The organism is Microbacterium sp. 69-7 (assembly GCF_001897985.1).
GTDB lineage: Bacteria > Actinomycetota > Actinomycetes > Actinomycetales > Microbacteriaceae > Microbacterium > Microbacterium laevaniformans.
This window is the reverse complement of record NZ_MKRU01000085.1, coordinates 1-50,993: the sequence shown is the minus strand read 5'-3', so window position 1 is coordinate 50,993 and position 50,993 is coordinate 1. Positions and strand designations below refer to the sequence as shown.

86 protein-coding genes and 1 tRNA gene (1 of these 87 running past the window's edge) are annotated in these 50,993 nt (G+C 63.4%); 42 read left to right on the top strand and 45 right to left on the bottom strand.

What is annotated here, in order from left to right; genetic code table 11:
- On the bottom strand, positions 1-84 hold the beginning of the coding sequence (locus tag BGN98_RS08835; protein WP_288120922.1) for a tyrosine-type recombinase/integrase. It extends 921 nt beyond the left edge of the window; the window shows 84 of its 1,005 coding nt (coding positions 1-84); the start codon lies at positions 82-84; its stop codon lies off the left edge, out of view.
- Between the two features lie 92 nt (positions 85-176).
- On the opposite strand from BGN98_RS08835, the gene BGN98_RS08830 reads away from it, so the two are divergent.
- The 10 genes from BGN98_RS08830 to BGN98_RS08785 all read left to right on the top strand — a co-directional run bounded on the left by BGN98_RS08830 (position 177) and on the right by BGN98_RS08785 (position 5,990).
- Positions 177-344 carry a helix-turn-helix domain-containing protein gene (locus BGN98_RS08830; protein WP_288120920.1) on the top strand — a complete coding sequence of 56 codons (168 nt, stop codon included), beginning with the start codon at positions 177-179 and terminating at the stop codon, positions 342-344.
- A gap of 232 nt (positions 345-576) precedes the next feature.
- Positions 577-975 carry a hypothetical protein gene (locus BGN98_RS08825; protein WP_288120919.1) on the top strand — a complete coding sequence of 133 codons (399 nt, stop codon included), beginning with the start codon at positions 577-579 and terminating at the stop codon, positions 973-975.
- Between the two features lie 249 nt (positions 976-1,224).
- Positions 1,225-1,665, top strand: a complete 441-nt coding sequence (locus BGN98_RS08820) for a DUF6093 family protein (RefSeq protein WP_288120917.1) — start codon at positions 1,225-1,227, stop codon at positions 1,663-1,665.
- Entirely contained in the window at positions 1,662-2,096 is a 435-nt protein-coding gene (locus tag BGN98_RS08815) for a hypothetical protein (RefSeq protein ID WP_288120915.1), read from the top strand. Before BGN98_RS08820 ends, BGN98_RS08815 begins: the two co-directional genes overlap by 4 nt.
- A complete protein-coding gene (locus BGN98_RS08810) occupies positions 2,096-2,545 on the top strand; it encodes a hypothetical protein (RefSeq protein ID WP_288120913.1) in 450 nt (149 codons plus the stop codon). Before BGN98_RS08815 ends, BGN98_RS08810 begins: the two co-directional genes overlap by 1 nt.
- Before the next feature lie 49 nt (positions 2,546-2,594).
- A complete protein-coding gene (locus BGN98_RS08805) occupies positions 2,595-2,792 on the top strand; it encodes a hypothetical protein (RefSeq protein WP_288120912.1) in 198 nt (65 codons plus the stop codon).
- Positions 2,793-2,794: 2 nt separating this feature from the next.
- Positions 2,795-3,376 (top strand): phage tail tube protein, encoded by a 582-nt coding sequence (locus tag BGN98_RS08800; RefSeq protein ID WP_288120910.1) that lies wholly within the window; start codon positions 2,795-2,797, stop codon positions 3,374-3,376.
- A gap of 11 nt (positions 3,377-3,387) precedes the next feature.
- A complete protein-coding gene (locus tag BGN98_RS08795) occupies positions 3,388-4,137 on the top strand; it encodes a phage tail tube protein (RefSeq protein ID WP_288120909.1) in 750 nt (249 codons plus the stop codon).
- Positions 4,138-4,148: 11 nt separating this feature from the next.
- Positions 4,149-4,496: a hypothetical protein gene (locus BGN98_RS08790; RefSeq protein ID WP_288120907.1), complete on the top strand. Its 348-nt coding sequence runs from the start codon at positions 4,149-4,151 to the stop codon at positions 4,494-4,496.
- 12 nt (positions 4,497-4,508) lie between these two features.
- Positions 4,509-5,990, top strand: a complete 1,482-nt coding sequence (locus BGN98_RS08785) for a LamG-like jellyroll fold domain-containing protein (RefSeq protein WP_288120906.1) — start codon at positions 4,509-4,511, stop codon at positions 5,988-5,990.
- On the opposite strand, the gene BGN98_RS08780 is transcribed toward BGN98_RS08785, so the two are convergent.
- Complete coding sequence (locus BGN98_RS08780; protein WP_288120904.1) at positions 5,987-7,261, bottom strand: O-antigen ligase family protein; 1,275 nt, start codon at positions 7,259-7,261, stop codon at positions 5,987-5,989. The genes BGN98_RS08785 and BGN98_RS08780 overlap by 4 nt on opposite strands.
- A 301-nt stretch (positions 7,262-7,562) precedes the next feature.
- A complete protein-coding gene (locus tag BGN98_RS08775) occupies positions 7,563-8,303 on the bottom strand; it encodes an SGNH/GDSL hydrolase family protein (RefSeq protein ID WP_288120902.1) in 741 nt (246 codons plus the stop codon).
- Between the two features lie 246 nt (positions 8,304-8,549).
- On the opposite strand from BGN98_RS08775, the gene BGN98_RS08770 reads away from it, so the two are divergent.
- From BGN98_RS08770 to BGN98_RS08715, 12 genes are all read left to right on the top strand, one after another.
- Positions 8,550-9,458: a tyrosine-type recombinase/integrase gene (locus BGN98_RS08770; protein ID WP_288120901.1), complete on the top strand. Its 909-nt coding sequence runs from the start codon at positions 8,550-8,552 to the stop codon at positions 9,456-9,458.
- A gap of 106 nt (positions 9,459-9,564) precedes the next feature.
- The gene (locus tag BGN98_RS08765; protein ID WP_288120899.1) at positions 9,565-10,281 is read left to right on the top strand and encodes a hypothetical protein; all 717 of its coding nucleotides are present in this window, start codon (positions 9,565-9,567) and stop codon (positions 10,279-10,281) included.
- An 83-nt stretch (positions 10,282-10,364) separates the two neighbouring features.
- On the top strand, positions 10,365-10,715 hold the full coding sequence (locus BGN98_RS08760) for a hypothetical protein (protein WP_288120897.1): 351 nt from the start codon (positions 10,365-10,367) through the stop codon (positions 10,713-10,715).
- Between the two features lie 45 nt (positions 10,716-10,760).
- Entirely contained in the window at positions 10,761-14,537 is a 3,777-nt protein-coding gene (locus tag BGN98_RS08755; protein WP_288120895.1) for a phage tail tape measure protein, read from the top strand.
- Positions 14,537-15,484 carry a hypothetical protein gene (locus BGN98_RS08750; protein ID WP_288120893.1) on the top strand — a complete coding sequence of 316 codons (948 nt, stop codon included), beginning with the start codon at positions 14,537-14,539 and terminating at the stop codon, positions 15,482-15,484. The genes BGN98_RS08755 and BGN98_RS08750 overlap by 1 nt, the downstream gene beginning before the upstream one ends.
- Positions 15,481-17,064 (top strand): hypothetical protein, encoded by a 1,584-nt coding sequence (locus BGN98_RS08745; protein ID WP_288120891.1) that lies wholly within the window; start codon positions 15,481-15,483, stop codon positions 17,062-17,064. The genes BGN98_RS08750 and BGN98_RS08745 overlap by 4 nt, the downstream gene beginning before the upstream one ends.
- A gap of 726 nt (positions 17,065-17,790) precedes the next feature.
- Positions 17,791-18,372, top strand: a complete 582-nt coding sequence (locus BGN98_RS08740; protein ID WP_288120889.1) for a hypothetical protein — start codon at positions 17,791-17,793, stop codon at positions 18,370-18,372.
- On the top strand, positions 18,372-19,112 hold the full coding sequence (locus BGN98_RS08735) for a hypothetical protein (RefSeq protein WP_288120888.1): 741 nt from the start codon (positions 18,372-18,374) through the stop codon (positions 19,110-19,112). Before BGN98_RS08740 ends, BGN98_RS08735 begins: the two co-directional genes overlap by 1 nt.
- Entirely contained in the window at positions 19,109-19,567 is a 459-nt protein-coding gene (locus BGN98_RS08730) for a hypothetical protein (protein WP_288120886.1), read from the top strand. The genes BGN98_RS08735 and BGN98_RS08730 overlap by 4 nt, the downstream gene beginning before the upstream one ends.
- The gene (locus BGN98_RS08725) at positions 19,567-19,899 is read left to right on the top strand and encodes a hypothetical protein (RefSeq protein WP_288120884.1); all 333 of its coding nucleotides are present in this window, start codon (positions 19,567-19,569) and stop codon (positions 19,897-19,899) included. The genes BGN98_RS08730 and BGN98_RS08725 overlap by 1 nt, the downstream gene beginning before the upstream one ends.
- 44 nt (positions 19,900-19,943) lie before the next feature.
- The gene (locus BGN98_RS08720; protein ID WP_288120882.1) at positions 19,944-21,221 is read left to right on the top strand and encodes a hypothetical protein; all 1,278 of its coding nucleotides are present in this window, start codon (positions 19,944-19,946) and stop codon (positions 21,219-21,221) included.
- Between the two features lie 148 nt (positions 21,222-21,369).
- Positions 21,370-21,576, top strand: a complete 207-nt coding sequence (locus tag BGN98_RS08715) for a hypothetical protein (RefSeq protein WP_288120880.1) — start codon at positions 21,370-21,372, stop codon at positions 21,574-21,576.
- Between the two features lie 263 nt (positions 21,577-21,839).
- On the opposite strand, the gene BGN98_RS08710 is transcribed toward BGN98_RS08715, so the two are convergent.
- The 36 genes from BGN98_RS08710 to BGN98_RS08535 all read right to left on the bottom strand — a co-directional run bounded on the left by BGN98_RS08710 (position 21,840) and on the right by BGN98_RS08535 (position 40,129).
- Positions 21,840-22,277, bottom strand: coding sequence for a hypothetical protein (locus tag BGN98_RS08710; RefSeq protein ID WP_288120879.1), 438 nt, complete (start codon positions 22,275-22,277; stop codon positions 21,840-21,842).
- The gene (locus tag BGN98_RS08705; RefSeq protein ID WP_288120877.1) at positions 22,274-22,915 is read right to left on the bottom strand and encodes a hypothetical protein; all 642 of its coding nucleotides are present in this window, start codon (positions 22,913-22,915) and stop codon (positions 22,274-22,276) included. Before BGN98_RS08705 ends, BGN98_RS08710 begins: the two co-directional genes overlap by 4 nt.
- Positions 22,912-23,214 (bottom strand): hypothetical protein, encoded by a 303-nt coding sequence (locus BGN98_RS08700; protein WP_288120876.1) that lies wholly within the window; start codon positions 23,212-23,214, stop codon positions 22,912-22,914. Before BGN98_RS08700 ends, BGN98_RS08705 begins: the two co-directional genes overlap by 4 nt.
- 44 nt (positions 23,215-23,258) lie before the next feature.
- Positions 23,259-23,642, bottom strand: coding sequence for a hypothetical protein (locus BGN98_RS08695; protein ID WP_288120875.1), 384 nt, complete (start codon positions 23,640-23,642; stop codon positions 23,259-23,261).
- Positions 23,639-26,146, bottom strand: a complete 2,508-nt coding sequence (locus tag BGN98_RS08690) for a bifunctional DNA primase/polymerase (protein WP_288120873.1) — start codon at positions 26,144-26,146, stop codon at positions 23,639-23,641. The genes BGN98_RS08695 and BGN98_RS08690 overlap by 4 nt, the downstream gene beginning before the upstream one ends.
- A gap of 39 nt (positions 26,147-26,185) precedes the next feature.
- A tRNA-Asn gene (locus BGN98_RS08685) sits at positions 26,186-26,258 on the bottom strand.
- A 34-nt stretch (positions 26,259-26,292) separates the two neighbouring features.
- Positions 26,293-26,913 carry a hypothetical protein gene (locus BGN98_RS08680; RefSeq protein WP_288120871.1) on the bottom strand — a complete coding sequence of 207 codons (621 nt, stop codon included), beginning with the start codon at positions 26,911-26,913 and terminating at the stop codon, positions 26,293-26,295.
- A gap of 41 nt (positions 26,914-26,954) precedes the next feature.
- Positions 26,955-27,677 carry a hypothetical protein gene (locus tag BGN98_RS08675; RefSeq protein WP_288120870.1) on the bottom strand — a complete coding sequence of 241 codons (723 nt, stop codon included), beginning with the start codon at positions 27,675-27,677 and terminating at the stop codon, positions 26,955-26,957.
- Entirely contained in the window at positions 27,674-27,910 is a 237-nt protein-coding gene (locus BGN98_RS08670; RefSeq protein WP_288120869.1) for a hypothetical protein, read from the bottom strand. The genes BGN98_RS08675 and BGN98_RS08670 overlap by 4 nt, the downstream gene beginning before the upstream one ends.
- Before the next feature lie 172 nt (positions 27,911-28,082).
- On the bottom strand, positions 28,083-28,367 hold the full coding sequence (locus tag BGN98_RS08665; protein ID WP_288120868.1) for a hypothetical protein: 285 nt from the start codon (positions 28,365-28,367) through the stop codon (positions 28,083-28,085).
- Positions 28,367-28,705: a hypothetical protein gene (locus BGN98_RS08660; RefSeq protein ID WP_288120867.1), complete on the bottom strand. Its 339-nt coding sequence runs from the start codon at positions 28,703-28,705 to the stop codon at positions 28,367-28,369. The genes BGN98_RS08665 and BGN98_RS08660 overlap by 1 nt, the downstream gene beginning before the upstream one ends.
- Positions 28,706-28,966: 261 nt before the next feature.
- Positions 28,967-29,254 carry a WhiB family transcriptional regulator gene (locus tag BGN98_RS08655; RefSeq protein ID WP_288120865.1) on the bottom strand — a complete coding sequence of 96 codons (288 nt, stop codon included), beginning with the start codon at positions 29,252-29,254 and terminating at the stop codon, positions 28,967-28,969.
- The gene (locus BGN98_RS08650; RefSeq protein ID WP_288120863.1) at positions 29,255-29,761 is read right to left on the bottom strand and encodes a LuxR C-terminal-related transcriptional regulator; all 507 of its coding nucleotides are present in this window, start codon (positions 29,759-29,761) and stop codon (positions 29,255-29,257) included. It abuts the gene before it with no gap.
- A complete protein-coding gene (locus BGN98_RS08645; protein WP_288120861.1) occupies positions 29,737-29,964 on the bottom strand; it encodes a hypothetical protein in 228 nt (75 codons plus the stop codon). The genes BGN98_RS08650 and BGN98_RS08645 overlap by 25 nt, the downstream gene beginning before the upstream one ends.
- Entirely contained in the window at positions 29,961-30,563 is a 603-nt protein-coding gene (locus BGN98_RS08640) for a DNA N-6-adenine-methyltransferase (RefSeq protein WP_288120859.1), read from the bottom strand. The genes BGN98_RS08645 and BGN98_RS08640 overlap by 4 nt, the downstream gene beginning before the upstream one ends.
- Positions 30,563-30,739, bottom strand: a complete 177-nt coding sequence (locus BGN98_RS08635; protein ID WP_288120858.1) for a hypothetical protein — start codon at positions 30,737-30,739, stop codon at positions 30,563-30,565. The genes BGN98_RS08640 and BGN98_RS08635 overlap by 1 nt, the downstream gene beginning before the upstream one ends.
- Positions 30,732-31,112, bottom strand: a complete 381-nt coding sequence (locus BGN98_RS08630) for a DUF4326 domain-containing protein (protein WP_288120857.1) — start codon at positions 31,110-31,112, stop codon at positions 30,732-30,734. The genes BGN98_RS08635 and BGN98_RS08630 overlap by 8 nt, the downstream gene beginning before the upstream one ends.
- Positions 31,105-31,350, bottom strand: coding sequence for a hypothetical protein (locus BGN98_RS08625; RefSeq protein ID WP_288120855.1), 246 nt, complete (start codon positions 31,348-31,350; stop codon positions 31,105-31,107). The genes BGN98_RS08630 and BGN98_RS08625 overlap by 8 nt, the downstream gene beginning before the upstream one ends.
- Positions 31,347-31,958, bottom strand: a complete 612-nt coding sequence (locus BGN98_RS08620; RefSeq protein ID WP_288120854.1) for an ead/Ea22-like family protein — start codon at positions 31,956-31,958, stop codon at positions 31,347-31,349. Before BGN98_RS08620 ends, BGN98_RS08625 begins: the two co-directional genes overlap by 4 nt.
- Positions 31,959-31,980: 22 nt before the next feature.
- Positions 31,981-32,754 (bottom strand): hypothetical protein, encoded by a 774-nt coding sequence (locus tag BGN98_RS08615; protein ID WP_288120852.1) that lies wholly within the window; start codon positions 32,752-32,754, stop codon positions 31,981-31,983.
- Between the two features lie 52 nt (positions 32,755-32,806).
- The gene (locus BGN98_RS08610) at positions 32,807-34,342 is read right to left on the bottom strand and encodes a helicase-related protein (protein ID WP_288120850.1); all 1,536 of its coding nucleotides are present in this window, start codon (positions 34,340-34,342) and stop codon (positions 32,807-32,809) included.
- Positions 34,339-34,914, bottom strand: coding sequence for a hypothetical protein (locus BGN98_RS08605; RefSeq protein WP_288120848.1), 576 nt, complete (start codon positions 34,912-34,914; stop codon positions 34,339-34,341). Before BGN98_RS08605 ends, BGN98_RS08610 begins: the two co-directional genes overlap by 4 nt.
- On the bottom strand, positions 34,911-35,054 hold the full coding sequence (locus BGN98_RS08600) for a hypothetical protein (RefSeq protein WP_288120846.1): 144 nt from the start codon (positions 35,052-35,054) through the stop codon (positions 34,911-34,913). Before BGN98_RS08600 ends, BGN98_RS08605 begins: the two co-directional genes overlap by 4 nt.
- Positions 35,051-35,485: a hypothetical protein gene (locus BGN98_RS08595; protein ID WP_288120844.1), complete on the bottom strand. Its 435-nt coding sequence runs from the start codon at positions 35,483-35,485 to the stop codon at positions 35,051-35,053. Before BGN98_RS08595 ends, BGN98_RS08600 begins: the two co-directional genes overlap by 4 nt.
- Positions 35,486-35,516: 31 nt before the next feature.
- Positions 35,517-35,846 (bottom strand): hypothetical protein, encoded by a 330-nt coding sequence (locus BGN98_RS08590; RefSeq protein WP_288120842.1) that lies wholly within the window; start codon positions 35,844-35,846, stop codon positions 35,517-35,519.
- 40 nt (positions 35,847-35,886) lie between these two features.
- Entirely contained in the window at positions 35,887-36,168 is a 282-nt protein-coding gene (locus tag BGN98_RS08585) for a hypothetical protein (protein WP_288120840.1), read from the bottom strand.
- On the bottom strand, positions 36,165-36,464 hold the full coding sequence (locus BGN98_RS08580; protein WP_288120839.1) for a hypothetical protein: 300 nt from the start codon (positions 36,462-36,464) through the stop codon (positions 36,165-36,167). The genes BGN98_RS08585 and BGN98_RS08580 overlap by 4 nt, the downstream gene beginning before the upstream one ends.
- Positions 36,461-36,658 carry a hypothetical protein gene (locus BGN98_RS08575; RefSeq protein ID WP_288120837.1) on the bottom strand — a complete coding sequence of 66 codons (198 nt, stop codon included), beginning with the start codon at positions 36,656-36,658 and terminating at the stop codon, positions 36,461-36,463. Before BGN98_RS08575 ends, BGN98_RS08580 begins: the two co-directional genes overlap by 4 nt.
- Positions 36,655-36,849, bottom strand: coding sequence for a hypothetical protein (locus tag BGN98_RS08570; RefSeq protein ID WP_288120835.1), 195 nt, complete (start codon positions 36,847-36,849; stop codon positions 36,655-36,657). The genes BGN98_RS08575 and BGN98_RS08570 overlap by 4 nt, the downstream gene beginning before the upstream one ends.
- Positions 36,846-37,142: a hypothetical protein gene (locus BGN98_RS08565; protein ID WP_288120834.1), complete on the bottom strand. Its 297-nt coding sequence runs from the start codon at positions 37,140-37,142 to the stop codon at positions 36,846-36,848. The genes BGN98_RS08570 and BGN98_RS08565 overlap by 4 nt, the downstream gene beginning before the upstream one ends.
- Before the next feature lie 8 nt (positions 37,143-37,150).
- Positions 37,151-37,441: a hypothetical protein gene (locus tag BGN98_RS08560; protein ID WP_288120832.1), complete on the bottom strand. Its 291-nt coding sequence runs from the start codon at positions 37,439-37,441 to the stop codon at positions 37,151-37,153.
- Positions 37,438-37,803, bottom strand: a complete 366-nt coding sequence (locus tag BGN98_RS08555) for a hypothetical protein (RefSeq protein ID WP_288120830.1) — start codon at positions 37,801-37,803, stop codon at positions 37,438-37,440. The genes BGN98_RS08560 and BGN98_RS08555 overlap by 4 nt, the downstream gene beginning before the upstream one ends.
- A 247-nt stretch (positions 37,804-38,050) precedes the next feature.
- On the bottom strand, positions 38,051-38,638 hold the full coding sequence (locus tag BGN98_RS08550; RefSeq protein ID WP_288120829.1) for a hypothetical protein: 588 nt from the start codon (positions 38,636-38,638) through the stop codon (positions 38,051-38,053).
- On the bottom strand, positions 38,635-38,916 hold the full coding sequence (locus BGN98_RS08545; RefSeq protein WP_288120828.1) for a hypothetical protein: 282 nt from the start codon (positions 38,914-38,916) through the stop codon (positions 38,635-38,637). Before BGN98_RS08545 ends, BGN98_RS08550 begins: the two co-directional genes overlap by 4 nt.
- Entirely contained in the window at positions 38,913-39,329 is a 417-nt protein-coding gene (locus BGN98_RS08540) for a hypothetical protein (RefSeq protein WP_288120826.1), read from the bottom strand. The genes BGN98_RS08545 and BGN98_RS08540 overlap by 4 nt, the downstream gene beginning before the upstream one ends.
- Before the next feature lie 164 nt (positions 39,330-39,493).
- Positions 39,494-40,129 (bottom strand): beta clamp domain-containing protein, encoded by a 636-nt coding sequence (locus tag BGN98_RS08535; RefSeq protein ID WP_288120825.1) that lies wholly within the window; start codon positions 40,127-40,129, stop codon positions 39,494-39,496.
- Positions 40,130-40,800: 671 nt separating this feature from the next.
- Here BGN98_RS08535 and BGN98_RS08530 point away from each other — a divergent pair.
- Positions 40,801-41,022, top strand: a complete 222-nt coding sequence (locus BGN98_RS08530; RefSeq protein ID WP_288120823.1) for a hypothetical protein — start codon at positions 40,801-40,803, stop codon at positions 41,020-41,022.
- A 226-nt stretch (positions 41,023-41,248) separates the two neighbouring features.
- On the opposite strand, the gene BGN98_RS08525 is transcribed toward BGN98_RS08530, so the two are convergent.
- From BGN98_RS08525 to BGN98_RS08505, 5 genes are all read right to left on the bottom strand, one after another.
- Entirely contained in the window at positions 41,249-41,527 is a 279-nt protein-coding gene (locus BGN98_RS08525) for a hypothetical protein (protein ID WP_288120821.1), read from the bottom strand.
- Positions 41,528-41,539: 12 nt separating this feature from the next.
- Positions 41,540-41,665, bottom strand: a complete 126-nt coding sequence (locus tag BGN98_RS08520) for a hypothetical protein (RefSeq protein WP_288120819.1) — start codon at positions 41,663-41,665, stop codon at positions 41,540-41,542.
- Between the two features lie 324 nt (positions 41,666-41,989).
- Positions 41,990-42,322: a hypothetical protein gene (locus tag BGN98_RS08515; protein ID WP_288120817.1), complete on the bottom strand. Its 333-nt coding sequence runs from the start codon at positions 42,320-42,322 to the stop codon at positions 41,990-41,992.
- A gap of 310 nt (positions 42,323-42,632) precedes the next feature.
- Positions 42,633-42,893 (bottom strand): hypothetical protein, encoded by a 261-nt coding sequence (locus BGN98_RS08510; RefSeq protein ID WP_288120815.1) that lies wholly within the window; start codon positions 42,891-42,893, stop codon positions 42,633-42,635.
- Between the two features lie 398 nt (positions 42,894-43,291).
- The gene (locus BGN98_RS08505; RefSeq protein WP_288120813.1) at positions 43,292-43,660 is read right to left on the bottom strand and encodes a hypothetical protein; all 369 of its coding nucleotides are present in this window, start codon (positions 43,658-43,660) and stop codon (positions 43,292-43,294) included.
- A gap of 360 nt (positions 43,661-44,020) precedes the next feature.
- On the opposite strand from BGN98_RS08505, the gene BGN98_RS08500 reads away from it, so the two are divergent.
- The 17 genes from BGN98_RS08500 (at position 44,021) to BGN98_RS08420 (ending at position 48,605) form a co-directional block, all read left to right on the top strand.
- Entirely contained in the window at positions 44,021-44,590 is a 570-nt protein-coding gene (locus BGN98_RS08500; RefSeq protein ID WP_288120811.1) for a hypothetical protein, read from the top strand.
- Positions 44,587-44,772, top strand: coding sequence for a hypothetical protein (locus tag BGN98_RS08495; RefSeq protein ID WP_288120810.1), 186 nt, complete (start codon positions 44,587-44,589; stop codon positions 44,770-44,772). Before BGN98_RS08500 ends, BGN98_RS08495 begins: the two co-directional genes overlap by 4 nt.
- Positions 44,769-44,996 carry a hypothetical protein gene (locus BGN98_RS08490; protein ID WP_288120809.1) on the top strand — a complete coding sequence of 76 codons (228 nt, stop codon included), beginning with the start codon at positions 44,769-44,771 and terminating at the stop codon, positions 44,994-44,996. The genes BGN98_RS08495 and BGN98_RS08490 overlap by 4 nt, the downstream gene beginning before the upstream one ends.
- Complete coding sequence (locus BGN98_RS08485) at positions 44,993-45,349, top strand: hypothetical protein (protein ID WP_288120807.1); 357 nt, start codon at positions 44,993-44,995, stop codon at positions 45,347-45,349. Before BGN98_RS08490 ends, BGN98_RS08485 begins: the two co-directional genes overlap by 4 nt.
- Positions 45,346-45,597, top strand: coding sequence for a hypothetical protein (locus tag BGN98_RS08480; protein WP_288120805.1), 252 nt, complete (start codon positions 45,346-45,348; stop codon positions 45,595-45,597). Before BGN98_RS08485 ends, BGN98_RS08480 begins: the two co-directional genes overlap by 4 nt.
- Positions 45,598-45,682: 85 nt before the next feature.
- Complete coding sequence (locus BGN98_RS08475) at positions 45,683-45,997, top strand: hypothetical protein (protein WP_288120803.1); 315 nt, start codon at positions 45,683-45,685, stop codon at positions 45,995-45,997.
- A complete protein-coding gene (locus BGN98_RS08470; protein ID WP_288120801.1) occupies positions 45,994-46,236 on the top strand; it encodes a hypothetical protein in 243 nt (80 codons plus the stop codon). Before BGN98_RS08475 ends, BGN98_RS08470 begins: the two co-directional genes overlap by 4 nt.
- Complete coding sequence (locus BGN98_RS08465; RefSeq protein WP_288120799.1) at positions 46,233-46,733, top strand: nucleoside triphosphate pyrophosphohydrolase family protein; 501 nt, start codon at positions 46,233-46,235, stop codon at positions 46,731-46,733. The genes BGN98_RS08470 and BGN98_RS08465 overlap by 4 nt, the downstream gene beginning before the upstream one ends.
- Positions 46,733-46,963: a hypothetical protein gene (locus BGN98_RS08460; protein WP_288120798.1), complete on the top strand. Its 231-nt coding sequence runs from the start codon at positions 46,733-46,735 to the stop codon at positions 46,961-46,963. Before BGN98_RS08465 ends, BGN98_RS08460 begins: the two co-directional genes overlap by 1 nt.
- A 14-nt stretch (positions 46,964-46,977) precedes the next feature.
- Complete coding sequence (locus BGN98_RS08455) at positions 46,978-47,160, top strand: hypothetical protein (protein WP_288120797.1); 183 nt, start codon at positions 46,978-46,980, stop codon at positions 47,158-47,160.
- Positions 47,157-47,363 (top strand): hypothetical protein, encoded by a 207-nt coding sequence (locus tag BGN98_RS08450; RefSeq protein ID WP_288120795.1) that lies wholly within the window; start codon positions 47,157-47,159, stop codon positions 47,361-47,363. The genes BGN98_RS08455 and BGN98_RS08450 overlap by 4 nt, the downstream gene beginning before the upstream one ends.
- Before the next feature lie 2 nt (positions 47,364-47,365).
- On the top strand, positions 47,366-47,563 hold the full coding sequence (locus tag BGN98_RS08445; RefSeq protein ID WP_288120793.1) for a hypothetical protein: 198 nt from the start codon (positions 47,366-47,368) through the stop codon (positions 47,561-47,563).
- Positions 47,560-47,850 (top strand): glutaredoxin domain-containing protein, encoded by a 291-nt coding sequence (locus BGN98_RS08440; RefSeq protein WP_288120792.1) that lies wholly within the window; start codon positions 47,560-47,562, stop codon positions 47,848-47,850. The genes BGN98_RS08445 and BGN98_RS08440 overlap by 4 nt, the downstream gene beginning before the upstream one ends.
- Entirely contained in the window at positions 47,847-48,065 is a 219-nt protein-coding gene (locus BGN98_RS08435; protein ID WP_288120791.1) for a hypothetical protein, read from the top strand. The genes BGN98_RS08440 and BGN98_RS08435 overlap by 4 nt, the downstream gene beginning before the upstream one ends.
- On the top strand, positions 48,062-48,217 hold the full coding sequence (locus BGN98_RS08430) for a hypothetical protein (protein ID WP_288120790.1): 156 nt from the start codon (positions 48,062-48,064) through the stop codon (positions 48,215-48,217). Before BGN98_RS08435 ends, BGN98_RS08430 begins: the two co-directional genes overlap by 4 nt.
- Positions 48,214-48,363 (top strand): hypothetical protein, encoded by a 150-nt coding sequence (locus BGN98_RS08425; RefSeq protein WP_288120789.1) that lies wholly within the window; start codon positions 48,214-48,216, stop codon positions 48,361-48,363. Before BGN98_RS08430 ends, BGN98_RS08425 begins: the two co-directional genes overlap by 4 nt.
- Positions 48,360-48,605: a DUF3310 domain-containing protein gene (locus tag BGN98_RS08420; RefSeq protein ID WP_288120788.1), complete on the top strand. Its 246-nt coding sequence runs from the start codon at positions 48,360-48,362 to the stop codon at positions 48,603-48,605. The genes BGN98_RS08425 and BGN98_RS08420 overlap by 4 nt, the downstream gene beginning before the upstream one ends.
- On the opposite strand, the gene BGN98_RS08415 is transcribed toward BGN98_RS08420, so the two are convergent.
- On the bottom strand, positions 48,591-48,773 hold the full coding sequence (locus tag BGN98_RS08415) for a hypothetical protein (RefSeq protein WP_288120787.1): 183 nt from the start codon (positions 48,771-48,773) through the stop codon (positions 48,591-48,593). The two genes, BGN98_RS08420 and BGN98_RS08415, sit on opposite strands and share 15 nt — an antisense overlap.
- A gap of 241 nt (positions 48,774-49,014) precedes the next feature.
- Here BGN98_RS08415 and BGN98_RS08410 point away from each other — a divergent pair, with 241 nt between their 5' ends.
- Complete coding sequence (locus BGN98_RS08410; protein WP_288120786.1) at positions 49,015-50,418, top strand: DNA sulfur modification protein DndB; 1,404 nt, start codon at positions 49,015-49,017, stop codon at positions 50,416-50,418.
- 129 nt (positions 50,419-50,547) lie between these two features.
- Positions 50,548-50,993: hypothetical protein (locus tag BGN98_RS08405; protein WP_288120783.1), on the top strand; the 446-nt coding region annotated here is incomplete at its 3' end.

Here is a 50,993-nt window from a genome sequence, read left to right as displayed (position 1 = left end):
GGTTCCTGCTGAGCGAGTCTTGCCGTCGGGCCCGCGGTAGAGCCCGCGGTACTTGCCGCTGGGCGACTTCTGATACCAAGCCATTGCGAAAGAGTAGCAAACTGGGCATCTGTCGGCGTATAGTGAATTAGTCCACTAATCCAGGAGGAGGAACTGTGATCTTGAAGATGTCGGAGATGGAGAGAAGGTCCGGCCTTTCGCGGTACACGCTCATGCGTGCGCTGAAAGCTGGCAAGCTCCACGGCATGCACACCGGCGTCAACGGCACATGGCGTGTCCGTGAGGAGTGCTTCGAGAACTGGCTCGAGGGCGAGCGGTGCGCCCATCAGGCGGTGGCGGCATGAGCAAGACGACCGCTCAACTGACCGATCCATGTCCCCACTGCGGCGGAGACGCGTTCGAGCACTGCCTGGCGACCCCAAGTTGCACGGGACCCCAGCCGAGTGGACCGCCGCGCGGGTGGCATCCGTTCGGGACTCACGCAGGCGTTCCAGGGCTGATGGAGTTCTCCGAGGCGCTGGACGATGCCGACATGCCGATGTGGGAACGATTGGCACTCCGAGCGGGGGCCTCGGAGTGAGCGCTCTGAGCCCGCGTCAGATGTTCCTGCTCGATGAGGCGTGCAAGCCGATCGCGGAAGCGTTCGAGCCGCCGTACCTCGTCGGAACAGCCGTCACCCGCCAGGAGTACCGCGATGTCGACGTGCGGCTAATCCTCGCCGACGAGCGCTACGGGCGTCTGCGCAAGGCGGTCGGCAAGCGTGGCCTCGCGCTCCTGGGGCTCGCGATCGGTGAGTACCTCGCGGCCCGGACCGGGCTGCCGATCGACTTCCAGATCCAGCAGCAGACAGCCGCGAACCATCACCACCCGGGCGGTATGCGGAACCCGCTGGGTCTGCGTCACCTCGGCAACTACGGCGGCGATGCGCCACTTCTCAAGGTGACCAGTTCGGAAGGACGGGAGCAAGGTGCCTAGGATCCGCACCACTCGCCAGGCGCGCGCGCTCCGCCCGATCGCTGCTGAGCGTGCGCGGCAGTCGCACTTCCACGCGGGAGATCGTGCCCTCCACCGCGGCATAACGTGGGGCGAGGTTGACATCCTTCTGATCGTGCCACGCAAGCCTTACAACAGTGCGATCTTCCGCGGGCGCAGCGCAGCGTTCATCGGCAGCCTGGCTGACGTCCACCCCGTAGCCCCCATCGATTAGCCCACTAAACTGGCATCATGCCCATGAAGCCTATCCAAAAGGACTGGGCGGCCTCGATCTTCCAGGTCGCCCAGGAGTTCATGGACGGCGAGCTGTGCGTCATCAAGCCGGGGACGCCCGGAACCTACGACCCGGTGACAGATGAAGTCACGGGCGGAACGCCGGATCAGGTGATCATTGACTGGCGAGCCGCTCGCGCACAGCACATCCGCATGCCGCTCGAGACTAACGACAGCAACGGCTGGACGGCGCGCCGGCGCTTCCGCTTCCAGATGGAGTTGCGCGAGAATGACCCCGCTATCACGCAGGGTCTCGTCGTGCGCTACCGCGGCGGCAAGGATCCCGCGCTTTCCGCGCTCAGCTATCAGGTCATCTCCGCCGTCAACTCCTCGCACGCCCCGCTTCGCACCATCGAGACGATGACCGAGCAGAAGCCCGTCACCGAGGATGCACCGTGATCGGTATCCAGTGGCAGGGCTTCGACATCAAGGATCTCGAGCACGAGATCCACGCCATCATCGACCAGATCGAAGTCGACGCACGCCAGGTTCTCGACGACATTGCGCGTGAAGTGGTCGACGAGATGTACTCGATCCTCATCGCCGCGCGCACGGCAACCGGTGACCTCCGCGAAGCCGCTGGTCAGGGTATCGCAGGCCGTGTCGACACCGGCTCTATGGCTCGGGACATCAAGGCCGCCTTGGAATCCGACATCGATGGCGCCGTGGTACTCACCTGGGGCTGGGTGAATAACGTTGAACCGTATTATCTGGCGCAGGAGTACGGAACCACCAAGATCCGCGCGATGTCCGCTCTCCAGCAGTCCTACGTCAAGGGGCGCGAGCGCCTCCGTGAGCGTCTGCAAGCGATGGGTCTGGAGGTTCACTGATGGCTGCGAACGGACTCGCAGAACGGCGCGCAACGCTGGCGCGCGTGAAGACGCTGGTCGGTGGTCGCGTGTGGGAGTCGGCTCTGCCCGATGACCAGACAGTCCCCATCGGCCCGGACGGCAAGGTCAAGCCGTACATCGTCCTCGACTTCGGCGCCCCGGTGCGCGTGATGAGCGATCGCATGCTTGCTAACCCCGAGAAGGGCCAGCCCCACACACTCCCCCTCAACGCCGCGTGTATCGCGGGTGATGCCGACTCTGCTGCGGCTGTTGCGGCAGCCCTGTTCGACCTGCTCGTCGACTGGGCACCCAGCGCAACTGCCGACCCGTTCGAGGCCAAGGGGGGCTACGGAACGAATCGCCCCGCGACGGGCAAGACCCCATCGCAGTTCATCGCCGGGATTTTTCTTGAATCCACAGTTAACGTCGACTGGGTAGCACCCGCTTAAGCCTTCCCGCTTCGTTTTAGTGGACTAATTCGCCTCTACCATTGAAGGTATGACGGACCTGAAGAGCTATCGCCACAAGCGAACTGGCCTGCTTCAGCAGTTGAGCCCCCGCGTCGCCGACTTCGTTCCCGAACTCGAGGAAGTCGCGCCTGACGCGAAGCCCCTCGCCTACACGCCCATCCCCAAGGAGGCCGTCGCGCAGGTCGCCTCCCAGACCCGCAAGGCCGCGAAGGCTGAGGAGAAGTAGACATGGTCGACAAAATCATCAACGAAACCGACACGGTGGTTTTGATCGGCGCCTACGAGGTGCTCGGCTCTCCCAAGGCGGTTCTGCCCACGGGCCTCGTCGACTGGGATGCGCTGACCGCGGCGAACATCAACTACTACGCCGCCGTCACCACGCCCGCTCACGCCAACGCAGGCGCCGGCGGCAACGTGACGTGCGCGATCGCTGCGGACAGCTTTACGCTGAACATGACGGACTCTACCGAAGAGGAAGACAAGACTCTCTGCGACCCGGGTAACTCCGTCGATCTCGGCGAGCTGAACTTCGACGCTGAGATCTCTGGGTACCGCGACGCGAACCCCGCGGCCACCGACAGTGTCTTCAACCTCTGGAAGAACCTGACGTTCAAGGCGGATGTTCCCTACATCATCGTCCACCGCGTCGGCTATGACTCCTCGACTGCCTTCGCCGTGGGCCAGGAGATCTACACGTACTACGTGCACACCGATCACCCGCAGAACGTTCACGCGGACGGCAAGAAGCAGAAGATCATGCAGTCCTTCATCAAGAAGGCCGCGCTCGGCCCCCGTAACCTGGCCGCGTAAGGAGCTAGACGATGCCCGCTACGAAAATCTCGTCCAATAAGAACACTGGACTCTTCATCGGAGTGAAGTCCGCTGTCGCTGACGTCTACAAGCCCACGAAGGCCGAACTCGACACGCTGACCAATGCCTCCGACGACACCAAGTGGGACGGCTACGACTTCAAGATCGACTCGTCCGACACCGACGAGGACCGCGTTCTCACCGACTCGTCGACGACCTCGACGCGCGGCTACGAGAACTTCGGCGGTAGCATCTCGTTCTTCCCGCCATTGCCGACGGACCTCACGTCCAAGGCACGCGTCGTTCGCCAGCTCGTGAGCACACCGCACACTGAGCTGGTCCTCGCCCAGCGCGACGGCTACCCCGCCTCTACTGCGTGGGCCGCCGGCCAGGTGTTCAACGACTACCACGTCATCACCGACGCCAACAACGAGCAGCGCGGCAACAAGAACCGCTACTACTCGATCAACTTCCGCCAAAAGGGCGGCGTCGGCGTCAACCGCATCGTCCCTTCTGCCGTTGCGACGGCCGTGACGATCGCCGGCGGATCCACGGTCACCGTCGGCGCGTCGATTCAGCTCAAGGCTACCTACGAAGGCAACGACATCACCGTCGGCGCCAACTGGGTCTCGAGCGACGAGACTAAGGCTGTCGTAACGCCGCACGGCCGCGTGATCGGCATCGCGGCGGGACCGGTGAACATCAGCGCCACCTACCCCGGCTCCGCCGCGGGCACGCCCAAGTCCATCACTGTCAGCTAAGGGGTTTCAGGATGCCGACACTTAACCTGCCGGCTCGCGGCGAAATCCCCTGGGACGGCAAGATCAATGCCGCTCTTGAAACCCTGAGCGACGCCGTCGACGCGGCTATCCCTTCCACGCAGAAGGGTGCTGCGTCCGGCGTTGCCCCGCTGGATTCAGACTCCAGGGTGCCGGATGCGAACCTGCCGACGCGACTGGGGGCTGCTGAACTATCCGCCGCCTTTGTGGCAGTGCGCACCTCGGATGGTCACACCCTCCCGCCGTCCACGATCGTCGTGATCACGCTCGATAGGACGCTCGCGCAGGTGACCGCCGTACCCGCCGCCGAAATCGCTGACATCACGTTCGAGGAGGTCTGAGCAATGGGCTACATGACTGACTACCGCGGGTCCGGCTATCGTCTCGACGAGTTCATCCCTGAGCGCGATATGGGTGGTGTGCTCGCGCACTTCGACCCCGACGATGTTCCCGGGTCGAACGGAGCGAGCATCTCAACATGGGCGGCTCGCTGGGGCGGAGTCACCTTCAATCTCACCCCGGCGGCAAAGCCTACGGTCCTCGCAGCCGCGATCACCGATGCTGAGGGTCGGCCTCACAAGATGGTGCGCTGCGCGACGTCCTCCTACCTGCGCAACGTCACGTCGATCAACGACACGGCTCCGTCCGGCGGGCATCCTCAGCCGCTGAGTTTCGTCTTCGTCATCCGGATCACGGCGTCCGCGGCGACGGCTTCCAACCATCTGGTTTTCGGCGCGTCTGGAGCGAACCTCCAACTCGCGCAGCAGGGCCAGGCCCTCTACGTCAACGCCGGAACGGCGGGGAACGTCCAGGGGCCGGAACTCACCGACGGAGCCGTGCACGTCGTGGTCGCGACGATGACGACTGCTGGATGGCGGATCTACGTCGACGGCTATCTCGTCGGATCGACGTCGGGAACTCAGCAACAGGGCAGCGGCGTGCTCGGAAACCTCTTCATCGGCTCGGGCCTCGGAGTTGCTCTGCCCGCCGGAGTCACATTCGACTACGGCGACCTCATCGTTTCGACCTCGCCCATCACGCCGGCTCGAGTCGCCGCCGTCACGGCAGCGCTCGCGAAGAAGTGGGGGATTGCAACCACTGGGGCGCAACGCAACGGCGTCGACTTCGTGGATACCGTTGACTCGGCGGGCCAGCCCGTCCGTTACTGGATGCCTCCCGGAACCGGGGCTGCTCCACTCCTCATCTGGTCGCACCCGTACACGCAGACGGAGCAGATCGCACATGGCGTCAATGTCTACCCGTGGGTGCACGCGGCTGTGCAGGAGGGGTGGATGGTCGCGGCATCTCGCATGCACGACGCGAACTGGGGTAACGACCAGGCGCAGACAGATATCGCGAATCTGCACACGCTGATCAACGGGATCCGTCCTGTCTCCAAGACGCTGCTCGTCGGTGGCTCCATGGGTGGTCTGGCGTCGATGATCGCGGCAGCCCGTGGCACCGTCCCGAACATCGCGGGTGTCGCAGTGAGTGACGCGGTGCTGGACCTCGTCTGGGCTTACACCGGCAACTCCGGAGGCTATACGTCCGCGATCAACGCTGCGTACGGCATCTCTGCCGTCGGCGGCATTCCGGCGGCGAACGATCCGATGCAGATCTCGGCATCAGCATTCGGTGGTCGGCGCTACCGCTTCTACGCGTCGAGTTCTGACGCGAGTGTCGCGAAGTCGGCCAACGTCGATGCGTTCCGGACGAAGATCGGATCGGTTGCCGCCGAAGCGGGGCTGGTGACGCACAACACGAGCGGGCATCTGAATGCGGGAGCCTTCCCTCCCGCAGATCTTGTCGCGTTCGCGAAGCGGTGCGGACTCTAGCTACCGGCCATCGTCGGCACCATCGTCGTTGATGCGGCGATGCTCGCGCTCTCCAGTTTCCGAAGGCTGGACAGGGAGAGCGCGAGCATCGGCCATGCCACCCAGGAGATGTAGGAGAACGAGTAGAAGTTGGTGGGAGACTCAAGCCAGCCGAGAACAACGAAAGTAACGGGCCAGGGCGTCAGCGCCCAATATCCAAGACGGCCCAGTCGCCAGGAGTGGCGGAGCATGACGAGCCACAGGACGACGAGGGCAGCTAGCCCGACGCCTCCCGCCAGTAGCAAGGTGTTCACGGCCATATTGTGACCGTGGTAAGCGAGCGCGCCAAAGTTGGATTGGCTTTCGGATATTCGGTAGTAGACGTCAACGCCGAAGCCGAGGATCGGACTTCCGTGCGCGAACTCAAGGGACCGCGACCAGATGTATCCGCGCCCGGAATAGGCAGCAGGATCGTTGTTGAGAAGCACGATGAGGAACGTGATTGGAACCACAGCAACGTAGATGCCAATCAGAAGGACTCTGGCGAGGAAGTCGGCGCGATGCGTCAACACGTACCAGATTCCGGCGACCAGGAGTCCGAGAATTCCAGCTGTGAGGCCGGTACGTGATCCGGTCCAGAGCAGTCCGAAGAGGACGATGACCACGCTGATTGCGCGTGACCTCGGCTTCTCCAGGAGAAGTACCGTGGGGAGTCCGAGAGCTAGTGTCTGTCCGAGATTGTTCGGGTGGTAGGTCGGCCCGACAAGGAGAGTGTCGCCGATAAACGCCTTGGCATCCGGTACGCCGGCTTGGCTCATCAAGGCGACTGACGGCAGAAGAATGCCCATGGCTATCGAGACGACAGCAATGACGACGGTGAGGCGTCCGATAAGTCGGATGAGCCGAATCGGATCGTCGTAGCTTGCGATCAGGACGCCGATCAGTGCGTAGATGATCACCGCTACGCCGACGGTGTGGGACGCAATGTAGCTCGACACTGTAACGGCAGCGCAGGGAGCTAGATAGAGCCAGAGCCACCGGGGGAACCTCAACGTCCTTCGAAGCGCATCATGAACAAACGCGGCCGCCGTGGTGACCACGACGAGTGCTTGCAGGATGGCTTGCGAGGTTGCGCTGAGAGAGGTCTGAGCGAAGGTCTCGCCGAGCTGCGCTACTGGCCTGCTACCGAGGGTGACCTGAAGCAAAGACGGGATGAACGCGTAGCCGAAGGCGAAGATGATCGCCGCTCCCGCGATACTGCGGTATGCCGCGCGGGGCTTAGACCTCGTCATCACGTGCACTCTTGTTCGTTCTGAACTGAGAGAGACGCTCTACCAACGCCGCTCCGATCGCAACCAGAACGAATACGAGCATGGCGCACATCGCGACTGTCGTGATGACCGTTCCGGGGCCTGCAAGGAGCGTCACTAAGATCGCAGCAGCCACGACGACCAGCGAGGCTCGCATCAGAGTGTCCGGCTGCATAGACGAATCATGTCATGCGCACGTTGCGTGCGTGTGACGGGGCCCCTTGAGCGCTGGGCGATCGCGGTGACTTCCACGGGGTGCGCCAGCTAAACGCTGTAGTCGCGGTCAGATCCCGAGAGCCTGAATGGCGCTGACCAGGCGGGTTGCGAGGTAGTCGTAGCCCGCCTGGTTCGGGTGGTACTTGTCGTCTTGGAGAAGGCCGTCTGCGGCCATCGTGCTCATCCACGACTCGCCAAGGGGGTCAATCGTCATCGCCCCAAGATCACGTGCGGATTCAAGGATGATGGTGTTCATCTCTTCGACGTCGCTGGTCACGTCCGGGTACGGCCAGTAGATCCCGACGACGACGACCTTGGCGTCCGGTGCCGCGGTCTTCGCATTCCCGATCGTCTCTCGCACGGCTGCGCGGAATGCCCCGGGATTCTGCGGGTAGAGCTTCACGTCGTTGAGTCCGCCGGAGATCATCACCACGGAACTCTTCGCTGGCACACCGCTCGAGCGGCCCGGATATGGCGCCCTGGCGCCGCCTCCACCGTCAGCAAGGTAGCCGGTTCCCGATTGACCCATCGCGAACATCTGCCAGTTCATGGCCTTCGAGACCTGCGCCGGAATCGTGTTCGCGGTTGCGCCATAGCCTTCGATGTACGAGTCCCCAAGGAACGCAGCGCGAGGAAGCTGCGTTTGGGTCGGCATGGGTTTGGGCGTGAAATCAGCGACGTTGGGCGCGGCCGGGCCGGATCGAAGAGCGGCCACCGTCAACGCGATCGCGAGGATCGCGAGAACTGCGACACCAGCGATCGACCAAGGCAGCGCTGGACTGCGCTTCGAGCGACGTCGTTTCCCCATGCCGCCAGGTTAGCGGGTCCATACTGTCGCTCGAACCTGACCACTGCTCCATCGATAGTTCAGCATCACGACACAGCCCCCGGCTGGCCCTCACGGGCCGGTCGGGGGCTTTCGTCGTGCGCGAACACCGGCCGCTGTGTCCGAGGGGCGTCGTAGGCTGGGAGGCTCCCAAAGACGGGAGCGGCCCGAACCGGTGTTGGAGCACCGGCCGGGCCTTGGCAACATCCAGGATGAGTGGAGATCGCCGTGAGCGACACTACCGCGCCAACGCGCACCCAACCCAGCCCCCTCGCCGAGATCGCCCGCACAGGGTTTCTCGACCGGTACACCGCCGGCACCCGCCGCCTCTACGAACTCGACCTGCGGCTGTTCTTCGCATGGTGCGCGGAGCAGCAGCTCGACCCGCTCGACGCACGCCGACCGCACCTCGAAGCATTCGGCCGCCACCTGACCATTGAGCGGGGCAACAGTCCCCGCTCGGCGTGCCGGCGCTTGCAGACGATCCGATCCTTCTACCGTCTCGCCGTCGTCGACGAACTCATCGACCGTGACCCGACGATGCTTATGCGCATGCCCAGGTGGCACGTCGACCGGTCCACCATCGCCTACCTCACCCCAGCGCAAGTCGGGCAACTGCTCCATGCGGCAGAGACCATGTCGCCGGCGCACCACGCGCTGATCGCGTTGATGGCGATGCTCGGCCTCCGAGTGTCCGAAGCGTGCGCCGTGCAGATCGAAGACCTCACCGAAGATACGCTCGGCTACGTCGTCCTCACCGCGACCCGCAAGGGCGGGAAGACGTCACGGATGCCGATACCCGTCCCACTGCTCCGCATCCTCCGCCGCGCGATCGGTGACCGCACGACCGGGCCGGTGATCCTCACCCGTACGGGCCGCCAGCAGAACCGCCGCGGCGCGTACGACTGGTTCAAACGCGCCGCCACGCGCGCAGGACTCCCCGACAACGTGCACCCGCACACGCTCCGCCATGCCGCGATCAGCGCGCTCGTCAACGCCGGCGTACCCATGCATGAGGCGCAAGAGTTCGCCGACCACTCCGACATCCGCACCACCGCGCACTACTACCACCGACCCCTCACCCTCGACCAGCACGGAGCGCACGTCACCGCGAGACTCTTCGCCGCCGCAGCCTAGGGAGGCACCCGGATCGAGTTGCGCCGCACTCCTGATGGGCCGCCGCACGTTTGCAGATTTAGTCCACTAAACTGGATCCTGACCACTTAAAGAAGGAGGCTCCGCCGTGGGCAAGAAGAACGACCAGATCGAGATCGAAGAGATCGTTGATGAAGCGCGTAGCAACATGAACCTGCGCGAACGCCTGCTTGGTATCACTCGCCGAGAGAAGACGATCAATGTCTACACGGACGAGGAGACGGGCGAAGCGCTCGGCGGCGCTGAGGATCTGCTGATCCCGGGGACCACCTTCAAGTCCGGCGACAAGCGTCGCTGGGGAGTTCTCGGAGAGCTGGATCTCCTGAACGAGCGCGCTGAGCGGCTCGCCATGCAGATCGAGAACGGCGAGATCACCGAGGATGACGCCGCGCCCGAGATCGAGAAGATCGAAGCGCGCATGCCCGAGCTTCGCACCGAGGCGAGGAAGCTTCTCGCCAAGCTCAACAAGACGTCATTCGCGTTCACGCTGCGCGCGGTCCCCGAACTGATCATCAAGGATGCGCGCCGGCAGGCGAAGCACAACCTCGAGATCAAGGGAAAGGTGCCCGAAGGGCGCCTGGATGAGTTCAACGAGGAGCTGTACAACGTCCTCATCGCGTCGGCCGTCACTTCCTGGGTCGACAACGAGACGGGAAGCACGCACCACTCGCTGAGCGTCGAGGACACCCGCACGTTCCGAGAGCTTCTCCCCCGCAGCGAGTTCCCGAAGCTCGTCGAAGCGTTCGATGAGCTGTCGGCGCAGGCGCACATTGCGCGCTCGGCCACCGACGACGTGGATTTTTGACGTCGTACCTTTGGTCGAATGCCGGGTCGGTTTTTGTCGAGGCCATCGAGGCAGCGATCCGGGCAGGGGTACGCCCAACAACGATGATCCTCGGCGAGGACAATCGCAAGCCCTACTCGCAGATGGATGTGCTCATTTCGCTCGCCTACGAGCGCTATAAGAACGAGACGTGCCCCGAGCACGGCGGACCCATCTGGCTATGTCGGAACGCTGATCCCACCCTCCAGGTCAAAGTCGTCGATACGCCGGCGTGCTACGCGACCCAGGAGGTGCGGCTCTATGAGGAAAAGCACAAGGATGACGACGAGAAGGTCTCAGTTAAGGCTGAGTTCTACTCACGCATCGACCTGCCGTTGCATAAGTACCGTGACCGTTACTACGCCGATCTGATGGCCCCCGATGAGGAAGACGAGCCCGCGGACGCCGCAGATTAGTCCACTAAACTGATAGGACGAACGGCATAGACGGAGACGGGCGCAATGGCTGAACTCGATGCGGTAGCCCGCCTCAGGTTCATCGCCGACGGCGCCAAGCAAGTCGAAGACGCGATCGCGCGCGTGCGCGATGAGGGGATCGCTCTCGACAAGAGCTTCGACCGGCTCGAGCGCGACATGTCGCGCCTGTCGTCGACAGCGTCCAAGCTCTCCACGGATGTCGGCTCAGCGGGCTCCGCCGCCCGCCAGTCCTCGCAAGACGCCACTCGTGCGGCTACGGGGTGGGACGCGTACTCCAAGAGCCTCCTCGCCGCCCAGAAGGCGCAGCGCGACGCTTCGCAGCGCTCGGTGATGAGCCAGTTCGGTGCCAGCGCGATTCCCGCGAAGTCCGCCGAGAACATGACGATCGGCGAGCGGCGGGCCACGCTTGCCGCCTATGAAGCGCAGACCGTTTCGGTCATCGGCAAGCTTCGCCAGATGGAGGCGGCCGAGCAGGCGGTGAACAAGGCTGTCGCTGAGCGCTACGCCGCGGCGAAAAGCCAGTCTGCACGCAGTTCGATCTCCTCCGGTGTCAGCGGGTTCTTCGACAACGCGGGCAACGTGTCCAACATCACGGGTGCACAGAAGTGGCTCGCCGATTACGACGCGCAGGTCAACGCCCTCGCCTCGAAGTCCTCCCCCAGGCTCCGCTATGCCCTCTACGACGTAGCGTCCACTGCTGGCGTGCTGTCGACGGCGATCACGTCCGCTGGCGCGGCAGTCGGAGTGCTCGCCGCTCAGCAGGAGTCGGCGTTCACCAATGTGCAGCGCACGCTCGACGGCGGAACGACCGAGTCCGTCGCACGCCTGCGCAAGGAACTCGTCGGGCTCACACGTGAGATCCCCCAGTCGTTCGCCAACATCGCAGAGATCGCGACCCTGGGTAACCAGCTCGGCATCCAGGCGCAGGACATCGGCCGGTTCACGGAGACGGTCGCGAAGTTCTCCGCCGTTACCGGCATCTCCGCTGAGGCCAGTGCCCAGGCATTCGGCTCGCTCGGTCAGATCCTCGGCGTCGGCGCCAGCCAGTACGAGAACCTCGGCTCCTCGATCGCGTATGTCGCGCGTACGAGCGTGGCCACTGATGCCGAGATCCTCTCGCTCACCAGGGAGATCGGCCAGCAGGCAACGTCCGCAGGCTTCGCCGCCGATCAGGTTGTCGGCCTTGCGGGCGCGCTCGCGTCGCTGCGAGTGCCGCCTGAGCGTGCGCGCGGCGCCCTGACCACCTACTTCCAGACGCTCAACCAGCTCGTGGCAGAAGGCGGCGACAAGCTCGACCTGTTCGCCTCCCTCGTCGGCCGCACGTCACAACAGCTCACTGCCGATGTCGTCGGCGGTCGTGGCGCGCAGGTCTTCAAGGATTTTGCGGTATCACTCAGCCAGCTCAACACGGTCGACGCCACGCGTGCTCTCGATGAGCTGGGGCTTTCGCAGCTTCGCGTAGCTGACACCTTCACCCGCGTCGCCGCCAACCTCGAGGTCTACGATCAGGCCCTTGCGGGCGCCTCGCAGTCCTTCCGCGATGGTAAGGAACTCGGACGCCAGTATGCGATGGTCGTGGATGACATCGCGAGCCGCTGGCAGATCTTCATCAACGCCGTCCAGGAGGCGGGAGCCGCCGTCGGCGCTGTCCTCGGCCCAGCGATCGTCACTGTGCTCGATCTCCTGGCCAAGGTTGCCCAGGGCTTCGCGTCCTTCGTCAACACCCCACTCGGCCAGGGTCTTGTCACTCTGTCCGCAACCATCGGTGGCATCACTGCTGCCCTGGCGGGCATCGTCACGGTCAGCGCTCTCGCTGTCGGGTCTCTCGCAGCCGTTAGGACGGCCGCCGTCGAGCTGGGCATCGTCTCCGCCGGAACGACAACGGGACTGAGCGGCCTGGTCGGAGCGCTCCTCGGACTCCAGACCGCAACCGGCGGTGCAGCGATCGCGTTCAAGGTGCTCAAGGGTGCCATGATCGCCACGGGCATCGGCGCTGTGGTCGTTCTGCTCGGCACGCTCATCCAGATGGCTGGCGGTGTCGGCCCCGCGATCATCGATGTCGTCAACTTCCTCGAGCTGATGTACAACTCGGTCGGCAAGTTCGCGACCCCGTTCCGCAACCTCTTCGGCGTCATCGGTGGGCTCGCCGCCATGTTCGACCGCTTCTCGGGCAGCGCGCTCACCGCCGCACAGATCGTCGATCTCGTCGGAAAGGTCATCTACAACTCCATTGTCCAGACCGGTCAGGATGTCGTCGGTGCCGCCCAGGGATTCGTCAACTGGGGTCGCGCCGTCATATCGGTGGTCACCGCCGTTGCCCGCCAGCTCCTCGGCCCCCTGTCCGGCATCGTGGGCATGTTCCAGCAGGCTGGGCAGCTCATCGGGGCAATCCTCAAGCCCATCGGCGACGCGCTCAGCGTCTTTGGATCGGGTTTCACCGACGGGCTCGCAGCCTTCGACGGCGCGGTCGGATCCGGGTTCGACCAGATTCGTAACTTCGCCGCCAGCCTGCCGAGCACCGATGACGCTCTTTCCTCGCTCGGCGACACGGCGGCCCTGACTGCTGACAACCTCAATGGCGGAACGGGGAGCCTCGGCGACGCTGCGGATGGCGCGGCGGCGAAGGTGCGTACGCTCACCGACTACGCGAACGACCTCAGCGGCGTCATGTCGCGCGCGTTCGATCTGCGCTTCGGCAACCAGCAGGCCCTCGACACCATTACGGGCTCCTGGTCCAAGATCGCGTCGACAATCGCCGACGCTCGCGAGGAGATGGCTGGCTACGTCACCGACTTGCAGGGCATGGCTGCCGACCGCGCGATCAAGCAGTACTGGCTCTCGGTCGCCGAGAACTACGGCGATGCCCTGCGCGCGCAGCAACTGCGCGCGGACCTGGCAGACCTGGACAAGAAGCAGGCCGACACCCAGAAGAAGCTTGCAACCGCGCAGGACAAGACCACGAAGACCCTCGACGGCAACAGTGACGCAGCGATCGCCAACCGCGCAGAGATCCTCGGCCTGGTCACCAACTACCAGGACTACATCAAGACGCTCGCTGAGAACGGCATGGAGCAGGCGGACCTTCAGGCGACGGCTGCGCGACTGAAGCAGGAGTTCATCCAGCAGGCCGTCCAGATGGGCTACAACCGCACAGAAGTCGACCGCTACGCAGCGGCCTTCGACAGCCTCGGAACCATCATCCGCAACGTTCCGCGCAACATCACCGTCACCGCAAACACCGACCCCGCGTACCAGGCCCTCAACGAGTTTCTCGCCAAGGCGAATGAGGCAACGGCCAGCGCGACGATCGGCGGCATCGGCGGCGGGTTCGACGCGGGCTACGCGGCCGGCAAGACGGTCGGCGAGGGCGTCAAGCGCGGTGTCGGCGACTACTTCAACGACAACCCGCTTGCATTCCGCATCCTTACCCAGGGCCAGCCTGTCTACAACGTGCCCGGCACTAACCTGAAACTGTTCAAGTCGGGTGGATACACGGGTAACCTGCCGGAGAACCAGGCTGCGGGCATCACGCACGGTCGTGAGTACGTCATGTCGGCGCCAGCCGTTCGCAACGCCGGTGGCCCGAACGCGATGAACACGATCCACAACCTGCTGAAGTCGGGCAAGGGCTTCATGCCGAGCGGACTCGCCGCCGTCGGGGGGATGGTCGAGCTGTCCCCCGTCGACCGGGCGCTGCTCGCTGAGATCGCCGACCGTGTCGGGCTGACGATCTCGAACCAGACATTGCAGGCGACCGTGAATGGCGCCAACGGCGCTGCGGTCTCAAGGAGGGCCGGCTGATGCGGTACATGTACTTCGGCACCAAGCGCAAGATGCGCTGGGTGAAGACAGACGCTCCCGGGCGCGACCAGTCAACCAACGGCTACAGCGACCGCCTCGACTACCTCAACGGTGGCGTCGCCACTCGCCGCTCGACCAGTGGGCACCAGGAGTACTCGCTGACGTGGAACGTGATGACACGCGAAGAAGCTCGCGCGATCACCGACTATGCGCACGGCATCTACGGCGACGGGTACATCTACTTCGTCGACCCGGCAGCGGCCGACCAGAACATCCTTAACCCGGCATGGTCGGCACCCGGCATCGGCGCAAAGGATGGCGTCCCGCTGGCCGGGCTGGTGCGACCGAAGAGGATCAACAACCCGGACCTGTCGTGGGACTACCCCGTCAACATGGCTCGCTACGACCTGACGTCGACGGATCCGCGTCGAACCTTCTACATCCCGATGCCTCCAGACTCCGCCGTGATTATCGGAGCGCACGGCGATGCGGCATCGACGCTGGGCATCCAGGTTCAGCCGATGGTCGCTGGCGTCAACGTCGGGCCGCCGGAAGTCATGTCCATCGCGGGTGTGAACACGGACCAGCGCTTCACGCACATCTTCGTCCCCGGCGCTGATCAGGGTGGACTCGAAATCAGCGTCGAGCCGGGGACAGGGTTCGCCACGCTGGCTGGCATCATGGCTCAGGTCGTGCCGATCGGGCTGATCCCAAGCCCAGCTCCCGGGCCCGGATATGGCCTGGACGGTTACGGCGTTGGCCCGTACGGCGGGATCATTCCCGGTCCCGCGATCCCGCTCTTCCTGAATGGCGGCTTCATCCTCGGTCAGGGCACAAGTGGATGCTCCTTCGACGGCATCCCCCGCGCAACGCCCTACCGCCTTGCCGCGCGAACTGAGCGCGTCGGTCTGACCGTGAAGCTCATCGAAGAGGAGGACTACGCATGAGCGGCACGGGCGTCGATGTCACGATCGGTGGGCTTCCCGTCTGGAATACGGGCGCGTACTCGATCACCGAGGACTCCACCCCGACCGCACCAGATGATTCCAGCGGCGGCTACGGACAGATCCAGCTCCCCATCCGGGACAAGGCCGGTGTCAAGAGCCTCAGCGGCAAAGCGCTCACTCTGGAGGACGGGTCGCAGGGCAAGACGAGCGGCATCGTTCGCGGGCTCAGCGGTGACGGGCTTACCGCCCAGATCACCGCGGACTCGCGACTCGGGCTGACCGCCGTCAAGCGCCAGGCTCAACCCTTCGTCGGACTCCTCGGCAATGCGATCCGCTACTACCTCGGACTGTGCGGGGTGACGAGTGGCATCGTTGTTGACTCTTCGCTCGAGCCCGTCGCGGTGAAGCTCCCCGGATGGAATGCGGTCGTCTACGACCAGCTCAAGAAGCTTGCGACCGCACGCAAGTTCGAGGTGTCACTGACCTCAAGCAACATCGTCTTCCGCCCCCTGCGCACCCGGACGGCTGAGAACTACCGCGATGCGAAGTCCTCGTGGGCGCTCGACGAGTCGAACCTAGCTCAGTCCGTAGAGGGCTACTTCTACGACTACGCCTCTGGAACGCAGCTCGCGTACCCGCCCGGCGGGTGGAGCGAGGACGTCACCGTCTACACCCTGAACGCGGGTGAGACGACCGTAATCAACCTCGACATCGATGCTTCACTTTCCTCGGTAGAGCAGCCGACGTGCGTTGCGTTCGTGGGCCGCAACGATTCTGGATCCAGCGTCTACGCGGTTGCTGGCAATGACGGGCTACCGATCCAGCCCGCGCAATGGCTTGCCGGTGGCGGATCCGTCAAGGTGGAAATCGGAGACGACACCAAGAGCCTCAAGGTCACGATCACCGCCTCCTCCGAGACGCAGTACGCGCCTTACCGCATCGCCGTCTCGGCTGGTACCAGCGACTACTACTCTTCGCTGCGCATCCGCGGTACCGGCGTGTTCTTCAACAAGCAGAAGATGACCTTGCCCGCATGCCTGGACGCCGACCGGGCGCCGCAGGAGATCGGCGCCACCGTCGATAACGAGTTCTTCGAGACGCGGGACCAGCTTTATCACGCCCTCCTGCGATCTGCGGCTCGCTACTCCAGCGCGCGGCACACGATCAGCGTGCAGTCCAAGGGCATCAACCGCAGTGGCGAATCCGGCTCCTACGTCTACCCCACGATCGGCGAACTCAAGGCCCTGTACCCCGGCGCCACGATCGGCAGTATCCGCCTTCAGCCTGGCCTTGGCGGGACTATCGCACAGTGGAATGAGACGCTCCGCGACCTTGTCGACGGCGACTTCGTAAACCAGGCATTCGGCAACGTCGCCGGGGCGCGAGTGGTCAGCGACGACTGCGTGCTGCGCATCCGCTCATCGACCCTGGCGCCTGGATCCCTCACCTACACCGCAGAACGTGACATCACGATCAAGGACGTCTTCCGCAGCGGTGAGACTATCGGGCAGTGGAATGCACGCTGGGCTGGTAAGACGATCCGAGACGTGAAGCTGACCCCACTTAGCGGACTAAACTAGGCTCATGCCGAGGATCCCAGATGCCGCCCTCGGTGGGCCCGCAGATCAGCCGTGGAAGCGTTATGTCGACGGAGGGCTGGAGTCGCTCGAGCTTGCACTAAACCGGCTAGCGTCTGATTCAAGCGCATCGGGCAAGGGTCTGGCTGCCACCGCCGACGGGCTCGCGCGTCAGATCTCTGTCCTTGCGCAGCAGACCGCCGATCTTGTTGGTCGAGCTTCCTACCAGAAATCATCTACGGATACGATCTCCTGGTCGAGCAGCGTGACAGGTTCGAGTCCTTTTGGCCCCGAGCTAACCGTTACGCTCAATGAGTCACGCGTTATTTCTGTGAGCTTCTTTACGAGCGCTGATGCCAGTGCCAGCACCGTTGGCGCTGGCACGATGAACCTATGGGGATCTACGGGCGTTGCCATCGACGGAGTCGCAGTGAGCGAAGATCTGGGGGCGCGGGGCTACATTCTCGTCTCCGCGGCTTCAAATGCTGGCGCTTCCGCCAACAACAGGTTCATCATTCCCATCACCGCGCGATTCCTAGTGGTCCTACCGGCAGGAGCGCACACCCTCCGGGGCCTCGTTTACGGACGCACATCAACGTACTCTGGCACCGGATCCGGATTCGGTTCGATTGATCTCAGAGAGCCAGCTCTGTTTGCAGACGTGCTCCAACTCGCATAGCCGCATCCATGACTCGGGATTAGTGGACTAATCGCGAATAAACTGGAGGCATGCCTACCCCGCTGTATGGACTCCCGCTTTACGGAGACGACGATACGGCGGAGCTGGATGTACTCCTCAACGGCCAGTCGACGGCAATCGAGACGGCGCTCTCTACCCAGTTCGTTGACCGAAATGGCATGTCGGTACCCAACTTCGCCTCCCTCCCCACAGGCGGGAATTGGCAGGGTCGGCTTCTCACGACCCGCGACATGGGCTTCGTGTATGTCTGGGCTGGATCCTGGCTTCAGGTTGGTGGGGGTTCTTGGCTTACGGCCTCAACCAGCATCTCGGCCGGGTCTGGGGCGATCAATTCTGGGAACGCCGCGCACAAATACAAGTACGTCGAGGGCGCGGTCGTTGACTCTGTCACGGTGACCATCTCCAATGCTGGAACAGGTGGCGGCGGCCTATCTGTGGAAATGCCATTCACCGTAGCGGGAACCTGGATGGGGGTGGGCCGCAGCGAGATTGATGGGTCTCAGTTGCAAGTTCGCGTTCAGGGATCGTCCGCAACAGTTTTCAAATACAACAACAACACCCCCATCGCAAATGGAACGCTCTTCTTCACTGTAACGTGCGGACTGAGCTGATGGGTATCGCTGAGGCATACGACCCCGATACCCGGTGGGGTCGCGCGTTCGGTGTGGTGGACCGGGAGAACTACTCCCCGCCGCTTTATCAGCATCGCGGGCAGGACATCCGCAAGCTCGAGCCTGGCGGCCGGTACTCCGTCGCCACAGACGTTCTCTCCCTGTCTGTCGGCGTGGTGTCGCATCAGTTCACGGCGAGAGCGACGGGCCGTGAGGTCGTGGTCGACACTGGACGTGGTCGTGGGCGCTACGAGATCCACTGTCACAGCGCCTACTTTCCTGGCGTTGGTACGCGGCTCGACGCGGGCAGCACGGTCACCCGCAACGCGACCGCCGGGGAGAGCCCAGGGACCGGCTGGGACGCCCCACACGATCACTTCGTGATCTCCGACTACCCGGACGCCGCGCACACACCGTCACGGCCCGTCTATGATCCACGACCTTTCATCCTGTCGGCCCTCGCGGGCGCGGCCGGGGACACGGCAAGACCTTTCACTCCCGAGGAGGACGACATGTACGAGCAGTCAGATCGTGACCGCGACAACGCTATGGCCGCGAAGGTGGATGAGATCCGAACGATTCTCTACAACGCGGGCCTCGGCGAAATCCGGGAGAACGCGGCGGCGGCCAAGGAAGGCCGTGACCGGATAACTGAGGTCCGCGACATCCTCTACAACGCGGGCCTCGGTGAGATCCGGGAGAATGTTGCGGCGCTCGCCAAGAGAAGCACAGGCGCATGATTCGCCGCCTCTGGGCGGCATCCATCTGGCATCCAGACGCAATCCCGCTCGATGAATGGAAGTACCGCAACCTCAAGCGCGTACTGCTGCCGATCGTCGACGTGTTCCTGATCTGGTGTGGCATCTGGGCGGGTATCCAGGGGATCCCTGCAATCGACGTCTTCTTCGTTGACTGGGTGAGCGACTCCTTCTCGTACCTCTTCGCCGCCGCCGCCGTCCTTGCTCTCATCGGGGTGGCATTCCCCCGCCTGTGGTGGGTCGAAGCTGGCGCAAATATCGTCCTCAGCGGACTTCTCGCTTCATACCTCGGAGCGCTCATGCTGCTCACTCTTCCCTCCATCGGCTCTCGCGGCTTTGTATCTGGGCTCGCCGGCGTCGCTCTGGGTGTCGTCATCTGGCGCCTTTCCCTGCTCGGCGGCGAATGGGCGGAGCGGCGCAGTGAAGGAGATGAGTAATGGAGCCGTGGGGCTCAATCATCGTCGGCGGACTCGGCCTCACCGGAGTCATTACATCATCCGCCCTGCTCTTCTTGCGTGGCCGCGGTGATTCCAAGCAGAAGCTCAACGAGTACATCGACCAGCGCGTCGAGGCTCAGTTGAAGGGCGCGCTTACCGAGCTGGATGGCGCCAAGACCAAGCTCGGTGCTGCAGCTCGCGTACTGCTTGCGATCTCCCGCCAGACGCCCGCGGGATTCTACCCCCGCCTCAGCCCTGAAGACGTCGCAATCCTCGAAGACACGCTCCCGCCGCAGTGGGTGGGAGAGCCGGGCTCTGTGAGCCCCGATTGAGTGCCCCCGGGCCTCAACATCACGACCACTACTAAGGAGATCCGATGCCGAACTCTCGCTCACCCCTTCGCGATGATCCCGCGTTCATCGAGGACTGTCTGAACCTTCGCAAATCCGTCGTGATGGAGAAGTGGGGAGTCTCCTCGGGCCTTGTCGTCAACGTGAAGCGAGACAATGGCGGCAAGCTCGATATGGCACGGACGAAGGGGGCGCTGCCGGAAGCCGGCGAGTCCGATCAGATCTCCGATGGGCCGGATGGACGTCGATTCGACTTTGTCCGAAACCGGCCTGTCACACTTGAGGATGCGCGCCGCCTCATCCGCTCGAGCGGCGACGACCCCGACCTTTACCACATCTCGATCCGCACGATCGCCTATGGCGGCGACAAATCATCCAACAAGATTTCAGCCTGGCCTAAGCAGGGTCTTGCGCTAGCCGAGGCTGCGCCTCTCTCTCACCTCTATGCCGAAGCCGCGAAGATGCGGGAGCAGAGCCGCAAGACGGCCGCCCCGGTCGACCCCAGCCGCGCGACAATTGTCGCGGTCGCTGATCTCCAACTTGGCAAGGTTGGGCGCCGTGGCGGCACGCCGGAGACACTCGCTCGCATTGAGAGCAAGCTCGAGAAGCTGGCAATCGACTTCGCTGAGCGCGCGCCCTCGCACATCCTGATCGCGGACCTTGGAGATGGGATCGAGGGTTTCGAGTCGGGCGGCAATCCCATGTTCACCAACGACCTGAGCTTGCCCGACCAGATCGATGCCTACTCGACCGAGATCTTCAAGTTTGTCCGCCTCGCGAGCGCCTTCGCACCTTCGATCTCCGTCGCCGTCGTCCCCTCCAACCACTCGGCGTGGAGGCGCGCCAAGCAGACGCTCGGTCGACCCAGCGACGACTTCGGCATCCTCGTGCACAAGCAGGTCAAAAAAGTCGCCGACGCAGCTGGGATCAACGCATCGTGGCACTCTCCGATCGACTTCGACGAATCCGTGCGCGTTGATGTGCTCGGTGTCCCGATTGGGCTCGTGCATGGCAATCAGTTCGGTCCCGGACAGGCGGTCTCTTGGTGGGAGAAGCAGGCTTTTGGTTCACAGGCCATCACTCACTGCGATGTTCTCCTGCATGGGCACTACCACTGCTTCTCGGCGAATACCGCAGGCACAAACCCAGCGACAGGACGCGAACGCATCGGGATCGGCGCGCCGACGCTGGATAACGGATCGGACTGGTTCCGCCAGGTTTCCGGACGCGACTCTGAGCCGGGACTTCTCATCTTCGATGTCACACCAGATGGCTTCGATCTCGGATCGCTGAAGATCCTGTGAAACTCACACTCGGCATCGCCATCGGCGCCCTGATCGGTGCGTACCTGGCGCGCAGTCAGTATGTCGCGCTCGCATTCCGCCTACTGACCGAGCCCGTAGCCCCACGCATTTAGCGGACTAAAATGGGGTGGAGTCGAAAGGATTACCCATGGAAGACGAGATCATCCCCGCGGGCTGGCGCAAACCGCTGTACCGCATCTACGCACTTCTCGGACTCGCACTCGGTGCCACGCAGGTCGGGTTCGCGTCGGCGGATGCGGGACAGCCCATCTGGCTGACCGTCTCGCTCGCCGTCTTCGCGTTCGTCGGAACCGGCTTCGGTTTCGTGGCGCAGCGGAACACGCCGAGCGTCTAGCCCCGTCAGATCCAGGCGAAGGGATGGTGTAGAGCTATCTCGAAGTGAGCCCCGGTCGCTTATGTCTTCGGACTATAAGCCCGGGGCTCATGGGCTTTCCGCTGTGAAGCCGATCGGCCACGCGCGCTCATGGCTCGATGCCGACTCGACGACGGCTGACTGCTCGGCATCCTCGGGAAGCTCATGCCGATGTTCCTGGCGCCACTGTTGCAGGCGCCGATGGCTCAGCGTCACGAAGAGCGCATTGCAACTACAGCGTTCGATCACTGCTCCTCCTTCCTGTCCGGCCAGTACCTCTTGATCGTTGGAACATGGCGCCTGACCTTCATCAGCGCCAGCGCGTGCCTCGCGCTGTCTGTCGCGTGCGGCATCCCGCGAAACGACAGACCCGCGCGCTTCATGAAGACGTCGTCTGCGTGCACCTTCATTGTGTTTGGCTGGCCGATCCAGTGCGGCCAAATCACAGACAGCGCGCCCTCGATCCGCAGGGGTGTCACGTCGGGCTTCACCGTGCGGCCGTCCAGGCGGAAAGTCTCCGCAACGACTTCCTCCGGGTGCATACCGGCAGACCAGGCGATGAAGCCGTCGAGGCCACCAGAGATCTGACCCTTGTGGATCAGGGTGAGCGGTGTGATGGCCGTGTACTCCCAGAGCGAGTAACCGGTAGTGCCACCCGGATCGAGCGCGAGAAGGGTGGTCATCCGATCCACTCCCCCCTCTGTTCCGCGACCTTCGCCGCTTTGGCCAACTTCTGTTTCTGATCTGCGGGCAGCGGCGCAAAGTCCAGCAGCCATTCCTTGAGCCCGAGCGGGGGCGCGATGCCCTCCTCGATCTCGATTTGATTCGGCTCACGTCCCTTCGTGAACCCAACGCGGATCTCGCGGCCATCCAGCGGGTCGTAGGTTTCCGCGATCTGGAAGCCGTTCTTGTCATTCCAGGTTGCGAACATCGCCAGGCCGATGCGCCCATTCGCATCTCTCTTCACGGCACCGATAGCCGTCACCTCAAGGAAGTAGTCCGGGTAACGGATGGCGCCTGCCTGGTATTGAACCTTGGCGCCCTCGTCTGATGAGGATGCGTAGCGAACCGGCGGCATATGTACAACGCGCTTCTGTGCGCGCACATCCCACTTGTTCGCAAGCAAACGCTTCACGACCTGCGCTGGCGTGCTCCGACCCGGGAGCTTCGCGAGCTGCTCGGCGCTCAACTCGTATGCAGGCTCAACGATCTCCGGCTGCTCGATGTCCGCCTCGGCTACCGGCTCCAGTGACGCACGCTGGGCCTGTTGGTAGTCGTGGAAATAGGTTCGCCAGTCGCGCCCATCCGGGTGCACACTCATTGGAAACCAACCTTGGGCGTATATTCCTCAACGCCTACGAATGTCACATCGCAGCCCAGCCATTGGCCCAGCAGGTCGGCTTCGCTGTGCGTCTTGCCGCCTGCCAGCCAGAACTCGAGAGCCTTACCCACGCGAGCGGGATCATCCGCACCATCCGGCCGCACGTAGACGTAGTCAGTGAGGTAGTCCGGGTGCTCGCCCATCGCCAGAACGGGCGCCGGCGAGCCCTGTACGGCGTCCTGCGGCACGACGATCTGATCCGTGGCCAACTGCGCCTTCGCCTCGCGCAGGACGGCCACGCGCTCTTCGGAGGCCGATGGGTAGACGGGTAGTGGTCGGTACGTCATGCCGCCTCCTCCTTTGGCTTGCGAGCTGCCCATCTCTTTAGCGTCGTCTCGGGAACATTCGTGAGCCTCGAGGCAACCGTGGCGGTTGTTCCACCTTCGAGGATCCTGCGCGCAGCGTCCGGTGCCATCTCGCCGCGAGCCCTCGCCTGCGACAAGGCCATCAGATCGGGCAGCGTCTCTGGGTTGAGCCTGCCGCCGGTGCGGTCGGTCTTCTTCGAGTTCTCGGCCGCTTTCCACCACTGCACGCCGGTGATCGCCGAGATCTGCCTGGCGGATAACACGCCCCACTCTGCCAGCGCGATAGCCGCATCGAGGCGGCCCTGCTCGTCCAAGTACTCTCGGCGCTCCCATGTATAGTGCGCCTGCTCGAGTGCGGTCATTGCCTTCCTCCCCTGATCAACGAAACAACTTGTTGGCCCTGCTGCGACCTGAGATCGAGCAACTCCGCCCTTCCCTGCGCGGTCAGCTCGTCGAGAATCTGCTTGACGTCTCTCGACCTACCGGCATACTCCGGGTTGCGGTGGATCTCCGTGAGCGGCATCCGTCCACCGTTCTTCTCGATGAGCCTGACGAGCCTGTTCGCCCGGCGGGCCATCGGCGACTCATCGGTGGCTTCAACGAGCGTCACGATGTTCGAGGCCCATTCCTCTGCCTGTTCCAGCGCGAGGAGATAGTCATCCATTTGGATGCACCTTCTGTTGTTGGTGATCGCGACAAGCGCAGCGCACTTCAGGATCGTCTCCTGGAGGCGGCCGAATGTCGGATCCAGGCGGTCCTCGTAAGGGCCGGATGCGGCGATGCGCTCGAGAGTCTCGAGAGTCTCGACGTGCCGATCAGCTACCTCATCGGTCATGTCGATCCAGGCGAACTTCTCGCCGGGCTCCACATCCAGCGTCGTGCGCAGGGTGGCATTGAATCGGGCCACCCACTGTTGATACCAGGCGGCCAAATCGACTGCGGAGGCGTCGGCGCCCTTGCGTTTGATGTTCGGGCGCTTCTGCTCACGTGTGAGCTGCTTGCGCTCACCGAATGCCCATACGAAGCGGTTGATGAAGCCCGTCTCCCAGTCCTTCGGATCGATCGCATCCGTGATCTGGTGCTGGATCCCCGAGAGGATCGCGTTCAACCTGGCCTGGGCGTGCTTGCCGGAGTTGTCCTTCGTCGCGCGCAGTGTGGCTTTCACGTCGCCGAGGTAGACGTCGGTGATGAACTGAGACATTCCGGCGAACGGGCCCTTGATATCCTTCCAGGCCAGGAGGATCGCATCCGCCTCGTCCGGGTGGAAGTAGGTGGGCAGGCCGTCGAGCGCGATGAGGGCGTCGGTGAGGCCAGCCTTCGTGGCGTCGCCACCGATGTCGGGGTTGTAGACCTCTTCCCAGAAGAGCTTGCTGATCTCAGTCACCGGCTTCGTCGCGCGGGACTTGCCGACCTTCGAGCCGCCGACAACGACACCGTAGAAGTTCAGGATGATGTCGGCACCGTCAACCATCGGGATGATCGCTCGGTGTGAGAAGCACAGGCTGAGGATCACCCAGCGGTTCAGGCGGTAGATCTGCTCCGAGATCACGTCACGGTTTGCCTTGCGCATGACATCCATGAACTCGTCGCCCCACCAGCTCAGATTGACGACACGCGCCGCCTCCGCATCGGTCAGCAGCTTGATGCTGCGCGTCGGGAGAAGGTCGGGAACGGCTTGGACGGGAGCAGCGGGCTCCACATCGGCGAGGTACGCGCCCTCTTCGAGCACGGGGCTTCCTGCCACCTCGAGAGCGAGCTTCCACACCGCGTCGAGCGCCTCGCCGTCCGACTGCGTTGAGCGGATCCCGTTCGCGTGCTTGGCCGCCGGCGAATGCCAGGCGAGCGTAGCCGCCTCAAGCGCAGTCAGCGAGGAATCGTAGGCGAGCGTCATGATGCGCCCGAGGCGGTCACGCAGCGCGGGCGCCGTAGTGACGGCAGGCAACGTCGTCCAGATGTCGATGAAGCCCGGCGTCGTCACACGGGTTGCGATCGAGACCTGATCCTGGGCGAGGATGTCGATGGGTTTGTCGGGGAAGTCTCCGAACTTGCGGATCGCTCCAGCCAGGCCCGCGTCCCAGTCGTCGCGGTAGACGGGGGTGTCGTACTCGCCGCGAAGCCACTCGCGCTTCAGGATCTCCAGAGCCTCAACCGCCCCCGTTTCGCCATTCGCCGCGAGCGCGACAATCGACGCCTGGAACGAGATCAACTCGCTGTGCCCGAAGTCGCTATCGCGCGGGATGGAGTTGACCACATCTGCCATCGACCACGACGGCGAGCCTTCCGGCGCGCGTTGTAACCATTCACCCACCGTGCCCGAATAGGGGCTTTCAGTGGGCTCGGCCGCCGGCGTCAGTAGCCATGCGGGCGGCTCGCCGAATGCATCGCGAGTTGCCGGAATCTCGTTGCCCCACCAGATGAAGTAGGAGGATCCACCCCGGCGGTCGACATCCTCGAGCTTGAGCCCATCGGGGGTTACGTGCCCCTTCGTTCCCGACAGGCGAACATCGCTAGGTGCCGCGTAGACATAGTGGTCACCGCCACGATTGGTCTGATAGTGCGCGGTTTCGGGCAGGTCGTCCAGACCGTTCTCAATGAGCGTGTTCCAGCCGTCGTGCCCATCGCCCATATCAATGTCTGCTGTCACCAAGCCAGAGCGGCCCGCATTGACGCCCACGAGCGCATCAGGCCAGCGCGACCACCACTGCTCGATCTGTCGCGCATCCGTTGTCGCTTCGAGGTGGCCTGAGCGCGTGTACGGCGTCTTCATCTCGAAGATGCGACCATCGGCACGCTCGGGCTTTTCCCGGACAGGGAAGACAGCGACGCCGATAGCCGCAAGGGCCTTGGCTTTCATCTTCGGCGTCAAGCCTTTCACCCTTTCCGATTAGTGGACTGATTGGATTTGCTGGCTAGGCAGGACTCGAACCTGCGACCTTGGAGTTAACGGCCCCCCGCTCTGCCATCTGAGCTACTAGCCATTGTGCGCGTTGACCAGTCGCGCCCCTGGTCGGGTCAGAAGCCCTTGCCGGCGCCGACGGCCGCCTGCTGGAGGCGGAGCTGCGCGATCGCCACGGGATCAGCCCCGTCCACGACGGTGGCGATCTTGGCGTCGTCCAGGCCGAGAGCGATGAGCTGTGCGGCCTGTGCCTTCTGCGCATCGTTCAGCGCGGCGGGGAAGGCGTCGGGAGCCTTGGCCTCTGCGCCGCCGCCGAGCAGGGCGTCGACGGGCGAGCCCTTGACGATCTCGTACTTGAAGAGCTTCGGCGCGAAGCCCTTCTGCGGCTTGGGTCCGTCACCGATGTACGTCGCCGTGAAGGTGTCGCCGACCGCCGGCGCGCCCTTGGCGAGACGGCTTGCCTCGCGCAGTGCCTTGATCTTCTCGCCCCACGCGTTGATGTAGATAGCGCGCACGCCATCGTCATCCTCGTCGAGGCGCTCGGTCGTCTGGATGTTGATGACGGCCTGCTTCTTCGGGTTGCCATCGTCCCAGAACTCGGGCTTGCCAGTGTCGAAGTTGGTCGCCTGACGGGTCTCCGCGCTCGTCACGATGCCCGTGTACGAGTCGCCGATCTTCTCGAACTTGGCCGTCTTGCCGCCGCCCGCGAGGAGGGCGTCGAGGGTGTCATTGCTCATTTCTGATCTCCTTGATCTCTCGTTCTTCCTTGGTTCACCCTCTAGACGCCGAGCAGCGCTTCGAGGGAGTCTGTGTTCCCGGCCGTTTCGGACCAGTCGGGATACTTCTTGCAGTTGAAGCAATCGGGGTCACGCGGCAAGCCGCTGATCCAGTCGTCGCGCTCTTCGATTGTCGAGAAGGCGCGGATGTCGGCGACGATGCTCTCGGCGCGGTCAAGCGCTTCAAGCGCAATAAGGGGCTGGAAATCCTCTTCCCACCAGTAGCCCTGGCGAAGCGTCATGGCGTTGCGGGGCATGTACCAAACGGCAACGCGATGCACCTCACGGCCAGCGCGGAGATGCCCCAATCCGTAGCTGTGCCCCTGGGTGCGGTACTGCGGGCTCGGGCCACGCTTAGCTTTGCGCAGGGTCGTGGCGCCGACGATCTTGAAATCGACCGATGTCCCGGTGGGGATGTGGAAGAGGTCTGCCGTTCCGGGAAGATCACGACCCGCAAGCTTGCCAACGGAAACGCGAGTCTCCGTAAGCCAGTCGGGCAGGGGCTCGAAGACGCGCTCGAGCTGCGCGTGCATGGCGGTGCCAATGTACGGCAGCCACGCCGCCTCGGGCTGCTGTTCCCATCCAGCCAATTTCGCCGCGACACAATGCAGGCACGCAGATCCGATCTCTGAGGGACCTATGTGCTCCTGGAGGTTTCGCGGCTGCTGCATCATGGCCTGCTCGACAATGTCGATGGCGAGATCGTAGACGGGATACTTGCTCACGGGTTCCGAGCCTCTCGGGCTCGTGCTCGGCGCAACTGCTCTGGTGTTGCATGGCCGCCCTTGATGCACCGCTCATCGAATGCGCGCTCTTCGTAGGCGGTGCGAACCATGTAGTCAATCTCTTCTGGAATGAAGCCGTGTGCAAGCATGCGAGCGCCAATGCCGAGGGCTCGCACCGCATCGTCAGGGCGTAGACCGAGCTGCTCGGCGACTTGTTCGAGTTTGACGGTCATCCTGGCTGCTCTCCTGAGATGCAAAGCGGGTTGATGCAGTCCCACCACGAAAGCGTTGTGGTCGCCGGGACCATGAGGGCGCGGCACGCGGGGCAAAGAACGCCGTACTCGAGGGCCTCTTCGAGGAGGGTATCCCGGCCGATCGGCGCGATCGAGAGCGGAGCATTGATGGTCATGGCTTCAGCTCCCCCTTCTCGTGATCCCAGTAGCAGCCGGGTTCGCGGTATTTGTTCAGCTCAGGGTCATCCGGCCATGTGCACAGCGGGCCCGGCTCGTGCTTGACAAGGTCCGGTCGGCAATCCTCGACCCAGTGCCGCTTGCCGTTGAACTCGTAGTCGTCATGCGTCAAGTCCTGCCCACAGAAGTGGCAGCGGTGATCGGCGTAGTTGCAGCGGTCACAGATCTCGTAGTACGGCAGGCCGGAATCCGGCTCGATGTCGCCTGAACGGATGGGCATCAAGACACCTTCACGCTCGGGCTTGTCTCGACTTCATACTTCTTCAGCTCAATCGGCGAGAAGTGCTCCCGAACTGCGGGGACGTTGATGACCGGCTTGAAAAGATGAGGGTACTGCGTGACCGGAAAGCGCTCCTCGAGGCGCTTGGTGTCCAGGCGGCGCGACGTGGAGATGCTGACTGTCCAGTCGCCAGCCTCCGTCTTGCCCATTGGGGTGTTCTCGATGATCTGCGCGATGAGGGCTGCTTCCTCGGACTTGAGATCCTCGATGCGACCCCGGACGGTCGCGAGCCGTGCTGCGGCTTCTGCCCTGTTGAACGTTGTGGTGGCAGTGGTCATTGCCTTCTCCTCTCCTTGGCTCCCTGGTTGGTGGTGGTTACCACCGTACCAGGATTAGTGGACTAATTCTGTAGTTGGGGTGCGGTGCACGAAGCACCCCAAGATGTAGTGGTCGAAGACGGGGACACCGCTGTCCCCTACGCCCTCCTTCTGCGCTTGTACCCCATCTGCGTGCTCCTCCTTACGATTAGTGGGCAGTTCTGACGCGTCTAACTCTACGCATTCAGGCCACTTAGTGCAAGTTAGTCCACTAATTTCTTCCTATGAATCATGCGGGCCCTGAGCCTGACGGCCCGCCACCCACACTCCCCCACCCCACACTCCCCACTGCACGCGCCTCTTGCGGGCGTGCTCGGCGCACAGCAGAAGCAGCGGACACGGCTCACACAGCGCCGCAGCCGTCTCCGCATCAGGCAGCGGATAGTCGTAGTCGGCGTAGTACTTCGCCTTGTCGGCGCAGTACGGCTGCGGGAAGCGCTCCGGCTGCGAGTGAGCGAACTCCAGCGCCAGCTCGAAGTCTGTCTGTGCGGCCTTCTTACCCTTGCCCATCTAGACCTTCTCCTTCTTCGGGTGAAACTGCCTGTGCAGCTCGAGCAACTCGGGGCTTCGGCGAATGGCGCTCCATGTGCGCTTCCACTCGAGCACGGCGTCTGCTGGCCGGTGAGCGTTGACGTCGAAGCGCTCGCGCAGATGGATGCCGCTACGCCCAATGTCCTCAGCGATGAAGGAGATCGGCATCCCCTCCTCAACCAGGGCGTAAATGCGCTCCAGCTCTTGCGGCGTGTACGGCTTCGCAACACGCGTGCGCATGTTCTCGAAAGCGCGGTCGACGGTCTTCTCGTTGACGCCAAGGTGCTCCGCAACTTGCTTGCGCGTCATCCCGCCGGCCACCAGCGAAAGAACATGGCGATCGCGAATAGCCCGGCGGATGCTGGCAGCGTGGTTGCCGCCCGGAGGGAAGCGAATACCTCTTGCCTTCAGCTCAGCGGCGATATCCGCCTCGGCGAGACCGCCATCGTAGAGCGCGAGGATCAGTTCTCGGACTTGAAGATCCACGTTGCCTCCTCTTCTTCAACCGGGGTGATCGGCGTACACAGCGAAGCCACCCAGGAGGCACGCTGCCCGTCTGTCGTCTCGATGATGACGGTCGGCGTATCGGCATATGCGATCACACGGCCAGTCATGAAGACACCGCTCCCCTGTGCGAAGCGAGCTTCAACCGGCTGGGCATCTTGTACCCACTTCCTGTAGTCGGTCACTTCTCTTGCTCCCGCCCTTCCGAATAGTGATCGGGGCAGAATGAGCCCTCGTGTTTGCTGGACGGATCACCGCACCCTCGGCAGTACCCCTCCAGACGGTCTGACCTGAGCGGAACGTAAGTGCCCGCTATGTCAGTGGTCATCAACCGTTCCGCCGCACGCTGACCGTAGGCGACGAGGCAAGACGGCGCGCCACTGTTCGCAGCGGCGCGCGTGCCGTCAGCCTTATGGAAGTAGAGCCGCCCATGAAGGAACAGCACGCCCGTGGCCTTCTCCCAGACTTGCTTGACGAACCCTGCCGTCTCGGTCCGTGCGAAGATCAGTGCAATGCCGTCTCCGTGTGTAGCGAGCTTGTCGAGCCAGGTCCACGCTGCGAAGCTGTACGGCGGATTGAGCCAGACATGCCCATCCCACTCGGCCGCGAGGCCGTCCTCGGGAAGCTCTATGTGGCGGCTCGCTGTCGGCCATGGGCGCGGTGACGGTGCAGCGCACGGATCGAGATCGAAAGGTCCAAGCTTCTCGATTAGATCCGGTGGCGTCAGCCACGTCGTCGTCTCCGCACGAGCGGATTGGTGAGATCCCATCGCCCTTCCGCTCATCACTCGCTCCTGCCTTTTGTGTGGTTGGTCATCATCCATGAGGCTCCGGCTTGGAACGCGCCACGGAGCATCGCACGAATCTCGGCACGAGTGAAGGTGAGCCCGAAGTCGTCGTCGGGACGGTCCGGGTAACGACGCTCCGACTCAGCCTTCGCCACGGTGAACGGGTCAGGCATCAGCAGCCTCCCGGTTCGCGAGTTCGAGCAGCACCTCGGCGTGGCACGGCCGGTCGAGGGGGCAGAAGCACATGAGGTTCTTCCCGCGCAGTCGGGCAATCTCGGCGCGGGTCGGGATGAACGGACAGTTCGGCTCCGACACCCATGTGCGGCCCTCAACTGCGTCCCGGTACAGCTCGACGGCATGTGCGCGATCCCGGACGATCACGCTCTGGCGCTTCGAGTGGTCGACAATTACGTTCGTCGCATCGTTCACGATTGCGCGGTCGCCGATACGGAATGGGTTGCCGTAGCGGCTAGGCCGCGCGACGCTCACGGTGTTCTCCGGTTTCCGCCAACCCCTCGTACGGCGTTGCTGGATGCGTTCAGGCATTGTTGTTCTCCTGCTCCTTGCGGTACGGGTTGTCGGCATGCGCGGCCCGCTTCATCTCGCCGCCGAGCACCGCCTCGAGATGGTCGACGCAGGCCGCCCATGCGCGTTCAGCGACCAGACGGTCATGCTCAGCCATCCAACGATCGAAGATCTCGCCCCTTTCACTCTGAGCGCTGTCGATGAACATGCACAAGTACATGCGCCGGATGTCCTCTGTCGTCGGTTCGTGGTAGCTCACGCTTCTCCCTCCCGTACCTGACGAGCACGCTCACGAAGCCAGCGGCGGACTGAGTACGTTGAGGTGTGCCCACTCGACTCTGTCCCGAGGGCCTCACGGGCCTCGTGCGCCAGCGACTCGATCAGTGCCGCGTCATGGTTGCGCACCCACTCCCGGTAGAACGCCTGCGTGGCCTCGTCGCCGTCCACGTCCGCGAGATACACGGTCAACATGGCAAGACGCGCCTGACCGACATGGACGAGCTTCAACCGTTCGACTTCAGCAGCGAGGGCGTCGCGTTCCCGCTCGAGGTCAGCAACCTCAGACTTGCGCCCCCGCACGTGTTCCTCCGCGACCTCCAGCCGGGCCAGGAGAGCGAGCACGGTCGGCGGATCGAACGTGGCGATGTGGGTGGCGTCGGCGGGGTCGAAGACATCGCCTCCGTGGTCGTCCCACGTCAGGCACTTGCTTGGGGTTGTCACGCTCGCCTGTGGAACCTGCGTCCCGTCTTTGTCCCAAATGACTCCCTCGACCGCATTCCACGGTCCCGGCGTTGCGGCTTCTGCGATTCCCCGCAGTACGGACAGATCAAGATCAACCACGTCGCGCTCCCTCCATGCCTCGTGCATCTCATTGGTCGTAGGCGTGCAGTCAGAAGTCATCGTCAGCCTCCATGTAGGGGTTGAGTGGCGTCTCCAGGGCGCCGTCCAAGTAGCCGAATCGCTCGCTGGCGTCCCAGCCTTCTCGCCACGCCTGCGCCTTCACCTCACGGAGAGCGTCAGCGGGGGCGGCCGACAGAGCCTTCATGACTGGCTCCTTGTGGTGGCTGTAGCCCGTCACTTGCCCGGCTATCTGCGCCTTCTCGATCACGGCGGCGAGATTGTCGCGTTCCCGCTCAGCCTCGGCAACCCGGGCATCAGCGATATCGGCTTCCTGCTCCATCTCGCGGCGATACTCCGACACCAGGTGAAGGGTGATGCCGACCGGATCGGTGATTGGGGGTTGATCCCGGACCAGGACCGTGAGCGGTCCGAAGTAGTCGCGAGCGGTCCGCGCCCCATCGGTGTCCTCACCGATAGCTGCGACCACGCGGAAGAGACCTTCCTCCGCTGCGGCGAGGCGTTCCTGGAGTTCATCGCGCTCGGCGACGACGGAGTTGTACGAGTCGCGGCGCATCCACTCGACCCGCCCCGCCCGATGTGCGCCACCGTGCCCGTGCGGCAGCTCGCATTTCGGCGGCATCGGCGCGCACTCGCCCTCAGGGACGGGCAGCGTCATGCCCTCGTCCCAGCATGACCCCTGCTCGTCGCGTTCCTTCACGAGCGCTTCGATAGCGTCAGCGAGCGCGTTGATCAGCGGCCCCTTGCTCACCCCGTGGCGCGGCCACACCCGAGCATCCGCGATCAGATCCGCGTAATTGTTCATGACTCTCCCTCCTTCTTGAATCGTATCCGTTTAGTCCACTAATCCGCTACCATCACGCCGCACGAAGAACGTGCGATCCGATAGAGCGGTGCAACGCGTACGCCTTTGCGACCAGGGCGCTCAGGATCTCCGTGTCCAGGGATCCGCGCATCATCAAGCGCACATGCTGGAAGTCGCCGTACTCCTTCGTCATACCATTTCGGAACACGCGCCCGAGGGCTTGCTCCTCGAGCTTCGGGTCGCCGTCCGGCAGGCTCAGCCACACGATCTTCGACGAACGCAACTGCATGAAGTCCAGGCCCGTGCCACCAGCCTGAACGGTGAGCACGATGTACTTCACCTCGCCGCTCAGGTAGGCCTGCTTGATTCGGTCAGCCTCCTTCGCGCTCATCCCGCCCACCCACGCCTCGCAGCGGTAGCCGGCGGCCGTCATGCGCTCGGCGGTCAGCTTCGCGAACTTGCGGCTGTCCGTCATCAGGATCACCGGCTGCCCGCCCCAGGCATCCAGAATCCCGCGCAGTGCACTCAGCTTCGCGCTCGGCGCGTCGACGGCGAAATCGACATCACCCTTCTCATTCAGTGACAGAGCGGCAAGGGCAACCTGGCGAAGGCGCACACGCAGCACCGCGGGAATGTCGGCGACGAGCGGCTCACGCTCCCCCGACCAGCCGTCCACCCAGGACAGCAGCTCCGCTTTCAGCTCGGCGTACTGGCGCGCCTGCTCAGGCGTCGGGTCGACCAGCACCTCGATCGCCTTCGGGGCCTGCTCGGCATTCTCGCCACGCATGTACAGCGGAAGGCTCCGAGCGAATGCACCGGGCTCGCGCTCGATGTGATTCATCATCGCTTTACCGCCCACGTAGACGGGCTTGCCTTGACCGTTGAGCTTCGGAGTCTTCACGAAGAACTGCTCGAGCCATGTCCAGTACGCAGGCACCAGATCTGGCCACAGCCAGCGCGGCGTTGCCCAGCCGTGCTCGGCGAAGTCGTTGCCCGACCATGTTGCGCTCAGTGCGATCTTCCAGTCGGACTTGATCTGAAGGATGGACTTGCGCATCTCGCTGTTGCGGTTCGCTGTCCCGTGACTCTCATCGTGGATGATCGCGTCCAGCGGGCCGTGCTTCTCGCTCATCTTGCGGAAGATTCCCAGGCGCACCGTCTCACGCTGCACCTTGTCGGTCGGCAAGCCCGTCTTCTTGTCGATGGCCATGAGCGGGTTGCCCTGGCTGTCCTGCTTGTCGCGGTATTCGACGTCCTGGCGGTGCAGCCAGTTCATCGTCGCAGCGTAGTGGCCGGGCTTGCCGGCGAGGAAGTCCTCGAACGCTGATTTTCCATCCTTCGTGGTCTTCATCATGCGCAGATTGATCTTGCCGTCAGACTGCGCAGCAAGGCGCTCGTGCCACTGGCTGAAGGTCTTGTCGATGATGATGTAGAGCACGCGCTCCCATCCCGCCCGGTGCACCACCTCTGAGGTGATAAGCGTTTTTCCAAACCCGGTCTGCGACCCGATCAGGGCCGCATGCGTGGGTTCGGCGAGGATGCGCAGGATGGCGTGCTCCTGCTCGGGGCGGGGTGTGAGCTTCGTCATGCGGCCTTCTTTGTCTCCACGTATTCCAGCGCCCGCTTCTCCCAGACGCCATCCTTCGCCAGGACCACCTTGACCACCGGCTGCATCCAGGCCTCGTCGCCACCCACCGGGAGCAGCTTGGCGCCGGAGACTGTGAAGTCCCAGGCGCCTGCCTCGGCGGAGCCTGTGATCTGCTGGTACTCGGCCATGTCCTCGTCCGTCAGGCTCACGGTAAGAACGTCGCCGTTCAGCGTGAAGCGGGAGTCCGTTCCATCGGGAGTGTTCGCGATGGTCGGCGTGACCGGCGCATCTTCGAGGTAGGCGAGCCCGTCCTCGATGGCGCTCTTCACGGTGGCCACCGCCGACGTGCGCATGCCGATGCCTGCCTCGGAGGATCCGCCGATGCGGCGCAGCGGAACCTTGAGCGTCGCCGCCTTCGCTGCGGCCTTGTTGCGCTCGATCTCGAACGTGCGCAGGTACTCGGCCTTCGCGCGGCGCGCGCGCTCGTCCGCCTCGGGGATCGCCTGCAAGAGGCGTGTCTGAGCCGCGGTGACGTGATCGAGTGCGATCTGCTGTTCTTCGTTGAGGTTCATACCTTCTCTCCTTCTTGCTCTCGTTCGGCTGCGCCGTGAGCCTTGGCATAGTGATCTGCCCACATGATGGACGCCGCGACGCCGTTCCACTGGTAGAAGCCATGACCACAGTCGGGGCAGTAGACGACAGTGATGCTCACGACAGATCACCCGAACCGTGTTCCGACGCAGTGAACGCCTCCGCCGCTTCCCACACCTGCTCAGACGGGATTCCGCGAGCGTCGAGGTAGTCGAACATCAGCTCGTGCAGCAGACCGCCGTCCTCGGTGAAGTGCCAGAGTCGGCGTGCGACGTCGTTCGCCTGCTCGCGCGACACCTCCTGGATCGCGACGAGCGCTGCCGTGACCTGCGCCTCAGCGATCATCGCTGTCATGGCGTCGAGGTAGCGGCGCATCGCGTCCTGGTACTCCGGATCGTCCTTCGACATCCGGAAGACGCGCGCTGAGAGCGGTCGCGTCTCAGCGGACCACCCCATCGCGAGGCGCGCACCGTGCACGATCAGCGCATCGGCCGTCGCATCCTCCTCACGCTCCGGCCACGCCGTCAGCTTCAGCAGATCGTCCTTCTCCATCACAGGCTCCTACCGTTCGTGTTGTTCTCGGTCATCGCTGGATGATCGTGATCGGGAAAGCGTTCGGAGTCTCGGATGTGACGCCGCTCCACGACATCCACCAGCCGTCCTGGTCGCCGTCGCCGCGGTCGATGTGCACGGCCCAGAGGTGCTGCACGTCGCTCTCTTGGTGCTTCTCCGCCTCTCCGCCGACGCACAGCACGTCGTACTCGTGCACTGTCTTGGTGAACGCTGCGGGGTCTTGGTGGCCGTGCGCCATGATCAGGGCGTCCTCTGACTCCACGAAGGGGAAGACGCGATCGGCATCCCATCGCATGTCGAAGTCGGAAGCGGTGAGCGGGGGCAGCGTCTTGGTGGTCATGATTCCTCCTGGGTACGGTTCGTGTGGTTGGGTGTCTGGTTCATGCCGCCACCGCCATGCCGGCGAGGCGGTCGTAGAGGGTGTCCTCGGAGTCGATCTCCAGCAGATCCAGCACGCCGAAAGGGCGGTGCATCAGGTCGTGCCAGGCGGCCTCTGATGCGCGGATGGATTCAGCCGGCGCGAAGAAGCCGGACAGCTCTGCCTCGTGCTCGACGGCGCCTTGCAGCGCCTGGTCGATCTGGGCATCCGTGCGGAAGATACCCACCCCAAAGAGGTCATCGTGGATCTCGTCGATGATGTACTGCGGATTGATGGTGCTCACTTCCCCACCTCCGCGCTCGTGCCGATTGCATCAGCTAGCATGCGCAACAGCTCCGCGACGTGGACGGCGTACTCCGGCGACTCGGACTCGAACGCACGGGCGATCAGCGCCGCCTGGAGGCTGGACTCGAGCTTGCCGCCCCAGGAGCGGAACTCCTGCGTCATGCCGATCAGGAAGTCGGTCTGATCCGTGGAGCTGGCTCCGCCGAACGTGCGGCCCAGGTCGTTCCAGTCGATCTCGATGGACACGACCGCCTGGCCGATGGGCGTTTCGGCGGTCTGAGTGATGGTTGTCATGCGATAGCTCCTTCGATTGTCAGTTCCAGGTAGCCGAACTCAAGTCCGGCACAGATGAGGTGGTCGTACATCTTGACGAGGTGCGCGGGGGCGTCGGGGCTGATGTACAGATCCCCGCCCGCTGTCTCCTGTGTATAGGGCTCCAGCGCCGCCTCGTAGCGGGTGAGAGCGTCGTTCCAGTCGGACTTTTTCACTCGTCCCCCTTCATCCAGAGGAAGAGGCAGAGCGTTGTCACCGTCGTACCCCACGCGATGCCGAGAATCGTGTTCACGATGTAGCTCGCGTAGTTGAAAGCCAGCATGACGTTGATGATGATCGGGGCGCCGGCGAGGATCAGGACGATGAACAGGGCCAGCGCCAGATAGCGGACTAATTGAGCGGTCATCGCTCACCCACCAAGTCGCGCAACGCTTCAGCGAGACACTCCGCCGTCTCGTGGGGTCCATTCAGCTCATCACGGTCGTACTGGGCGAGAAGTTCGCGCGCTCCGGCCTCCAGCTCTGCGCGCTGCGCCCGGTCGGCTTCGATGGCAGCGTGCATCAGGTCGAAAATGTCCGCAGCCGTGTATTCGTCGCGCACATCCAGAACGCGCGACATAGTTGCGTGCGCAGACGCCCCGGCCTCGGGGCCGTAGGTAGCCTGCACGACTTCCGCCGCGATCTGCTCGGGCGTCTTCATCTGAGCGGTCAATTCATTGCCTCCATTTCCAGGGCGTGCATGATCTGAGAAGGCGCCGGCGTCTGGCTGGCGTGCAACTCGGGGTTGTGCAGGAGAACCGCCGCCCAGAGCGGGCGTCCATTCTTCGTGACCGCCTCGCGGGCGGCATTGTAGTAGCGGGCGGTGATCGGCCCGTGAAACGCGCACACGGCCTTGTAGACGTTCGCGCGGTCAGCGTCCGTGAACGCGGGGTGAGCGGCAATCGCGGCGTGCGTGCGTTCGAGAGCGGCATAGGCGAGGGTGGGGGCCGGCATCGTCATGCGTTCACCCGCCGCCGTTGCTCTTCGTCCCGCTCGGCTTGCACGAGATCTTCGAGCACATCCCGCGCGGTGCGATCGGCACCGATGCCGAGGATGCTGACCCGGTACAGCTCCGTTTCTGCGTCACTCATGAAGTCCCACTCTGAGCGCAGGTGCTGATACAGATCGAAAGCATCGGCCGCGCTGAGGGCGTACGGGTTGACGAGTCCGGCCTCGCCCATCCAGTCCCACAACTCACCCAGGAGGTCGAGAAGCGCGCCGGGCTTGTCGGCGTAGGTCTGCGGGTTCTTGGCTGCGTCCTCCCATGCTGAGTACAGATCAGCGGGGATGTCGGTCTGATGGAACCACTTCGGTGCGCTCACTTGACACGCTCCATCCACGTGATGCGAACGCCGTGTGCGCCGCACGTTTCGCATACCAGATAGCAGGATCGCCGGTGCGCCTGAAAGTCGGCGTTCGCCGTCCAACGGGCGTGCTCGTCGCACATGAGCTTGATGCACGGGCACGTTGCGTGTACCTCGTAATCGGCGCGCATCTCGCAGTCGGGAGCGTCACACACGGGCGGCCCGGGGGTGAAGTCCAGGGCGTCAAGGACGGGGGATGCGAGGGTCATGCGTAGTCCTCGATCCGCTGAGAGTAGCCGGGGCGCGGGTCGAAATCCACAGCTTCGCCGTGGAAACGGATACCCGTGCGAAGCTTCGTGCCTGACCAGACGTAGGGCATCGGGTCCAGCGGCAGCGTGATCGCCACGCTGCGCGGGCGTCCATCCTTGCGCGTGCTCATCGCCCCGGCTCCCATCCGCCCCGGCTCCCATCCGCTGCGGCGGGCATCGTGCTCGCACGAGTCGCACATGCTGACCGGCTGCGCGAGCTTGGGCCAGTGATTCATCTCGTCCTCTTCGACGTACTCTCCGCACACCGGGCAACGCACCTTCCCGAGGCGGTCGAAGTAGACCCAGGCGTCCTCGCCGTCGATGGTTGCAACCTCGTAGTCCAGGTCGTCGTTATCCGGCGAGGGTCCGTCCGCGTCCGCTTCGGTGCCGTTGTCGCACATCCACTGGTCGAAGTCGGGCGTCGGGTAGCCGTTGTCATCGAAGTAGGTCGGGTCGCTCAGCATCTCCTCGGGAACGTCTGCCGTCCATGTCGAGTGGATGCGGATATTGCGGCTGCGGGTCATCTCGACCTTGACGGCGCTCATGCTCGCCCCTCCTTAACGGCCCAGCGGCGCAGCTGCGCGCGGCTGGCGGGCGCCGTATTGACAGCCTCGCCAAACGGCGGCCTACGGTGGCTGAAGCCTCCCGTAACGACACTGACGGCGTGAAGGATCTCAACGCTCGCATCTGCGTCGCCAGGGATCAGGGTGCGCAGCGGGTCGGATGCTTCGCCGGCGTTGATCTTCGGAAGAAGCTCAACGGAACGAATCGCGGCGGCGCGCAGGGCGTCGGGGAGCGTGCGGGCTTCGCTGTGCGTGTTCACAGTTCGCCTCCCACTTGGAAAGCGGCGCGGCGGGCGAAGTCGAGCGCGGTCTCTGCGTCCAGCTGGGGCGTGTAGTCCTCCGAGAGGATCCATTGCTCGGCGATGCGCTCGGTAAGCGCGCCCTCGTCCGGTCGCCACACCTTCACGACGTAGAGAACGTCAATAGAGCCGTCGGAATGCTCGTTCTCCATGCGCTCGGCCCAGTAGACGGCGGAGCTAAACGGCGCCTCCCACGGCATCCCTACGAGGCGCGAATGAAACGACTCCATCTCACGGCGGCCGAACTGGTGACCAGAGAAGCCGGCGCGCTCCTCGGCGGCGCTCAGGCTGTCGATGAGGCACTGCCACTGGGTTGCACGGCGGGCCTGTGCGAGCGTGCGCAGCTCGGCGGGGTTGCGGCGAGTGGTGTTCATCGCGCACGCCCCGATGCGCTCACGCGGACAGATCCGAGCTTGACGGCGCGAGCCTGACGGGTGGCAATGGTCCTTGCCTTGCCGGCGGTGCCGGCCTTTCGAGTTGTGTAGCGAGCCACGGCGGCCTCCTGGGTTGTGGGTGTGGTGGTTGAAGTTGTGGACGGTTATGCGGCGCGCTTCACGGGCTGCGCGAGGATCACGAGCCGATCCCCCACGGTGCCGAGCACGGGGCCGGGGAACCGGGAGTGTGCGGGCGCGGGAGTGAGCTGGAATCGCATAGGGAGATCCTTCGCCTTCGCGACGCGGGCGAGCGGCGCGGCGGACTTGGCGAGCTTGGCCAGCATGGCGGCACCGAGCGAGAACGGCTCGGCGTCGATCGTCGCGTCGGAGACCTCGGGAATGAGCCGGTCGACGGGCGGGAAGTTGCCCGTGAGGGCCACGAAGGTGCGCGACTCGACCGCGACGCCGCCGCGCGTTAGGGTGACCGTGTTGTCGGTGATCGTGAGCGTTTCTTCCACGTAGCGGACCGGCTTGAGCTTGCTCGCCCATGCGGCCACGTCGGCGGGGATGACCACGGACCAGTCAGGCTCAGCCGGGCCGCTCTCGCCGTGGCGCTCGACCGACTCGGCATAGGTGGTGTGCTCGAAGCGGGCGACGCTGTACCGGTCGGTGGCCGTGAGGTAGCGGTGGCCCACCCGGACGCCTGTGATGATGGTCATCACCTTGTCGGCGGATGCGTGGACGGTGACCGCGGCGAAGCCGGCGACAAGCTCAGGCGTGAGGGGAAGAGTGACGGACATGTGATGTCTCCTGGTGTTGTGGGTGTGGTTGAAGTTGTGGCGTCCCGTTTAGTGGACTAATCCGATTCTAGCGAAGGTGATTGCCGGTGTCTACAGATTATTGGACTAAATCTGTTGGATTCAGGAAACTCTCAGGAATGAGTTTGAGGGTGGTCTACGAATCGGGGCCACTCTACACATTCGGACCGCGTTTCCGAGTATGCAATTGTTTTGTGCCTGTCGAGGGCGAAAAAGTTGTGAAAGTAGACCCCCGCGTGATAATCGGGTAAGCACAAAGCTGATTTGTGTTTGGACCATATGTGTTGTTGTCTGGGAGTTTGCTGAGAGCGCGAGGCCTTGAAAACACTGGAGTCTTGTTTTTGAAGCTTAAGAGACCATAAGTAAGAATGTGATTCATATATATATGGTAATAGGATAAGTACGTTCTAAAATGGAGTGTCAAAAACTTCTCGAAATGTGGGTTTCAACCCATCGTTGAGCCGCTTGGATTCGGTCGTCGGCTGGTTGACGTCGATGGTTCGATGTGTTAAGGTTCGCGATTCACGCTAGCCGGTGATCGTTAGTTTTGAACGCTTCACCTGTTCCGCCTCGCGACGATGCCGCGGCACGACGCACGCGCGTGATAGTGCACAAGTCTTGCTTTGTCAACTTTTGCCCACTAAAATCAGAGCATGGAACCTACTCGTAAGCGCGCAGCCAATCGACTCTCTTACCTCGCCAGTCAGGCCGAGCCCACACTGGATCGGCTCAGAGAAAGGATTGACGATCTGAGCGCCTTGACGCCGATGCCGCTGCACTCGGTCGCCCGGCTGCGTGCAGCTGTCGATGAGCTTTCCGAAGCCTTGACGGCCTTGCCGCCCGCATCGGTGCTTGCCGGTGCGAAGGTCGCTTAGTGCGAAGCCGCCACCGTCAGAACGATCGCCGCCCACCCGGCCAGCATCCCCGCGACGCCGATTGCCGCGAGCGTTGCAGCTCGAGCCAGGGCGCGAAGGGCGAGAAATGCTCGCGTGCGGCCCTGTGAGCGCGCGTGCCGCGCTATCTCGGCGTCGGAGTATGCGAGCCAGGCTTGCAGTGTGCGGGCCGCTGTAGCGTCGCCGGCGAGAGTGTCGGGATGCATGGTTACTCGCAGTCGCACGTGAGGCCGGCGGCATCAACGGCAGCCGCGATGTCTTCGGACTCGACACCCCAGCGCCAAGCCATGAGGCGGTGTGCCTCGTCATAGGCGATCTCAGCGTCACAGAAACCGCTGTAGCGGTTGGCGCTAGTCTCGGCGATGGTGGCGCCGTCTTCATCGAACGCGATCCCGTAGGACTCAGCAGTGGAGGTGCCGCGCGTGATGAAGACGCGAGCGTCGATCTGTCCGATGCGGGACGGGATTGCGAGTTGGATAGTTACCATGATGGTGTCTCCCTAGTTGCGTGCCGACATGGCGGCGATGATGGATGCGGCGTGCGAGTAGCCAACCGGGCGGTCCCAGTCAAGGTGTGCGCCCGCGTTCGGGCGGGGCGGCATGAGCGGCGGCAGTGTGGCGCTCATGGCGGGTAGACCCTGGAGGCGAGCGTCAGGCATTAACGGCCCCGTGATACTGGATCGCGGCGCTAAGGATCTTGGCACCATTCCAGTCGATCTCGGTAACATTACGGGCGCACACTCCCCGGGGCGAACAAGTCCAGTAGAACGCGAGCGTTAGTGCTCAATCGTTCCGGGTATGTCGTGCAGTTCGAGCAGACCCCCCCGTGGTAGGTGTCCCCATCCCACAGCCCTACAGCGTGGGAGGATGCCATGCCCACGGCGCTGTGACAGTTGATGCACTTTTCCATTGTTCTAACCTTTCGTCGGGTGTACCACTGAGGGCGAGCGTCAGGAGGCGCTCGGGGCAGTGAACGTGCGCACGACATACGGCGAGCGCTCATCCGCGGCATAGCGCCGGCTAGCGTCGGCATCGGCCATGCTTTCGCGGCTGTAGGTGGCGATAGCCTGGTCCAGGCTGTAACGTCCATCCCCGCGCCACGGGACAATGGCGAACGTAACGCGCACCTCGTGCAGCTCCCCGTGACACTTGGGGCAAGCCACGAGGCCATGCCAGCGCCGCGTGTCCGACTTGACGAGGTAGCGCGGCCCGTGCGGGCATGTACCCGCGTAAACGTGACGATATGCGATGCCATACTGCGCGCCATGCTTGATATCTGCCATTATCGTATTCCCTTGTTTCTGGGTTGATTAGCGCGCTAATCGGCGCGCAGTGCCCTAGCGCGCCATGACGCGCGGTGCCCGCCTATGCGGGCCGCTAGGGCAGTGAAACCGCTACGGTGTCAGGGTGAACGGGATAGCGAGGATGAGGTTGAGCATCAGCGGCGCTCCCCGTGCTGCGGGCAATCAACGTTCGGCCCGTCACTGATACCAGCGATTACCGGCGTGCAGATGCACTTGCACTTGCACTGGGGGCAGGGCTCCCATCCCACGACGATATGGATCATGCCGAGCCCGTGGCAAAGTGCGCACGTCACAGCGTCACCGGCTCATAAGCGTGGGCGGAAGACTCGCCGGCCTGGCAGTAGGCGCAGTCGTCGGGATGCTCCAGGGCTTCGATGGCTTCCAGCCATGCGGGGAATGTGCGGGCAACGATACGCCCCCGGATGGTGCCACGCTGCGCGCCGGCGAGCTTGTCGAATGAGCCGATGCGCTCACCCGTGGCAACATCGACGGCGATGACGTCATGGGGCCGCTCGATGACTTCAACAGTGCGGAGGGTTTCGGTTTTCATGTTCCGATTCTACCCGATTAGTGGACTAAATGCGTAGAGATTAGTGGACTAAATGTGTAACGGATAGGTAACGGTGGGACGCGTACAGGGAGGGGCGTGGGCTGCGTGGCCGGCGCCCAACGCGGGGTGGTTTGAGGTGGCGGGGAAAGGTTCAGGATTTTAGGTGTTACCGGGACGTGGCATGGGGGCGCGGGCAGGACCCGTACATTTTTTACTCTGGCCAGGGATTTTCATGGGGCTACAACCCACAAATCACCACATTTTTCACCCACCCAGCCAGCGCCCAGGGGCTACAACCCACGCCAGCAGAGCCGCAAACATCCCCACCAGCACCGCGAGGTCGAAGGGCCCGCTCCCCCGCGATTTTTCTTCAGCCCCGCACGCATCACCGGGGGCTATCACCCATCGCTGCACAGCGCGATGACGTCGCTCGTTGCCAACTGGAGGCGAGCCATCGCCGCATCAGCCTTCGCACTCGAGCCACCGGCCGCGATGCCCGCCATGTCCCGCGCGATGATCTGGAGCCCGTCGACCATCCGCGTCACACCATCGCGCAGCTCGGGGTTCACGAGCGCGTCGCGCTTGGTCCGCAAGTCGGCATTCATCTCATTCAACCGATCGCTCATCACCGTAGCCGCCTCGACGCTGTTGAGCGTCACGGCGTCCAAGCTCGTGGCGATCTTGCCCGCAGCGTCGTTGATCGTGCGGCACTCCTCGGCCAGCGTCGGCGTGCTGCTGGCGCACCCGGAAAGCGCCAGGGCGCCCACGATCGCGAGGGCAGGCAGAAGGGAGCGAGGTGTGGCCATGGCCCCGATGCTAGCGCTCCCCCACTCGTAGAAACACCCTCGACCACCCGTAGACTGAAAGGGCGGCGGAGATCCTCCTTTCCTCCCACGCAACGGGTAGTGGTCCCAGGGGCCCCCTGTGAGCCTCGCTCCAGGGGGCCTTCCACATGATTAAGGTCGCTCTGATACAATTAGTGGGCTAAATCCCACATAGCGTGGTACGCTGATCTCGGGCCGATTTAGTCCACTAATCTCGCGGAACACCACGCCGCGGGCGACAGAAGGAGGAAGAGCATGGGCTATTGGAGAGACCGAGCCGAGTCGCTCGGCGAGTCGCTAACGATGGAGCATGAGTACAGTCGCGGCCTGCTCAAGGCGATCGACCAGGCAAGCAGGCGCCATGAAGCGGAGCTGGCAGCGCAGGCGGAGAGCCTCAAGGCCGGCTTCATCGAGGAGACGCGCCGCTCCAACGCCGCCACCGCCGAGCGCACGCGCCAGGAGACGCTGGAGACCGTTCTGAAGGCACTGGATTTGCCGGGCTACCGCGCGAATGGTGGCATGTTCCACCCATTCGATGCTTCCAAGACGCGTATCAACTACCCCACCGACCGCTTCTGGGCAGACCTCACGACTACTCTCGAGGTTCGTGCCGAACGCAAGGCGGCCGACGAGCGCGCCGCCACAGAGGCGAAGATCGCGGACCTCGGCAAGCAGGCCGGCATTAAACCCGAAGAGAGCACGGACTTCGGGAAGTACGTCGCGCACCTCCTCAGCGATCCCAATGGGCCGAGCGTGGTTAGCTTGCTCCTGGATGAGTCAATCAGTAAATCCTACGGCGAGGCGCAGCTACTCGGAGATCCTCGAGTAGAGCAGGGCAAGTCTCCCAAGCCCAAGAAGGGCGGCAAGAAGTGACCACCGTCGCCATCATCGCCGCCTGGGTGTACATCGCCCTCACTGTCATCGTCCTGCTCGCTTTGCCGTTTTCGATCGGCAAGCCCCGTGAACCCCGCACCGCCGGCGACTATGTCGCAACTTTCATCATCAGCTTGGCCCTCATTGGCATCCTCGTGATCCTCATGGGAGGCCAGCGATGAGCAAGATCTACACCAACGGCCAGCACGGATCCCACGACTTCGACGAGCGCGACCCATCCAGCGTCCTCCAGGCTCTCCTCTCCGAGGCCGAGGACCGCGTGAAGACCAAGCAGCGCGCCTTCGAGAACGCGGAGAACGCCGTCATCGCAGCTCAGATCGAGCTACAGGCGGCCATCGCCATCCGTGACCGCTACGACGTTGCACTTCTGGCGGGGAGCAAGTGACTCGGCCGACCGCATCCGTGACGCTGGAGGGCCCCGAGAACCTCATCCGACACATCGAGAAGCTCCAGGAAGTCATCACGAAGCGCAACGAGCAGATCGCGCGCCAGCAGGCAGAGATCCAGCGCCTCGAAGACGGCGAGCCGAGCCAGGAGGGTCTGAAGGAGGCATACCGCAAGGGCTACAAGGCCGCATGGAAGGAGGCCCAGGACGCATTGTATGGCGTTCAGCAGGGCATCAACTCCTTTACGCGCGATCGCTACCAGGCGGTTCTCAACGTCGACGCTTCGCAGCGGCTCGACGAGGAGATTCGGCCCGACAAGGATCCCAACGGCGGGACGAGGGAGGTCCGATGACTCCCCACGATGTCTACGGCGACAACGGCGAGATCATCGCCGAAGTGGACGAGCCCGAAACGGGCCCCCTGGATCACGTCTCCGCGCTTGCTCGCCGCGTCGGTGAGCGCCTGCGCGCGGAATGGCCTGGTCCCCGCACCACGGCGCACGGCGAGTTCCACATCTACCCGGCCGTGCGCCCCGGCGGCGGCACTGACCTGCTCATCCAGATGGCGGAGCGGATCATCGCAGAGGAGGAGGCCAAGTGATCTACGTCATCCTCTTTGCGCTGGTCGCCGGTGCGCTCCTCGCCATCTACAACGGGCCAACCAAGCCGAAAGGACCGAGATCATCATGACAAAGCCATGGATGGGAGTGACCCCGCCGCCGCACGGCCAGGGCTACTATCCCTGGGAAGGTTGGCCTGCGGCTTACCAGCCAATCACGGTCGGAAACCCCGATGTTATCCGCGGTCGCGTGGTGGAGCCCGATGTCTTCAACGTCCCGCAGAACTTCGGCCAGAAGTTAATCCGGGACGAACTGGATCGCCTCCAGAATCTCATCACCGAAGCTGTTGAACATAGTGCGACCGAGCATCTCATCGAGGCGCTGCGAGCCAAGGGCTACACCGTGACGCCGCCCACCACTACCGAAGGAACCGAATTATGACCGACATCAAGCTAAGCGTACGCAAGACCGTGAAGGTGAACATCGACGCCACTCACGAGAGCGAGGACGGCTACAAGATCAAGGCGCGCAGCATGGCTAGGGGCATCAAGCTCGAGATCAAGAGCCCCACGTCCTACTACGCGGACACCATCACCATTCCGGAAGGCCTTATCGAACCGCTCGGTGATGTTTTCGACGCTGTTCGTAAGGCTCGCGCCGAACAGGAGGCGGATCAGTGACCGCCATTACTGAAGAGAAGATCGACGCACTCCGGGCACTCCAGAAGCAGATCGGCGATGCGAACGGAGCGAAGGGGTTCCACGAAGAGGGACAGGAAGTCCGCGGCATGCTTCCGGTTTTCATTTCGACAGCTGGGAAATGGGGCACGCTTTCGACCTTCATGTCGAAGCTCTTCCGATTGCATCCGGCTATCGAGCGCAACTACTGGACGTCCCGCCTTGCGCTCATCACGACTGAAGTCGCCGAGGCCATCGAAGAACTTCGGCACGGTCGATCCGTCGACGAGACGCACTACCCCTCGGCGCCGCTCGGCGGGAATGCCATCCATGAGACGGGCGCGCCCGCCAAGCCCGAAGGTGTCCCCTCCGAGCTTGCCGACATCGTGATCCGCGCGTTCGATTTCGCGTATGAGGCGAACATCGATCTGGCATCCATGATCAACGAGAAGCTCGCATACAACGCAACGCGTGCGCACAAGCACGGGAAGGAGTTCTGATGACCAACATCGACCTGGACGCCGTCGACACGGATGTCATGCTCACCTTCTCCCCCGACCCGAGCCGCGAGGGGTACGCCGTCATCGAGTACGACGACGAGCACGGGGACACCCGCCTCGGCTCCTTCAAGATCCGCGACCTGCTGATCATCCTGCATGCCACCGCCGACTCCAGCTACCAGCCCGAGCAGACGCGCTCGAAGCCGCCGATCTGGATGAGGGAGAACTGATCGTGTACACGAACATGACCCTCAAGGACGGGGAGCGCGTCCCGTTCGCCAGCTACCGCTGCAAGGCGACGGCGAAGGAGGTGCGCAAGATCGGCGACTCGACGTACACGCACCGTTGCCGACTGCACATCGACCACGATGGCGAGCACTCCTGCATCTGCGGGCGCCACTGGGAGCCCCTGAAGGCGGCATCGTGAGCGCCGACGTCCGCGCCCTCATCCAGGCGCACCGCGACATGATCCGCGGCCACGAGGAGATCATCGCCCGCCTCGAGGCGCTGGACGCCCCAAAGGCTGAGCAGGCGGCCCCCGTTCACATCGCGGAGCCCCACCCATATCGAGGCCGCGTGCTGCGCGAGCCGGATACCGATGCGCCGATCCTGGCGCAGGAAGGCAACTGACCATGCGCAAGATCCAAGCCACCGGCTTCGAGCACGTTCACGCTGAGGACAGGCCGACGCTCTTCGTCAGCCACGGCCGCGGCAACAGTGGCCAGCCCGAGGTGCATCTGCACTTCTTCGACAGCGCGCTCGAGCAGGAAGTCCAGGGATGGTTTCCGGTCTCCGAGCTGCTCGCGGCGATCAAGGAGGGCGGCGAGTGAGCCTGGAAGCCACCGTGTATACGAAGACCGGCACCTATTGCGGTCAGTGCGTCACCACAATCCGCGCGCTGGAGAAGGCTGAAATCCCCTTTGAGGAAGTACCCGGTATCGACCTGCCGGAGAATGCCAATCTGCTCCAGATGTTCAAAGACCGCGGGCTCACCTCCGCGCCGATCGTCTTCGTGAAGATCTGGGACACCGACAAGTCGTACGACATGTACGCCTGGGCGGGATTCCGCCCGGACAAGATCGCCTGGCTTAGTGGACTAATCAAGGAGGCAGCGTGAGCGCGCTCACCGAGTATCAGGGGCTCACGGTCGGCCAGCACGTCACGGTCGGCGAGTTCAACCCGCGGAAGGTCTCCTGGCAGATCGTCTCATTCCAGCGCGCGACCGAGTCGCTCGTTTACGCGAGCATCGTGTCTGGCCTCGCCGGCCGCCACCAACTCGTGCCCGCAAACCGTCTATGCGCGTGGGCACCTGAAATCAAGGAGAAGAAGTGACCGAGAAGTCAGCACCGGTCGGCGTAGTCAAGATGGATGACCGCGGCCGGATCAACATCAAGAAGCACCTCATCGGCGAAGCCCCGCTGTCCTGGGTGGTCTACCGCTCCCCCGACGGTCAGCATCTCACACTCGAGGCGGTGACCCAGTGAGCCTAGCGCGCGGCGCGTTCATGCTCTACGACGGCCTTCTGCGCGTCGAGGTCGTTCGGGAGCTGGGCGACGGCATGGCGATCGTGAAGATTGGCGCTGACAGTCGCGTCGTCGACGTGAACCGGTTGACGGAGGTGGAGGGGTGAATGACGAAAGTGTCAACCACCCCTCCCACTACACGTCTGATCCCAGTGGTATCGAGTGCATCCAGATCACTCGGCATCGCAACTTCAATGTCGGCAACGCCATCAAATACCTCTGGAGAGCTGGCCTGAAGGTAGAGGGAGACCGCACGCTCGTCGAGAAGCAGTGCGAAGACCTGGAGAAGGCGATCTGGTACATCCAAGACGAGGTCGCCCGCCTCCGCTCCTCCTCACTCCAGCACTAGCCCAGATTCCAGGAGCACCGCCCCCAGGGCCCTCTCTACGGCCCGGATGAAGATGCCCCTGTCGAAGGCGAAGCAGTGGTCTCCGGCTTCCAGAACGATGAAGTCGGGGCCACTGCTCAGCTCTACGCAGCGACCGCCGTCGAACTCCCTGATTGTGGTGGTGCTCATTTCTTCTCCCCAGAGTATCGAACATCTGTTCGACAGAATCTATGCCACGTCACCGACATTGCCAACCCTGTGACTGTTCGCAGCCGATGCGTACCAGGCGAAGCTAGATGGAGCCGACCCCACGGTCAAGCGGGGGCCACGGAACGACCACAGCAGATATGTATCGCTAGCCTCTCTAGCCCTTCGAGGCAGGACGTGTACACTACACATTCAGTCCACTAATTCGTTCCAGGGAGCAAAAATGGCCCAGACCAAGGCCGCACCACGCCAAGCCGCCCCCACTGGCTACAGCACCGACACCCAGTTCTTCGCGTCTCGCTACCGCCAGGGTGGTCGAACCGTCTACTCGGTGGCCCTCACGCCCGACCAGATCATCAACAACATCCCGCGACCGAACCCCGAGCAGGCAAACCCCGGCAACCGCGCGATCCGGCCGGCGCACGCACAGGGCTTTGCGGACTACTACCTCCAGCATGACAACTGGATCATCCCCGGGCTCATCCTGCGCGCCCCGGACATCTTCGACTTCACCTCGGATCAGTCGGTCGTCACCGGAGACATTGACTTCGGGATGCTCTCCTACCCCAACCGCAAACGCCTCGAAATCCAGATCCTCGATGGCCAGCACCGTATCCTCGGCTTCCACCTCGCGATTGAGAAGGTCGGCGAGTTGCTCGCCAAGGCGAAGGACCACCGAGCCCGGGCGCTGAAGACCGACCACAAGAACTCGCGTCTCGTGAAGGACGCCGAGGCCGAGGTAGAACGCCTCGAGCGCAAACTCGACCGCTTCCACCAGGAGCGCGTTTCTGTCGAGATCCAGGTCATCGACGACATCGCCTCATTCCGCCAGGCATTCTTCGACATTGCAGACAACGCGCTCGGTATCTCGGCATCCGTCAAGGCGCGCTTCGATAAGCGCAAGGTCGTCAACCGCGCCTTCGCGATCGTCGCTGAGCACCCCCTGCTCGTCGGCCGCGTCGACCCCGAGAACGACCGCCTCGGGCGCACGGGGCCGTACCTGCTGTCCGCACGCCATGTCGTTGAGATCATTCGCGTCTCCAATGTAGGTATCGAAGGTCGTATCGGCGTCAAGCAGGAGAAGACGCTGAACGAGATCGAGGTGGCGAAGAAGGCTATGGCGTTCTTCGATGCCGCTCTCAAGGCCTTCCCGCAGCTTCAGGCGATACAGGATGGCACGCTGACGCCGGATCGCCTGCGCCAGATCTCCATGCTCGGCTCGCCCCTGTTCCTGCGCATCCTCGCCGGCGCATACTACGAGTTGCGCGACCCGGTAAAGCATGCCTGGAGCGACGCGCAGGTCATCGAGTACTTTGAGGCAATCGGAAAGCACCTCGCCGTCCCGCTGCACGCCAACACGATCTGGTTGAAGCACACGCCCGAGGACACCTTCAATGTGGGCGGATACGGCCCCAACGGTCGGCGCCAAGACATCATGAACCTCTCGCACGCGATGTGGGATTGGGCCCTGGATCACGCCGACTTCGTCTGGGCCGATCCCGAGCCTGCGCCGAAGCCCGAGCCGACCAAGGATGAGCTGGAGATCGACTACAGCGACCTCGGCGACGAGGCCCTGGCTGAGCGCCTGAAGGCAGAAGACCTCGCATCGGGGATCAGCAAGAAGTAGGGGACACGAATGGAAAGAACCCCGCCCGGAGCGATCACGGGCGGGGTTCTTCTCGTGCAGACTCGGCTTACCTCCGCCAGTTTAGATCACAGAATCAGGATTAGTCCACTAATCGGCTAGAATCGATCCATGTCCGAGGATATGGAACTGAGCGAGTTCGATGAGAAGATCCTCGGGATGGCTGACTACATGAGCCCCGAGCAAATCAGCAAGAAGCTCGGTGGCGCCGTTTCCGCAGCCAAGATCCGCCTCCAGCTTCAGCGCCTGCTCGAAGACGTCGACTGGATCACCGAGGCGCAGCGCGAGAACCTCCTCTTCCGCCGCATGCACATGATTCTCGCCAAGCTCGAGAGAATCCCCGGCTCTCAATGGGATCTCGACAACCTGAAGGTGCAGCTCGCGACCCTGAAGGAACTGGGCAACCGCTTCGACAAGCGCCGGCAGGCCAACGAGGTCGACCTCGAGCGCTACGACCGGAATGTCGCTCTTGAGATGGCCCGCGTCTACGACATCGCCCTGTCCTATGTGAAGGGTGCCCTCCGTTCCGAGGTCGACGCCGAAAGATGGGATGAGGT

Bases quoted from the DNA above. Each gene is read 5' to 3' on its own strand.
- BGN98_RS08830 (WP_288120920.1), top strand. From the start codon at position 177: ATGGAGAGAAGGTCCGGCCTTTCGCGGTACACGCTCATGCGTGCGCTG.
- BGN98_RS08820 (WP_288120917.1), top strand. From the start codon at position 1,225: ATGCCCATGAAGCCTATCCAAAAGGACTGGGCGGCCTCGATCTTCCAG.
- BGN98_RS08810 (WP_288120913.1), top strand. From the start codon at position 2,096: ATGGCTGCGAACGGACTCGCAGAACGGCGCGCAACGCTGGCGCGCGTG.
- BGN98_RS08805 (WP_288120912.1), top strand. From the start codon at position 2,595: ATGACGGACCTGAAGAGCTATCGCCACAAGCGAACTGGCCTGCTTCAG.
- BGN98_RS08800 (WP_288120910.1), top strand. From the start codon at position 2,795: ATGGTCGACAAAATCATCAACGAAACCGACACGGTGGTTTTGATCGGC.
- BGN98_RS08795 (WP_288120909.1), top strand. From the start codon at position 3,388: ATGCCCGCTACGAAAATCTCGTCCAATAAGAACACTGGACTCTTCATC.
- BGN98_RS08790 (WP_288120907.1), top strand. From the start codon at position 4,149: ATGCCGACACTTAACCTGCCGGCTCGCGGCGAAATCCCCTGGGACGGC.
- BGN98_RS08785 (WP_288120906.1), top strand. From the start codon at position 4,509: ATGACTGACTACCGCGGGTCCGGCTATCGTCTCGACGAGTTCATCCCT.
- BGN98_RS08780 (WP_288120904.1), bottom strand. From the start codon at position 7,261: ATGACGAGGTCTAAGCCCCGCGCGGCATACCGCAGTATCGCGGGAGCG.
- BGN98_RS08775 (WP_288120902.1), bottom strand. From the start codon at position 8,303: ATGGGGAAACGACGTCGCTCGAAGCGCAGTCCAGCGCTGCCTTGGTCG.
- BGN98_RS08760 (WP_288120897.1), top strand. From the start codon at position 10,365: ATGATCCTCGGCGAGGACAATCGCAAGCCCTACTCGCAGATGGATGTG.
- BGN98_RS08755 (WP_288120895.1), top strand. From the start codon at position 10,761: ATGGCTGAACTCGATGCGGTAGCCCGCCTCAGGTTCATCGCCGACGGC.
- BGN98_RS08750 (WP_288120893.1), top strand. From the start codon at position 14,537: ATGCGGTACATGTACTTCGGCACCAAGCGCAAGATGCGCTGGGTGAAG.
- BGN98_RS08745 (WP_288120891.1), top strand. From the start codon at position 15,481: ATGAGCGGCACGGGCGTCGATGTCACGATCGGTGGGCTTCCCGTCTGG.
- BGN98_RS08740 (WP_288120889.1), top strand. From the start codon at position 17,791: ATGCCTACCCCGCTGTATGGACTCCCGCTTTACGGAGACGACGATACG.
- BGN98_RS08735 (WP_288120888.1), top strand. From the start codon at position 18,372: ATGGGTATCGCTGAGGCATACGACCCCGATACCCGGTGGGGTCGCGCG.
- BGN98_RS08730 (WP_288120886.1), top strand. From the start codon at position 19,109: ATGATTCGCCGCCTCTGGGCGGCATCCATCTGGCATCCAGACGCAATC.
- BGN98_RS08725 (WP_288120884.1), top strand. From the start codon at position 19,567: ATGGAGCCGTGGGGCTCAATCATCGTCGGCGGACTCGGCCTCACCGGA.
- BGN98_RS08720 (WP_288120882.1), top strand. From the start codon at position 19,944: ATGCCGAACTCTCGCTCACCCCTTCGCGATGATCCCGCGTTCATCGAG.
- BGN98_RS08715 (WP_288120880.1), top strand. From the start codon at position 21,370: ATGGAAGACGAGATCATCCCCGCGGGCTGGCGCAAACCGCTGTACCGC.
- BGN98_RS08710 (WP_288120879.1), bottom strand. From the start codon at position 22,277: ATGACCACCCTTCTCGCGCTCGATCCGGGTGGCACTACCGGTTACTCG.
- BGN98_RS08705 (WP_288120877.1), bottom strand. From the start codon at position 22,915: ATGAGTGTGCACCCGGATGGGCGCGACTGGCGAACCTATTTCCACGAC.
- BGN98_RS08695 (WP_288120875.1), bottom strand. From the start codon at position 23,642: ATGACCGCACTCGAGCAGGCGCACTATACATGGGAGCGCCGAGAGTAC.
- BGN98_RS08680 (WP_288120871.1), bottom strand. From the start codon at position 26,913: ATGAGCAATGACACCCTCGACGCCCTCCTCGCGGGCGGCGGCAAGACG.
- BGN98_RS08670 (WP_288120869.1), bottom strand. From the start codon at position 27,910: ATGACCGTCAAACTCGAACAAGTCGCCGAGCAGCTCGGTCTACGCCCT.
- BGN98_RS08665 (WP_288120868.1), bottom strand. From the start codon at position 28,367: ATGCCCATCCGTTCAGGCGACATCGAGCCGGATTCCGGCCTGCCGTAC.
- BGN98_RS08660 (WP_288120867.1), bottom strand. From the start codon at position 28,705: ATGACCACTGCCACCACAACGTTCAACAGGGCAGAAGCCGCAGCACGG.
- BGN98_RS08655 (WP_288120865.1), bottom strand. From the start codon at position 29,254: ATGGGCAAGGGTAAGAAGGCCGCACAGACAGACTTCGAGCTGGCGCTG.
- BGN98_RS08640 (WP_288120859.1), bottom strand. From the start codon at position 30,563: ATGAGCGGAAGGGCGATGGGATCTCACCAATCCGCTCGTGCGGAGACG.
- BGN98_RS08635 (WP_288120858.1), bottom strand. From the start codon at position 30,739: ATGCCTGACCCGTTCACCGTGGCGAAGGCTGAGTCGGAGCGTCGTTAC.
- BGN98_RS08630 (WP_288120857.1), bottom strand. From the start codon at position 31,112: ATGCCTGAACGCATCCAGCAACGCCGTACGAGGGGTTGGCGGAAACCG.
- BGN98_RS08620 (WP_288120854.1), bottom strand. From the start codon at position 31,958: ATGCACGAGGCATGGAGGGAGCGCGACGTGGTTGATCTTGATCTGTCC.
- BGN98_RS08615 (WP_288120852.1), bottom strand. From the start codon at position 32,754: ATGAACAATTACGCGGATCTGATCGCGGATGCTCGGGTGTGGCCGCGC.
- BGN98_RS08610 (WP_288120850.1), bottom strand. From the start codon at position 34,342: ATGACGAAGCTCACACCCCGCCCCGAGCAGGAGCACGCCATCCTGCGC.
- BGN98_RS08605 (WP_288120848.1), bottom strand. From the start codon at position 34,914: ATGAACCTCAACGAAGAACAGCAGATCGCACTCGATCACGTCACCGCG.
- BGN98_RS08595 (WP_288120844.1), bottom strand. From the start codon at position 35,485: ATGGAGAAGGACGATCTGCTGAAGCTGACGGCGTGGCCGGAGCGTGAG.
- BGN98_RS08590 (WP_288120842.1), bottom strand. From the start codon at position 35,846: ATGACCACCAAGACGCTGCCCCCGCTCACCGCTTCCGACTTCGACATG.
- BGN98_RS08580 (WP_288120839.1), bottom strand. From the start codon at position 36,464: ATGACAACCATCACTCAGACCGCCGAAACGCCCATCGGCCAGGCGGTC.
- BGN98_RS08570 (WP_288120835.1), bottom strand. From the start codon at position 36,849: ATGACCGCTCAATTAGTCCGCTATCTGGCGCTGGCCCTGTTCATCGTC.
- BGN98_RS08565 (WP_288120834.1), bottom strand. From the start codon at position 37,142: ATGAAGACGCCCGAGCAGATCGCGGCGGAAGTCGTGCAGGCTACCTAC.
- BGN98_RS08560 (WP_288120832.1), bottom strand. From the start codon at position 37,441: ATGACGATGCCGGCCCCCACCCTCGCCTATGCCGCTCTCGAACGCACG.
- BGN98_RS08550 (WP_288120829.1), bottom strand. From the start codon at position 38,638: ATGAGCGCCGTCAAGGTCGAGATGACCCGCAGCCGCAATATCCGCATC.
- BGN98_RS08540 (WP_288120826.1), bottom strand. From the start codon at position 39,329: ATGAACACCACTCGCCGCAACCCCGCCGAGCTGCGCACGCTCGCACAG.
- BGN98_RS08535 (WP_288120825.1), bottom strand. From the start codon at position 40,129: ATGTCCGTCACTCTTCCCCTCACGCCTGAGCTTGTCGCCGGCTTCGCC.
- BGN98_RS08530 (WP_288120823.1), top strand. From the start codon at position 40,801: ATGGAACCTACTCGTAAGCGCGCAGCCAATCGACTCTCTTACCTCGCC.
- BGN98_RS08525 (WP_288120821.1), bottom strand. From the start codon at position 41,527: ATGGTAACTATCCAACTCGCAATCCCGTCCCGCATCGGACAGATCGAC.
- BGN98_RS08520 (WP_288120819.1), bottom strand. From the start codon at position 41,665: ATGAGCGCCACACTGCCGCCGCTCATGCCGCCCCGCCCGAACGCGGGC.
- BGN98_RS08515 (WP_288120817.1), bottom strand. From the start codon at position 42,322: ATGGCAGATATCAAGCATGGCGCGCAGTATGGCATCGCATATCGTCAC.
- BGN98_RS08510 (WP_288120815.1), bottom strand. From the start codon at position 42,893: ATGAAAACCGAAACCCTCCGCACTGTTGAAGTCATCGAGCGGCCCCAT.
- BGN98_RS08500 (WP_288120811.1), top strand. From the start codon at position 44,021: ATGGAGCATGAGTACAGTCGCGGCCTGCTCAAGGCGATCGACCAGGCA.
- BGN98_RS08490 (WP_288120809.1), top strand. From the start codon at position 44,769: ATGAGCAAGATCTACACCAACGGCCAGCACGGATCCCACGACTTCGAC.
- BGN98_RS08480 (WP_288120805.1), top strand. From the start codon at position 45,346: ATGACTCCCCACGATGTCTACGGCGACAACGGCGAGATCATCGCCGAA.
- BGN98_RS08475 (WP_288120803.1), top strand. From the start codon at position 45,683: ATGACAAAGCCATGGATGGGAGTGACCCCGCCGCCGCACGGCCAGGGC.
- BGN98_RS08470 (WP_288120801.1), top strand. From the start codon at position 45,994: ATGACCGACATCAAGCTAAGCGTACGCAAGACCGTGAAGGTGAACATC.
- BGN98_RS08460 (WP_288120798.1), top strand. From the start codon at position 46,733: ATGACCAACATCGACCTGGACGCCGTCGACACGGATGTCATGCTCACC.
- BGN98_RS08455 (WP_288120797.1), top strand. From the start codon at position 46,978: ATGACCCTCAAGGACGGGGAGCGCGTCCCGTTCGCCAGCTACCGCTGC.
- BGN98_RS08445 (WP_288120793.1), top strand. From the start codon at position 47,366: ATGCGCAAGATCCAAGCCACCGGCTTCGAGCACGTTCACGCTGAGGAC.
- BGN98_RS08415 (WP_288120787.1), bottom strand. From the start codon at position 48,773: ATGAGCACCACCACAATCAGGGAGTTCGACGGCGGTCGCTGCGTAGAG.
- BGN98_RS08410 (WP_288120786.1), top strand. From the start codon at position 49,015: ATGGCCCAGACCAAGGCCGCACCACGCCAAGCCGCCCCCACTGGCTAC.